General features: G+C 68.9%; 55 protein-coding genes and 1 pseudogene (2 of these 56 running past the window's edge). 27 read left to right on the top strand and 29 right to left on the bottom strand.

The annotated features are described in order from the left end of the window. The 4 genes in view from AC6CHX_RS06810 to AC6CHX_RS06795 are tightly spaced (at most 23 nt apart) and all read left to right on the top strand, a layout consistent with a single transcriptional unit that may run on beyond the window. Positions 1-1,047, top strand: partial view of an MFS transporter gene (locus AC6CHX_RS06810; protein WP_498272181.1) — the 3' portion only. Its footprint begins 312 nt before the window's first position; the window shows 1,047 of its 1,359 coding nt (coding positions 313-1,359); the start codon falls outside the window, past its left edge; it ends in the stop codon at positions 1,045-1,047. Further along, the gene (locus tag AC6CHX_RS06805; RefSeq protein ID WP_498272180.1) at positions 1,044-2,303 is read left to right on the top strand and encodes an alanine racemase; all 1,260 of its coding nucleotides are present in this window, start codon (positions 1,044-1,046) and stop codon (positions 2,301-2,303) included. The genes AC6CHX_RS06810 and AC6CHX_RS06805 overlap by 4 nt, the downstream gene beginning before the upstream one ends. An 11-nt stretch (positions 2,304-2,314) precedes the next feature. Further along, positions 2,315-3,901, top strand: coding sequence for an N-acyl-D-amino-acid deacylase family protein (locus AC6CHX_RS06800; protein WP_498272179.1), 1,587 nt, complete (start codon positions 2,315-2,317; stop codon positions 3,899-3,901). Positions 3,902-3,924: 23 nt separating this feature from the next. Beyond that, positions 3,925-4,308 (top strand): RidA family protein, encoded by a 384-nt coding sequence (locus AC6CHX_RS06795; protein ID WP_498272178.1) that lies wholly within the window; start codon positions 3,925-3,927, stop codon positions 4,306-4,308. Between the two features lie 340 nt (positions 4,309-4,648). Here AC6CHX_RS06795 and AC6CHX_RS06790 read toward each other — a convergent pair whose 3' ends face one another. From AC6CHX_RS06790 to AC6CHX_RS06760, 7 genes are all read right to left on the bottom strand, one after another. Further along, complete coding sequence (locus AC6CHX_RS06790; RefSeq protein WP_105722791.1) at positions 4,649-5,416, bottom strand: ABC transporter permease; 768 nt, start codon at positions 5,414-5,416, stop codon at positions 4,649-4,651. Next, entirely contained in the window at positions 5,413-6,189 is a 777-nt protein-coding gene (locus AC6CHX_RS06785; RefSeq protein ID WP_498272177.1) for an ABC transporter ATP-binding protein, read from the bottom strand. Before AC6CHX_RS06785 ends, AC6CHX_RS06790 begins: the two co-directional genes overlap by 4 nt. Continuing rightward, positions 6,186-6,557, bottom strand: coding sequence for a DUF1048 domain-containing protein (locus AC6CHX_RS06780; RefSeq protein ID WP_136041752.1), 372 nt, complete (start codon positions 6,555-6,557; stop codon positions 6,186-6,188). Before AC6CHX_RS06780 ends, AC6CHX_RS06785 begins: the two co-directional genes overlap by 4 nt. Before the next feature lie 2 nt (positions 6,558-6,559). Beyond that, positions 6,560-6,904 carry a PadR family transcriptional regulator gene (locus AC6CHX_RS06775; protein ID WP_498272176.1) on the bottom strand — a complete coding sequence of 115 codons (345 nt, stop codon included), beginning with the start codon at positions 6,902-6,904 and terminating at the stop codon, positions 6,560-6,562. A 223-nt stretch (positions 6,905-7,127) separates the two neighbouring features. Beyond that, complete coding sequence (locus tag AC6CHX_RS06770; RefSeq protein WP_498272175.1) at positions 7,128-7,898, bottom strand: LysM peptidoglycan-binding domain-containing protein; 771 nt, start codon at positions 7,896-7,898, stop codon at positions 7,128-7,130. Positions 7,899-7,948: 50 nt separating this feature from the next. Next, a complete protein-coding gene (locus tag AC6CHX_RS06765; RefSeq protein ID WP_029263193.1) occupies positions 7,949-8,587 on the bottom strand; it encodes a response regulator in 639 nt (212 codons plus the stop codon). Next, complete coding sequence (locus AC6CHX_RS06760; protein ID WP_498272174.1) at positions 8,575-9,807, bottom strand: sensor histidine kinase; 1,233 nt, start codon at positions 9,805-9,807, stop codon at positions 8,575-8,577. The genes AC6CHX_RS06765 and AC6CHX_RS06760 overlap by 13 nt, the downstream gene beginning before the upstream one ends. Positions 9,808-9,915: 108 nt before the next feature. On the opposite strand from AC6CHX_RS06760, the gene AC6CHX_RS06755 reads away from it, so the two are divergent. The 4 genes from AC6CHX_RS06755 to AC6CHX_RS06740 all read left to right on the top strand — a co-directional run bounded on the left by AC6CHX_RS06755 (position 9,916) and on the right by AC6CHX_RS06740 (position 14,529). Further along, entirely contained in the window at positions 9,916-10,683 is a 768-nt protein-coding gene (locus tag AC6CHX_RS06755) for an ABC transporter ATP-binding protein (RefSeq protein ID WP_498272173.1), read from the top strand. After that, positions 10,683-13,214 carry an FtsX-like permease family protein gene (locus tag AC6CHX_RS06750; protein ID WP_498272172.1) on the top strand — a complete coding sequence of 844 codons (2,532 nt, stop codon included), beginning with the start codon at positions 10,683-10,685 and terminating at the stop codon, positions 13,212-13,214. Before AC6CHX_RS06755 ends, AC6CHX_RS06750 begins: the two co-directional genes overlap by 1 nt. A gap of 424 nt (positions 13,215-13,638) precedes the next feature. Next, on the top strand, positions 13,639-13,920 hold the full coding sequence (locus AC6CHX_RS06745; protein WP_498272171.1) for a helix-turn-helix domain-containing protein: 282 nt from the start codon (positions 13,639-13,641) through the stop codon (positions 13,918-13,920). Between the two features lie 36 nt (positions 13,921-13,956). Beyond that, complete coding sequence (locus AC6CHX_RS06740; protein WP_498272170.1) at positions 13,957-14,529, top strand: PIN domain-containing protein; 573 nt, start codon at positions 13,957-13,959, stop codon at positions 14,527-14,529. A 13-nt stretch (positions 14,530-14,542) separates the two neighbouring features. On the opposite strand, the gene AC6CHX_RS06735 is transcribed toward AC6CHX_RS06740, so the two are convergent. The 6 genes and pseudogenes from AC6CHX_RS06735 to AC6CHX_RS06710 form a co-directional block, all read right to left on the bottom strand. Beyond that, a complete protein-coding gene (locus tag AC6CHX_RS06735) occupies positions 14,543-14,989 on the bottom strand; it encodes a hypothetical protein (protein WP_498272169.1) in 447 nt (148 codons plus the stop codon). Positions 14,990-15,183: 194 nt separating this feature from the next. Continuing rightward, positions 15,184-15,396 carry a hypothetical protein gene (locus tag AC6CHX_RS06730; RefSeq protein WP_498272168.1) on the bottom strand — a complete coding sequence of 71 codons (213 nt, stop codon included), beginning with the start codon at positions 15,394-15,396 and terminating at the stop codon, positions 15,184-15,186. A 181-nt stretch (positions 15,397-15,577) separates the two neighbouring features. Then, positions 15,578-15,994 carry a hypothetical protein gene (locus AC6CHX_RS06725; RefSeq protein WP_498272167.1) on the bottom strand — a complete coding sequence of 139 codons (417 nt, stop codon included), beginning with the start codon at positions 15,992-15,994 and terminating at the stop codon, positions 15,578-15,580. A 462-nt stretch (positions 15,995-16,456) separates the two neighbouring features. Continuing rightward, on the bottom strand, positions 16,457-18,043 hold the full coding sequence (locus AC6CHX_RS06720) for a LuxR C-terminal-related transcriptional regulator (protein ID WP_498272166.1): 1,587 nt from the start codon (positions 18,041-18,043) through the stop codon (positions 16,457-16,459). Between the two features lie 641 nt (positions 18,044-18,684). Next, complete coding sequence (locus tag AC6CHX_RS06715; RefSeq protein WP_498272738.1) at positions 18,685-19,281, bottom strand: thioredoxin domain-containing protein; 597 nt, start codon at positions 19,279-19,281, stop codon at positions 18,685-18,687. A 21-nt stretch (positions 19,282-19,302) separates the two neighbouring features. After that, a pseudogene (locus tag AC6CHX_RS06710) lies at positions 19,303-19,647 on the bottom strand (MauE/DoxX family redox-associated membrane protein); the annotation flags it as partial. A 640-nt stretch (positions 19,648-20,287) separates the two neighbouring features. Here AC6CHX_RS06710 and AC6CHX_RS06705 point away from each other — a divergent pair. From AC6CHX_RS06705 to AC6CHX_RS06690, 4 genes are all read left to right on the top strand, one after another. Next, on the top strand, positions 20,288-20,860 hold the full coding sequence (locus AC6CHX_RS06705; protein ID WP_498272165.1) for a helix-turn-helix domain-containing protein: 573 nt from the start codon (positions 20,288-20,290) through the stop codon (positions 20,858-20,860). Positions 20,861-20,998: 138 nt separating this feature from the next. Next, a complete protein-coding gene (locus AC6CHX_RS06700) occupies positions 20,999-22,249 on the top strand; it encodes a hypothetical protein (RefSeq protein WP_498272164.1) in 1,251 nt (416 codons plus the stop codon). A 239-nt stretch (positions 22,250-22,488) separates the two neighbouring features. After that, on the top strand, positions 22,489-23,292 hold the full coding sequence (locus tag AC6CHX_RS06695; RefSeq protein WP_498272163.1) for a hypothetical protein: 804 nt from the start codon (positions 22,489-22,491) through the stop codon (positions 23,290-23,292). Positions 23,293-23,434: 142 nt separating this feature from the next. Continuing rightward, positions 23,435-23,932, top strand: a complete 498-nt coding sequence (locus tag AC6CHX_RS06690; protein ID WP_498272162.1) for an ECF transporter S component — start codon at positions 23,435-23,437, stop codon at positions 23,930-23,932. A gap of 14 nt (positions 23,933-23,946) precedes the next feature. Here the strand turns inward: AC6CHX_RS06690 and AC6CHX_RS06685 are convergent, their stop codons facing one another. From AC6CHX_RS06685 to AC6CHX_RS06670, 4 genes are all read right to left on the bottom strand, one after another. Continuing rightward, positions 23,947-25,290, bottom strand: a complete 1,344-nt coding sequence (locus AC6CHX_RS06685) for a threonine/serine exporter family protein (RefSeq protein ID WP_498272161.1) — start codon at positions 25,288-25,290, stop codon at positions 23,947-23,949. Between the two features lies 1 nt (position 25,291). After that, entirely contained in the window at positions 25,292-26,647 is a 1,356-nt protein-coding gene (locus tag AC6CHX_RS06680) for an anaerobic C4-dicarboxylate transporter family protein (protein ID WP_136041758.1), read from the bottom strand. Next, positions 26,644-27,384 carry a Type 1 glutamine amidotransferase-like domain-containing protein gene (locus tag AC6CHX_RS06675; protein ID WP_136041759.1) on the bottom strand — a complete coding sequence of 247 codons (741 nt, stop codon included), beginning with the start codon at positions 27,382-27,384 and terminating at the stop codon, positions 26,644-26,646. The genes AC6CHX_RS06680 and AC6CHX_RS06675 overlap by 4 nt, the downstream gene beginning before the upstream one ends. Positions 27,385-27,484: 100 nt before the next feature. Then, positions 27,485-28,222 (bottom strand): SGNH/GDSL hydrolase family protein, encoded by a 738-nt coding sequence (locus AC6CHX_RS06670; RefSeq protein WP_498272160.1) that lies wholly within the window; start codon positions 28,220-28,222, stop codon positions 27,485-27,487. A gap of 174 nt (positions 28,223-28,396) precedes the next feature. On the opposite strand from AC6CHX_RS06670, the gene wecB reads away from it, so the two are divergent. The 6 genes from wecB (at position 28,397) to AC6CHX_RS06640 (ending at position 33,854) form a co-directional block, all read left to right on the top strand. Then, positions 28,397-29,548, top strand: a complete 1,152-nt coding sequence (gene wecB / locus AC6CHX_RS06665; RefSeq protein ID WP_498272159.1) for a non-hydrolyzing UDP-N-acetylglucosamine 2-epimerase — start codon at positions 28,397-28,399, stop codon at positions 29,546-29,548. 36 nt (positions 29,549-29,584) lie between these two features. Beyond that, complete coding sequence (locus AC6CHX_RS06660; RefSeq protein ID WP_498272158.1) at positions 29,585-30,931, top strand: XrtP-associated glycosyltransferase; 1,347 nt, start codon at positions 29,585-29,587, stop codon at positions 30,929-30,931. Then, a complete protein-coding gene (locus tag AC6CHX_RS06655) occupies positions 30,931-31,479 on the top strand; it encodes a hypothetical protein (RefSeq protein WP_498272157.1) in 549 nt (182 codons plus the stop codon). The genes AC6CHX_RS06660 and AC6CHX_RS06655 overlap by 1 nt, the downstream gene beginning before the upstream one ends. Positions 31,480-31,619: 140 nt before the next feature. Beyond that, entirely contained in the window at positions 31,620-32,750 is a 1,131-nt protein-coding gene (locus tag AC6CHX_RS06650; protein ID WP_498272156.1) for an MFS transporter, read from the top strand. 37 nt (positions 32,751-32,787) lie between these two features. Continuing rightward, a complete protein-coding gene (locus AC6CHX_RS06645) occupies positions 32,788-33,318 on the top strand; it encodes a cytochrome C5 (RefSeq protein ID WP_498272155.1) in 531 nt (176 codons plus the stop codon). A gap of 131 nt (positions 33,319-33,449) precedes the next feature. Beyond that, complete coding sequence (locus AC6CHX_RS06640) at positions 33,450-33,854, top strand: hypothetical protein (protein WP_498272154.1); 405 nt, start codon at positions 33,450-33,452, stop codon at positions 33,852-33,854. A gap of 149 nt (positions 33,855-34,003) precedes the next feature. On the opposite strand, the gene AC6CHX_RS06635 is transcribed toward AC6CHX_RS06640, so the two are convergent. From AC6CHX_RS06635 to AC6CHX_RS06610, 6 genes are all read right to left on the bottom strand, one after another. Next, positions 34,004-35,008 (bottom strand): magnesium and cobalt transport protein CorA, encoded by a 1,005-nt coding sequence (locus AC6CHX_RS06635; RefSeq protein ID WP_136041767.1) that lies wholly within the window; start codon positions 35,006-35,008, stop codon positions 34,004-34,006. A 305-nt stretch (positions 35,009-35,313) separates the two neighbouring features. Next, on the bottom strand, positions 35,314-37,356 hold the full coding sequence (locus AC6CHX_RS06630; RefSeq protein ID WP_498272153.1) for an RCC1 domain-containing protein: 2,043 nt from the start codon (positions 37,354-37,356) through the stop codon (positions 35,314-35,316). Continuing rightward, positions 37,353-38,579 (bottom strand): signal peptidase I, encoded by a 1,227-nt coding sequence (locus tag AC6CHX_RS06625; RefSeq protein WP_498272152.1) that lies wholly within the window; start codon positions 38,577-38,579, stop codon positions 37,353-37,355. Before AC6CHX_RS06625 ends, AC6CHX_RS06630 begins: the two co-directional genes overlap by 4 nt. Beyond that, positions 38,576-39,199, bottom strand: a complete 624-nt coding sequence (locus AC6CHX_RS06620; protein ID WP_498272151.1) for a SipW-dependent-type signal peptide-containing protein — start codon at positions 39,197-39,199, stop codon at positions 38,576-38,578. Before AC6CHX_RS06620 ends, AC6CHX_RS06625 begins: the two co-directional genes overlap by 4 nt. Positions 39,200-39,214: 15 nt before the next feature. After that, a complete protein-coding gene (locus AC6CHX_RS06615) occupies positions 39,215-39,781 on the bottom strand; it encodes a SipW-dependent-type signal peptide-containing protein (RefSeq protein ID WP_498272150.1) in 567 nt (188 codons plus the stop codon). A gap of 154 nt (positions 39,782-39,935) precedes the next feature. Further along, positions 39,936-40,730, bottom strand: a complete 795-nt coding sequence (locus tag AC6CHX_RS06610; RefSeq protein WP_498272149.1) for an SDR family NAD(P)-dependent oxidoreductase — start codon at positions 40,728-40,730, stop codon at positions 39,936-39,938. 431 nt (positions 40,731-41,161) lie between these two features. Between AC6CHX_RS06610 and AC6CHX_RS06605 the strand changes: the two genes are divergently transcribed. Continuing rightward, a complete protein-coding gene (locus AC6CHX_RS06605; RefSeq protein WP_136041772.1) occupies positions 41,162-41,437 on the top strand; it encodes a hypothetical protein in 276 nt (91 codons plus the stop codon). Between the two features lie 48 nt (positions 41,438-41,485). Here the strand turns inward: AC6CHX_RS06605 and AC6CHX_RS06600 are convergent, their stop codons facing one another. From AC6CHX_RS06600 to AC6CHX_RS06575, 6 genes are read right to left on the bottom strand one after another with little or no spacing between them, the layout of a single operon-like run. Next, positions 41,486-42,286 (bottom strand): amidohydrolase family protein, encoded by an 801-nt coding sequence (locus tag AC6CHX_RS06600; RefSeq protein ID WP_498272148.1) that lies wholly within the window; start codon positions 42,284-42,286, stop codon positions 41,486-41,488. Continuing rightward, the gene (locus AC6CHX_RS06595; RefSeq protein WP_498272147.1) at positions 42,283-43,032 is read right to left on the bottom strand and encodes an amidohydrolase family protein; all 750 of its coding nucleotides are present in this window, start codon (positions 43,030-43,032) and stop codon (positions 42,283-42,285) included. Before AC6CHX_RS06595 ends, AC6CHX_RS06600 begins: the two co-directional genes overlap by 4 nt. Next, complete coding sequence (locus AC6CHX_RS06590; protein WP_498272146.1) at positions 43,029-44,246, bottom strand: aminotransferase class III-fold pyridoxal phosphate-dependent enzyme; 1,218 nt, start codon at positions 44,244-44,246, stop codon at positions 43,029-43,031. The genes AC6CHX_RS06595 and AC6CHX_RS06590 overlap by 4 nt, the downstream gene beginning before the upstream one ends. A 39-nt stretch (positions 44,247-44,285) precedes the next feature. Further along, entirely contained in the window at positions 44,286-45,311 is a 1,026-nt protein-coding gene (locus tag AC6CHX_RS06585; protein WP_498272145.1) for a Gfo/Idh/MocA family protein, read from the bottom strand. Next, on the bottom strand, positions 45,308-46,333 hold the full coding sequence (locus tag AC6CHX_RS06580; protein WP_498272144.1) for a Gfo/Idh/MocA family protein: 1,026 nt from the start codon (positions 46,331-46,333) through the stop codon (positions 45,308-45,310). The genes AC6CHX_RS06585 and AC6CHX_RS06580 overlap by 4 nt, the downstream gene beginning before the upstream one ends. After that, a complete protein-coding gene (locus AC6CHX_RS06575; protein ID WP_498272143.1) occupies positions 46,330-47,514 on the bottom strand; it encodes an ROK family protein in 1,185 nt (394 codons plus the stop codon). The genes AC6CHX_RS06580 and AC6CHX_RS06575 overlap by 4 nt, the downstream gene beginning before the upstream one ends. A 189-nt stretch (positions 47,515-47,703) precedes the next feature. Here AC6CHX_RS06575 and AC6CHX_RS06570 point away from each other — a divergent pair, with 189 nt between their 5' ends. From AC6CHX_RS06570 to AC6CHX_RS06535, 8 genes are all read left to right on the top strand, one after another. Beyond that, positions 47,704-48,945 carry an ABC transporter substrate-binding protein gene (locus tag AC6CHX_RS06570; RefSeq protein ID WP_376102036.1) on the top strand — a complete coding sequence of 414 codons (1,242 nt, stop codon included), beginning with the start codon at positions 47,704-47,706 and terminating at the stop codon, positions 48,943-48,945. Positions 48,946-49,021: 76 nt separating this feature from the next. Then, positions 49,022-49,927, top strand: coding sequence for a carbohydrate ABC transporter permease (locus AC6CHX_RS06565; protein WP_136041780.1), 906 nt, complete (start codon positions 49,022-49,024; stop codon positions 49,925-49,927). Beyond that, positions 49,924-50,841 carry a carbohydrate ABC transporter permease gene (locus tag AC6CHX_RS06560; protein ID WP_498272142.1) on the top strand — a complete coding sequence of 306 codons (918 nt, stop codon included), beginning with the start codon at positions 49,924-49,926 and terminating at the stop codon, positions 50,839-50,841. Before AC6CHX_RS06565 ends, AC6CHX_RS06560 begins: the two co-directional genes overlap by 4 nt. A 19-nt stretch (positions 50,842-50,860) precedes the next feature. After that, entirely contained in the window at positions 50,861-51,895 is a 1,035-nt protein-coding gene (locus AC6CHX_RS06555; RefSeq protein WP_498272141.1) for an NAD-dependent epimerase/dehydratase family protein, read from the top strand. Next, positions 51,895-52,980 carry a dihydrodipicolinate synthase family protein gene (locus tag AC6CHX_RS06550; RefSeq protein WP_498272140.1) on the top strand — a complete coding sequence of 362 codons (1,086 nt, stop codon included), beginning with the start codon at positions 51,895-51,897 and terminating at the stop codon, positions 52,978-52,980. Before AC6CHX_RS06555 ends, AC6CHX_RS06550 begins: the two co-directional genes overlap by 1 nt. Beyond that, positions 52,977-54,002, top strand: coding sequence for a hydroxyacid dehydrogenase (locus tag AC6CHX_RS06545; protein ID WP_498272139.1), 1,026 nt, complete (start codon positions 52,977-52,979; stop codon positions 54,000-54,002). Before AC6CHX_RS06550 ends, AC6CHX_RS06545 begins: the two co-directional genes overlap by 4 nt. 37 nt (positions 54,003-54,039) lie before the next feature. Then, on the top strand, positions 54,040-54,963 hold the full coding sequence (locus AC6CHX_RS06540) for a GNAT family N-acetyltransferase (protein WP_498272138.1): 924 nt from the start codon (positions 54,040-54,042) through the stop codon (positions 54,961-54,963). 109 nt (positions 54,964-55,072) lie between these two features. Next, positions 55,073-55,294 carry the beginning of a peptidase C14 gene (locus tag AC6CHX_RS06535; protein ID WP_498272137.1) on the top strand. 1,932 nt of this gene lie beyond the right edge of the window, so the window shows 222 of its 2,154 coding nt (coding positions 1-222); its start codon is at positions 55,073-55,075; the stop codon falls past the right edge of the window.

The raw sequence follows: 55,294 nt of genomic DNA, 5'->3' as shown, positions 1-55,294 counted from the left end.
GGCCTCATCCCCTCCGACCAGGTGATCGGCATCGCCGCACCACTGCTGCTCGTGCTGTGCCGGCTCTTCCAGGGGTTCTTCGTCGGCGGCGAGATGGGCGGCGCGGCCACCATGGTCGTCGAAGCCGCACCGACCGGCAAGCGGGGACTCTACGGCGCCTTCCTCATCAGCGGTGCGGGCATCGCCAACGTGGTGTCGGGCGGCCTGATGGCAGGGCTCGGCCTCGCTCCCGAATCGTGGTTCCTGCAGTGGGGCTGGCGCATCCCGTTCGTCTTCTCGATCGTGCTCGCGATCGCCGCGGTGCTGCTGCGTCGGCAGCTCGAGGAGTCCGACGCCTTCACCGAGACCCAGACGCTGCTCCTCGCCACCACCGGCAAGAAGCCCAACCCGCTCGTCGAGGCGTTCCGGCACCCGAAGAACGCGATCATGGGCATCCTGATCGGGCTGCCGCAGTCGATCGCCGGATATGTGGTGCTGACCTACGGTCTCGCCTACATGTTGGCGGACAAGGACATCCCCGTGTGGTTCGGCTTCGCCGGCACCATGCTCGTGGGTCTGCTGCAGATCGTCGTCGCGCCGCTGTGGGGTGCGATCTCCGACCGCATCGGCCGACGCACCGTGTACATCATCGGCTGCCTCGGCTTCGCGGCCATGGTCTACCCGGCGTTCATGCTGTTCGACACCGGGAACATGTGGCTGATCTGGCTCGGACAGATCCTCGGCTTCGTCGTGTTCGGCGTGGCGATGCAGGCGACGCTCTCGACGATGCTGGTCGAGATGTTCGACCCGGAGGCGCGCACCACCGGTGTCAACATCGGGTACCAGTTCTCCAACACCTTCGGCGGTGGCCTCGCCCCGCTCATCTGCACGGCACTGGTCGCGGCTGCGGGAGGCGCCTTCTGGCCGGTCGTCGTCTACGCCGCGGTGATCGCGGTGGTCGGTGTGATCGCCACGCTGGTCGCGTCGATCCAGCCCGACGTCGAAGGTGCGGGACGTCTGCACGAAGTGCGCTCGACCGCTCCGGTCGAGACGGGTGCCTCGCGATGACGATGGGGGATGCGGAACTCCTCACGGTTCGCGACAAGGGCCTGCCGCTGCGCGCGGCAGGTCTGACCGTGGAGGAATTCCTCGCCACGGGACCACGACTCGATGAGTTCTGGACCCCGCTGATCGTGCTCGACGACGCCGCGATGACGGTGAACGTCGCCACGATGGCACAGTGGTGCGCGGAGCGGGGTCTCGCCCTCATGCCCCACGGCAAGACCACTATGGCGCCCGTGCTGTGGAAGCGGCAGACGGATGCCGGTGCGCTCGGGATCACGTTCGCGACCATGGGGCAGGTCCGCACCGCCCGCGACCTGGGCGACGACTCGGTGATGCTCGCGAACGCCGCCGTCGATCGGCCTGCGCTGGCGTGGCTGGCGCAGGAGCTGGCTGATCCGGACTTCCGGTTCGTGAGCTGGGCCGACTCGATCGCGACGGTCGAGGCGATGGAAGCGGCTCTGCTCTCCACCGGCACGCCGCGTCCGGTCGACGTCTGCGTCGAGCTCGGCGGCGCGGGTGGTCGTACGGGGGCCCGGTCGATCGAGGAGGCGGTGCGTGTGGCTGAGCGCATCGCCGCATCCTCCGTGCTGCGCCTCGCCGGGGTGGCCGGATACGAGGGGAGCCTCGCGCACGATCGCTCCGCCGCGGCGCTCGCCGCCGTCCGCGCGTACCTGGAATCGCAGCTCGAACTGCACGCAGCGATCGCGCCCCTCTACGACGACGGCGAGCTGTACGTGACCGCCGGTGGCAGCGCGTACTTCGACGTCGTCGCCGACGTCTGGGGTGCGGCCCCGCGAGATGACCGCACGCACTTCACGCTCCGCTCCGGCGCCTACATCGTGCACGACGACGGGTTCTACCGCGGCATCTCGCCGTTCGACGAGGGTGCCGCGCAACCGGAGGGCTCCCCGCGATTCGTCAACGCGATGCACGGCATCGCCCGCGTCGTGTCGGCGCCCGAGCCGGGCCTTGCTCTCGTCGATGCCGGCAAGAGGGATGTGCCCTTCGACGAGGGACTGCCGATCCCGCGCTCCTCGTCCGCCGGTGTCGCCGGCCCCTGGCAGCCGCTGCACGGCGAGGTCTCGGCGATGAACGATCAGCACTCGTACGTGCGGTCGGAGCGGGCGCTCGCGATCGGCTCGGTCGTGCGTCTCGGGCTGTCACACCCCTGCACCGCCTTCGACAAGTGGCGCGTGCTGCCGGTCGTCGAATCCGCCGACTCGGATGTGGTCACGGGCCTCGTCCGCACCTACTTCTGAGGAGAGCAGCTGTGAACCGGGTAGTGCTCCGCGGCGGCTCCGTCGTCGACGCGACGGGCCTCGTGCGCGCCGACGTCGCGATCGAGGGGGAGCTCGTCACCGAGGTCGGGCATGTCGACGCCCGCCCCGGTGACGCGGTGGTCGACGTCTCCGAGCGCCTGGTGCTTCCCGGCTTCATCGACGCGCACTCCCACGCCGACGGCCTGCTCAGCGACCCGGATGTCACACTGTCGCTGCTGCGCCAGGGCGTGACGACCGTGATCGCCGGACAGGACGGTGTGTCGTATGCGCCGGGCGACGGTTCGTACGCCTCCGAGTACTTCGCCGCGATCAACGGGACGCACCCCACCTACCGGGGCGGGGGCGTGGATGCGTACCTGGCATCCGTCGACGGAACTTCGCCGGTGAACGCGGGCTATCTCGTGCCGGCGGGCACCGTGCGCTTCGAGGTGTGCGGGCGCACGAGCGGCTCGGCATCCGACGAGGAGCGCCGCCGCATGCAGGAGCTGGTCGCGCAGGGGATGCACGACGGTGCCCTCGGCCTGTCGACCGGGCTCGACTACACGCCCGGCATCTTCCAGGACGCTGCGGAGATCGCCGCCCTCTGCGCGCCGGTCGCTCGGGCCGGAGGCGTGTACGTGACGCACATGCGCGGAGGGTACGAGGCGAACACCGCTGCCGGCACGGGGGAGATCGCCGAGATCGCCCGGCTGGCCGCCGAGCAGGCGGGATCGCCGCTGCCCGTGCACATCTCGCACTTCCACGCCGACGCCGACATCGTGCTCGATCAGCTCGACGCGCTGGATGCCGCCGGGGTGGATGCGACGTTCGACGCGTACCCCTATACCCGCGGGTGCACGCTGCTGGGCATGCCGCTGCTCCCGCCCGAGGTGTCGGCGCTGCCCGTGGCGGAGGCGGTCGCCGTGATCGCGGATCCGTCGCGCCGCGCCGAGCTGCGTGCACTGTGCACCCTGCGGGCGGAGACGAGTGCGAGTCTCGGCCCGGAGTGGGCCGACATGATCACGCTCGCCCACCTCGCCGCCCCTGACCTGGCCTGGGCGCACGGGCTCACGCTGCGCGAGGCTGCCGCGCGCGCGGGTGTCGCCCCGATCGACTTCGCACTCGACGCGCTTGCCGCATCCCGTCTGGAGTGCAGCGCCGTCATGGCCGTACGCAGCCCTCGCTCGGGCGTCGAGCTCGCCCGCATCTTCCACCACCCCGCGCACATGGGCGGCTCCGACGGCATCTTCATCGGCGCCCATCCGCATCCGCGTGCTGCCGGGTCGTTCTCGCTGTTCCTCCGCGAGTACGTGCGCGAGCGGGCGACGTGGACCTGGGCGGATGCCGTGCACCACCTGTCGGCTCTGCCTGCCCGACGGTTCGGGCTCGGACGCCGCGGCACCGTCGAAGCGGGCGCGGTGGCCGACCTCGTGATCGTGGACCCGGCGACGGTCGCCGACACCGCCACCTACGAGAGCCCGCGCGGACGCGGAGCCGGTATCGACGATGTGTTCGTCGCCGGCATCCGCGTTCTCGCCGACGGTGAGCGCACCGATGCCCTGCCGGGTCGGGGCCTGCGCCGTTCACCACAGACCTGAGTCGTCAACGAAAGGAAAGAAAGATGCCGAAGACCGGATTCTACGCAGACGGGGCGCCCACGCCCGCCGGACCCTACAGCCACGGAGTGGTCGCCAACGGATTCCTGTACACCGCGGGTTTCGGCCCGCAGGACGCGGCGAACGACCACGCCGTCCCCGAGAGCGTCGGCGATCAGACCCGCCAGGTGCTCCGGAACATCCAGAAGGTGCTCGCCGTGCACGGGCTGACCACGGACGACATCGTGAAGTCGACCGTGCACCTGCAGGACCTCGCCGACTTCGCCGAGTTCAACGAGGCCTACGAGGAGTTCTTCACCGCGCCGTACCCCGTGCGCACCACCGTGGGCTCGCAGCTGGCGAACATCCTCGTCGAGATCGACGTCGTCGCGGCGCTGCCCCAGGCCTGACACCGCGTCCTCGACGCGGGTGCGACCCGCGTCGCCCCGCATGATGCGAAGGAGATCTCGCGCTTCGAAGGAGCCTTTCCGCAGACAGCTCCTTCAAAGCGTGAGATCTCCTTCGTAACGCGCGGCTCGCATCAGGTGACGCCCTCGATCCCGCGTGATCTGTCTGCCCGGGCGGAGTTCTCCGCGACGGGAGGCCTATCTCCGTGAGAGTCTCCTCCCGTCATGGAGTTCTCCGCCCGACACGTGGCGCGAAACCCTCGCCGAACCTCGCCGAGCGCGGCGAAACGCCCCGGCCGGGTCGAGTGACCCGGTCGGAGCGTCCCGTCTCGCTGGGTGAAGATCAGCTGACCTTCTTCCGGTAGGAGATGATCGCGAACACGTAGGCGACCACGAGGATGCCGACGCACCAGGCGAGGGCGACCCAGATGTCGTTGCCGACGGGCTGTTCGGCGAACAGCGCCTGGATGGTGTTGACGATCGAGGTAACGGGCTGGTTGTCGGCGAACCACTGCACCGGCGCCGGCATGGTGTCGGTCGGAACGAACGCCGAGCTGATGAACGGCAGGAAGATCAGCGGGTACGAGAAGGCGCTCGCGCCGTCGACCGTCTTGGCGTTCAGGCCCGCGATGATCGCCAGCCAGGTGAGAGCCAGGGTGAACAGCATCAGGATGCCGATCACTCCGAGCCAGGCCCAGAAGCTCGCCCCCGTGCGGAAGCCCATGAGGAATCCGACGCCGAAGATGATCGCCAGGGTGATGGCGTTCGCCGTCAGAGACGTGAGCACGTGGGCCCACAGCACGCTCGATCGGGCGATCGGCATGGAGTGGAACCGCTCGAAGATGCCGCTCTGCATGTCGGTGAACAGCCGGAACGCCGTGTAGGCGATGCCGGATGCGATCGCGATGAGCAGGATGCCGGGGAGCAGGTAGTTCACGTAGTTGTCGGTGCCGGTGCTCTGCTGGAGTGCACCGCCGAAGACGTACACGAACAGGAGCATCAGCGCGATCGGGGTGACCGCCGTGGTGATGATCGTGTCGGGACTGCGGAAGATGTGCCGCATGGAGCGGCCGGTGAGTGTCGCCGTATCGGCGGCGAAGTGCGTGCTCATGCTGCGTTCTCCTTTCCGGTGGCCTTGGGGCCGATGAGGGTGAGGAAGATCTCCTCGAGGGTGGGCTGCTTCTCGACGTACTCGACCTTGGCGGCCGGAAGCAGGCGCTTGAGACCTGCGAGCGTGTCGTTGGCGATGATGCGGCCTTCGTGCAGGATCGCGATGCGGTCGGCCAGCTGCTCCGCCTCGTCGAGGTACTGCGTGGTGAGCAGCACGGTGGTTCCGGTGTTCGCGAGTTCCTTGACCACGTCCCACACCTCGATGCGGGCTTCGGGGTCGAGGCCCGTGGTCGGCTCGTCGAGGTAGATGACCTCGGGGTGTCCGACCAGGCTCATCGCGATGTCGAGCCGGCGACGCATGCCGCCGGAGTAGGTGCCGACCTTGCGGGCACCGGCATCCGTCAGGCGGAACTTCGCCAGCAGGTCGTCGGCGACCTGCCCGGCGTCTGGCAGGTGCCGCAGCTTCGCGACCAGCACGAGGTTCTCGCGACCGGTGAGAATCTCGTCGACCGCGGCGAACTGCCCGGTGAGGCTGATGCGCTCACGGACACCGACCGGGTCGGAGGCGACATCCACGCCCTGCACGGTCGCCGTGCCGGCGTCCGACTTCAGCAGGGTGGAGAGGATGCGCACCATGGTGGTCTTGCCGGCGCCGTTCGAGCCGAGGAGGGCGAAGATGCTGCCCTTCTCGACCTCGAAGTCGACGCCGCGCAGCACATGCAGATCCTTGTAGGACTTCTCGATGCCGCGCACCGAGATGGCGGGGTTCGTCATGACTCGTTCTCCTTCTTCTTCGCGTCGTCGAACGCCTTGATGAGGCGTGCGCGCTCCTTGTCGATCCACTGGCGTCCGCCGTATGCGGCGGCGTAGTTCTCGGCGAACTCCACGGGGTCGTCGCCGACGATCGCGGAGACCGGGGTGCCGTCGAGCGCTGCGCGCTCCCACATGTCGGCGATGTCGAGGAACATCTTCACGATGGTGTCGCCGTCGGTGATGCCGCCGTAGTACATGTTGTAGCGCTGCTGTGCCTTCGCGACCTCGCGGTACGGCTCGGGCAGGGCGTTGATGCGGGCCTGCGCCTGCTTGTAGAGCTTCTTCTCTTCGAGCGATCCGGTGATCGCTTCGATCCACTTCGCGGCCATGGTCAGTTCTCCTTGTTCTCGGTGTTGCGCTTTTTCAGCTGTTCGATGTGCGTCTTGAGGAAATCCCAGGTCTTCCAGAACTCCTCGAGCTCCTGCCGGCCCTGTGCGTTGAGGGTGTACACCTTGCGGGGCGGACCCTTCTCGCTCGGAACCTTCGCGACGTCGACGAGGTTCTTCTGCTCGATGCGCACGAGGAGTGCGTAGATCGTGCCCTCGGCGATGTCGGTGAAGCCGTGGTCTCGGATACGTGTGGTGATCTCGTATCCGTATGCCGGCTGCTCGGCCAGGAGGGCCAGGACGATGCCCTCCAGAGTGCCCTTGAGCATCTCGGTCATCTGCTTGCCCATCAGGTCCTCCTTGCGTTTCGGTTGGTACTCAGTGTTGCTGGGTACCGGTACAAAGTAACACTGAGTACCGGTACTTAGCAACACCGAATACCAAACTTTTTTCGGAGGCGGATGCCGAGACCCCGGGTACGCGTCGAGACCCCGCCCTGCGCACGACGGCAGGGCGGGGTCTCGACGCCAGGGCGGGGTCTCGGCGAACGGCCCGCGGCGAACGGGGGCGCTGCTACGGGAACATGCGGCGGAGCAGAGCGAGATCGTCGTCGCTCAGCGCCTGCGTGATCACGGCCGCCGTCTCCGGGGGCATGTCCTTCTCCAGACGCTGCCACAGCAACCGCGCGGCACCCAGGTCTGCGGTGGCGACGGCGGTCGAGAACGCCGCCACACCGTCGTAGTACGGGATGGTCGAAGACCCTGGCTCGGCGTTGTAGGGCGAGTAGATGTCGACGAACGGCAGCGTCGGATCCGGGCGCAGGTAGAGCACGTCCCCGGGCGCGATCGTCTCACCTCCACGCACGTGGTTGTACATGCCGACCGTGACGTAGTCGACGCAGAAGCGCTCACCGATCGCGATGAGGCTGTCGCCGGCCTGCACTTCGTACGAGAAGATCTCGCCGTCGGCATCCAGGGTCACGGGTCCGCGCGCCAGCTCCGACTCGCCCATGTCGACCAGCTCGCCCAGGAGCTTCCCGTGCATCGGGTAGCCGTCGTCGCTCCCGATGTTGATGAACGCGTTGGTGGTGCAGTCGCCCGGTCCGCCGGCGGGAACGCTGATGCCGTCGCCGAGGGAGACGAGGTTCTCCCGGGCCGGATCCTCGGCGTCCGCGGGACCCGAGGTGGGAGCCGTGGAGGGCTCGGAGGCGAAACGCTCCGACGCCCAGGAGGCGACGCCGAACACCGCGGGCGCGGCGCTGACCACAGCGGGGGCGGCGGCAGCGACCAGCCCGGCGACGGCCACGACGACGACGGCAGCGGTGATCTTGGTGGAGCGTTTCATCCCCGTCAGCATGGCATCGACGCACGCTCGAGCACCAGAGCGGATGCCGGTCAGGTGCGCAGATACGCGAGCACTGCCAGCACGCGCCGGTGCCCGCTGTCGCTGGAGGCGAGCCCGAGCTTGCCGAAGATGTTGCCGATGTGCTTGCTCACAGCCGTCTCGGTGACGAAGAGCCGCCCGGCGATGGTGCCGTTGTCGAGGCCCTCGGCCATGAGCCCGAGCACCTCGCGCTCCCGCGGAGTGAGCGTCTGCACCGGATCGTCGGCGCGACGGCGGCTCATCAGCTGCGAGATCACCTCGGGGTCCATGACCGTGCCGCCGGCGGCCACGCGGTTGAGGGCGTCGATGAACGATGCCACCTTGCCCACCCGCTCCTTGAGCAGATAGCCGAGGCCATCGGCCCCGGCCGCGAGGAGTTCACCCGCGTAGCGGTCTTCGACATAGGCCGACAGCACCAGCACGGGGAAGCCGGGTCGGCGGGCACGGGCCTCGGCCGCGGCCTTGAGTCCCTCGCTCGTGAAGGTCGGCGGCATCCGCACGTCGACCACCGCGGCATCCGCCTCGTCGAGTCGCTCCAGGAAGCCTTCGGCGTTGTCGACCGCGGCGACCACGTCGAAGCCCTCGCTGCGCAGCAGCAGCGCCAGGCCCTCGCGAAGGAGGGTGTCGTCTTCGGCGATCACGATCCGCATGGCAGCTCCGCTCTCAGGGTGGTGGGTCCGCCGGCGGGGCTCGACAGCTCCAGCGTCCCTTCGAAGGCCTCGATGCGACGACGGATGCCGGCGATCCCGCCGCCCGGACGCTCCACGGCTCCGCCCACACCGTCGTCCTCGACCGTGATGAGCAGCACCTCGCCCGCGCGCGCGACCTCGACGGATGCCCGCGTCGCCCCGCTGTACTTGCTGACGTTCGTGAGGGCCTCGGCCACGACGAAGTAGCTGGCGGACTCGACGGCCGCCGGCACACGTCCGACGTCCGCGGCCTCGATCGTGCAGGGCACGACGCTGCGTCCGGCGAGTGAGGCGAGAGCGCCTTCCAACCCGAGCTCGTCGAGGATCGGCGGATAGATGTCGTGCACGGTGCGGCGGAGCCCGGCCAGCGCATCGGTCGCGGCATCCTGCGCTCGCCGCAGCGGTTCGAGCACGTCGCCCCCGGTCTCCTGCGCGCGCTCGGCGATCCCGAGCATCATCACGACGTTCACCAGACGGTTCTGCGCGCCGTCGTGCAGGTCGCGCTCGATGCGCCGGAGCTCGGCGGCATGCGCGTCGAGAGCGGCGGCACGGCTGAGGGTCAGGGCGTCGACCCGAGCGGCGAGGCGCGACTTCTCGGGCGTCGCGAGCAGCTGGGCGGAGACGAAGGACACCAGGCGAGCGACGGCCGGGATGAGGAAGACGGCGAGGATCCCGTACGCCAGAGCCACGAGCGGCATGGTCGCCGCGAGCTCCCACGAGGTGACCGGATACACGGCGCTCACGGGGTCGTCGGCGGGCGCGAACTGCCAGTAGTAGGTGATGGCGAGCGCGTTGACCGCCGCGACCGGGAGCGAGATCGTCAGCAGCGTGAGGAACAGCACCGGGATCCCCTGCACCGCCAGCCACAGCACGTCGCGACCCGTGGCACGCGAGAACGCGAAGCGCAGACGGTCGTCGATGGTGGATGCCGGCGGGAGCACGTGGCCGATCGGCGCCAGCTCCTCGCCGCGGTAGGCGCCGACGCGACGGCGGCTCAGGTCGGTCCACCCGTGCAGGCCCCGCACGGCCTCGGGCATGAGGAGCACACCGCCGGTGATGATCATGAGCGGAAGAAGCGCGATCCCGAGGCTGAGGAACACCACGGATGCGATCGAGACACCGGCCTCGATCGCCAGGTATCCCCACGCGCGCAGCCAGCGTCGCATCCGTCCGTCCTTCACTCTCACAGTCTGCCGGAGCGGTCGCGGCGGCACGGTATAGCCAGCACCACCATCGATGCGGCAGCGGGCGGGATGGGATGCCGGATCGGCCGTCCCTAGCGTCGAATCATGACCCCCACACCACTTGCCCCCGCCGTCGAGGCGGGCACCTCCGAAGCGCTGCGCCTGCAGTCCGTCGCCAAGACCTACGGTTCCGGCGCCAGTCGCGTCACCGCCCTTCGCGGCGTGAACGTCGCCATCGCGAAGGGCACCTTCACCGCGATCATGGGCCCTTCCGGCTCGGGCAAGAGCACGCTGCTGCACAGTGCAGCCGGACTCGACCGGCCGAGCAGCGGCACCGTTCACCTCGGCGGAACCGAGATCTCGAGCCTGAAGGCGCGTCAGCTCACGGCTTTCCGACGCGACCACGTGGGCTTCGTGTTCCAGGCGTACAACCTGCTGCCGGCCCTGAACGTCGAAGACAACATCACGCTCCCCCTGCGCCTCGGCGGTCGGAGCCTCGAGGCGCGCTGGCTCGACTTCCTGCTCGACGCGGTGGGGCTCACGGAGTTCCGTCACCGGCGCCCCACCGAGCTCTCCGGAGGCCAGCAGCAGCGGGTGGCGATCGCACGCGCCCTCATCACGCGGCCGCACGTGGTGTTCGGCGACGAGCCGACCGGCGCCCTCGACTCCCGCTCGGGCAAGCAGGTGCTCGACCTGCTCGCGCACACGGCGCGTGAGCTGAACCAGACCGTCGTGGTCGTGACGCACGATCCCGTGGTGGCCTCGCACGCCGATCGGGTGATCTTCCTCGCCGACGGCGCCTTCGCGGGCTACCTCGACGGCGCCGACCCGGCGCAGATCAACGACCGCATGAGCGCACTGGGGGAGTGGTGATGTCCGGGCCGCTCACGCTGGGCCGACTCGTCCGGGCGGATCTCCGTCACCACCGCGGCAGCTTCGTCGGCGTCGCGGTCGCGGTGCTCGTCGCGAGCGCTCTGGTGACAGGACTCGGAGTGCTCGTCGAATCCGGGATGCGCGGCGGCCTCGCGCCGGAGCGCTATGCCGCGGTCGAGGTCGTCGTGGGTGCGCCGCAGCAGGTGGACGTGCCGGAGGACCTCCCCGTCCCCCTGCGGGAGCGCGCGGCGCTGCCCGCCGATGCGGCACGGGACATCGCCGGGCTGCCGGGGGTGGACCGCGTCGTGGTCGACGTGACGGTGCCGCTCGCTCTGCAGGGCGCAGGTACGGATGCCGGTGCCGCCGCATCCGCCGTCGTCGAGGCGCACCCGTGGGAGGCCACGGCGCTGACCGGCTTCGAGCTGCGCGAGGGGCGCGAGCCCACGGCTGCCGATGAGGTCGTCGTCTCCGCCGGCAGCGGGCACGGCGTGGGCGACACGGTCGTGCTTGCCCACGGTGGCGTGCCGTCGGAGTACCGCGTGGTCGGCGAGGTCGCCGCTCCCGTGGCGCCCGAGCGGACTGCGCATGCGTTCCTCACGAAGCAGCGCATCGACCAGCTCGACCCGCACGGCGGCGCCGCTCAGGCTCTGGGCGTCTTCATCGCCGGGGACGACCCCGAGCAGACGGCCACCGCGATCCGCGAGGCCTTCCCCGACCTGGTCGCCCGCACGGGAGATGCCCGCGGCGACGTGGAGTTCCTGGACTCGGGGGCGGCGCGTTCGATGCTCGTCGCCATCGGCAGCGCCTTCGTCGGCACGTGCATCCTCGTGGCGATGTTCATCGTGGCGGGCACGTTGTCGCTGTCGGTGCAGTCGCGTCGACGGGACTATGCGCTGCTGCGCGCCGTCGGTGCGAGCCCGTCCCAGGTGCATTCGCTCGTGGCCCGCGAGGTGCTGTGGGTGGCTGCGGTCGCCGCGGTGCTGGGCATCGCGCCGGGATACCTGCTGTCGACCGTGCTGCAGTCGGCGTTCGTCACCGGTGGCGTCATCCCGGGCGACTTCGCCCTCGCGTTCAGCCCGCTTCCCGCGGTCGGCGCGGTGCTGCTCGTGCTCGCCTCCGCCTGGGGTGCGGCGCGCATCGCGGCGGCTCGGGTCGCGAAGCTCGACCCGGTCGAGGCGCTGCGCGAGTCGGCCACCGGCGCTCCGGCGATCGGTCTGCCGCGCATCATCACGGGCATCGTGCTCGCCGCCGCCGGCATCTCGGTGTCGACGGTGCCGCTCGTGGTGCGCGGGCAGATCGCGGCGGGCGCCGCGGCCGGTGCGGCGATGCTGCTGATCATCGCGCTCGCCGTGCTCGGCCCATGGCTCGTGTCGCTGAGTGTCCGCCTGATCGGCAGCGTGCTGCGTCGACTGTCGTCCGCGGGGTTCCTGGCGTCGGCGAACGCCACGGCGAACAGCAGGCGCCTGGCCTCGGCGATCCTGCCTATCGCTCTCGGCATCGGGCTGGGACTCGTGCAGATCGGGGCTCCGTCGATCATCGCCGCCGAGGCGGCGACGCAGGCCACGGCCGGCGTCATCGCCGACCTGCGGGTGACGGCGCCCAACGGGCTCTCGCCGGAGGCCGTGGAGGCGATCCGCGAGACCCCGGGCGTGACCGAGGCGTCGGGCATCGCGCTCAGCGCGGCAGTGATCGATTCCCACGACTTCGAGGGGAAACTCCAGCGCGAGGAGCACGTGCTCCAGGGCATCGATCCGGAGCGAACCGGGAAGAGCCTCGACCTGCGCGTGCGCGAGGGGTCGCTCGCCGACCTCGACGGCGCTACGACGGTGGCCGTGAGCACGGATGCCGCCCAGAGCCTCGGGCTCGACATCGGTGGCACGGTCACCGGTCACCTCGGCGACGGTTCGCCGTGGGAGGCGACGGTCGTCGCGGTGTACGAGCGCGGTCTCGGGTTCGGCGACCTGACGATGGCTGCTGATGACGTCAGGGCGCACACCACGGCCGGCCTGGATGCGTTCGCGCTCGCGACGGTCGAGTCGGGATCCGTCGACGAGGTCCGTGCGACCCTGGCGGAGCGCGGCTTCGTCGTGAGCGACGGGTCGGGTCAGGAGGCCGCGGGTGCGGGTGCGCAGTCGCAGCAGGGCTGGGTGAACCTCATCGCGCTGCTGGTGATCCTCGGCTACATCGCGATCGCTGTGATCAACACGCTCGTGATGGCGACGGGGGAGCGCTCGCGGGAGTTCGCGCTCATGCAGCTGATCGGCTCGTCCCGCGGGCAGGTGCGCTCGATGATGCGGATCGAAGCGGTGCTGGTGGCCGTGATCGGCATGGTGTTCGGCGTCGTGGTGGCGATCCCGCCGCTCATCGGGGTGAGCATGGGCATCTCGGGTCAGCCGATTCCCGTGCTGCCGGTGCTCGGCTCGCTGACCATCATCGGTGCGATGGGTGCCCTCGCGCTCGTGGCGCTGTGGGCGGGAACCACCGCCGCCATGCGCACCCGTCCGATCGACGAGATCGGATCGCGGCAGTAGGCGCGCGCGGCACGACACAGACGGCGGGGAGCATGCCGTTCGACACGCTCCCCGCCGCCGTCGAGATCGCGGCGCATAGCCGCACAGGAAGGCACGCAACTTTCGCAACTTTCGCAACTTTCGTTTTCAAGTTAGGATAGCGGTCCATCACATCATCAGTTGTCGATGACTCGGAATGAGGAGCAGCATGACCGTGCGAGAACAGAACGCCCCTGTCTCTCCCGACCCAGGACACGCCGCGAGTATCGCTTCGCTCCTGCGTTTCATGGAAGAGCACGAAGCTGCGCATGGTCCGCAGCACGGAGAAGCAGTGCGACCTCAGTTCTTCCTCAGCGGCTCCGGCGAACACGATCGGGTCGAGATCAACGAGCAGCTGTACGGAGTACTGAAGCAGGCGGTTGAGGCTCTGAACCGAGGACAGTCAGTGAGCATCGCCGCCAGCGACCAGCAGATCACGACACAGCAGGCCGGCGAGATACTCGGCATCAGCCGACCGACTGTCGTGCAGCTGATCGAGACCGGAGAACTGCCGGCGCACGTGCCGGGTGCCGTGAGGCGAAAGCTCCTTCTCTCGGACGTCTTGGCTTACCGGGACAAGATCCATGCTCGACGAACGGCGTTCATCGCTGAGAGCGCAGAGGAATTCGGCGATCTCGACCAAGAGGAGGCGAAGGACCTGCTTCAAGAGGCGAAGAAGACGCGCTAGCCGATGGGCGTCTGAGGTGTGTGTCACACTCTCCGGGTGTACAAGGCCGTCCTCGATACCTGCGCACTCGTCCCCGGCTTGCAGCGCGACTTCCTGTTGCAGCTCGCGGCCGAGAATGCCTACGCGGCCGCGTGGGGCACCGGGATTCTCTTTGAGCTCGACTACGTGCTGGCTCGAATCTATGAGAGTCGCGGCATCGGCCCCGAAGAGAGTGAACGCAGGCGCATCCATCTGTTCGATCGTATGAGCGCCGCGTTCCCCGGGTCCACGATCGAAGCTGCCAAGGACCGCGTCTACGACTATGAGCTGACGGACCCAGATGACGCTCACGTCGCCCACGCTGCGATCCTCGGGAAGGCTGATGCGATCGTCACCGACGATGGCCGGGCAGGCTTTCGGACGTCGGGCGCTCTTCTTGCGGCCAGCATCGAGACGCTTTCCCCGGCTGAGTTCGCCGCCAATGCGGTTGCTGCCCACCCGGAAGCCGGGTTGCGCGCGCTTAAAGTGATCGCCGAGCGTCGCAGGACGACCCCGGCCGTCCTGCTTGCGGAGCTCCGTGACCGATACGAATTGGACGACGTCGAAGCGACCTTGGGGGGTCTTCTCTAGGTCTCGATCGCGATCACGCGTTCACCGTCTTGTGCTCCCGACGCGGCGGTGGACGCAGATGCATCGTGGCCAACGCCAGAACGAAGAGTGAAGGCACGAAGAGGCGATCGTCCGGCGCGTAGCCATCCGTGGAAGGCCACTCGGAGTCGGCGTAGTGAACGGGTCCGGCGTCGCCCATGAAGTACGACACGACCATTCCGCCGACTCCCAGGACGAGGAGCGCGACGAACCACATCCCGTGGCGGAACCACCACCGACGGGCCGGGCGCACGATGCGCAGAGGAAGGCCGATCACGAAAGCCGTGATCGTGATCAGGGCCGATCCGACGGCGAACCCGACGACCTGCAGCCCTTCCGTGTACCCGGACGCGGTGATCGCCCAGAAGGCGATCGCGTTGTACGTGATCAGACCGGTGAGAAAGATCTGTACCGCCAACAGGCCCCAGTCCCGGGTTGCCATGGTCGTCCCCCTCGGAACTGCTGTGGCGGACTCCACGGGCTCGAGCTGATTCTGGGCGGGCACAGTCGAATCGTATGGCTTCGTCGGCGGAACGCGAGCCCTATCGAATGGCTCGGGTGCTGCCCGGATCAGACGCGCGTCCCCGCCGCGGTCAGCGGATGAAAAGGTGACTGCCTTGCACTCCGGCGAAGATGTCAGATTCCGTCGTTGATAGGTGATCGAGGAGAGAGCGCGGCGCGGACCAAGAAGAAAGCCCCGATCAGCCATCCAGCCGCAGCGAGGCCGCCGTGGCGAGGAAGACCACGACAGATCGCGACCGCCGTGATGAGCGCGGATGCGAGGGCGATGATCGTTCCTGCGTGCGCGAGGCGGCCGAGACCATCAGCGAGAGCAAGTGTGGTCTCCATGGGCCTTCTTCCTGAACTGTCCCGATGATTCGGTGCACCTGGGGGAGACGGCGGGGTCCCATCTCCCCCAGGTGCTCGCCAGCCTCGGGGTGGGTGGCGGTGAAAGCTCGGGCCTTCATAGAGAGGATCATCTTTGCGGTGAATCATCACGGCAAAGCTCGACGATGGCGCCGAATGGAGACTATTGACGTCTTTGATGCGAGATTTCAGCCTGTGTGCCTATGGGAAGAAGCGCGCGTCCGAAACGGGTCTTGTGGATGGTGATCCATAGGGCGGGAAGCGTGACCGCCGCCGCGATCGGAATACCCCATAGGGATATCGGGACGGCCGCGAGTGCTGCGCCGCATGTGCTGATCATCCAGGCGCCGCCGAAACCCCAGCGCGCTACCGGAGTATCGCGGAGCACCCCGGCCGTCACCAGCACAAAGGCGGCGGCCGCTCCGAGCGCGGCGAAGAGGGTGAGGCTGCTCATGGCCGCCAGCGTCTGCTCGACATCTGCGTCGACGACCTCCGTAACGAGGGCCTCACTCGATGCGCGCCAACGCGCCACTGCGAGCGGACCCGAATCAAACCAGGAGATATCCAGGGTCACGCGCATCCTTATCCTTTCTTCTTCGTGTCGTGCGCTCTATAAAGAGCGCCGCACAGGGATATCGTGACGCGGCGCCCTTCAGCGGGGTGGGGAATATGAGGTGGTCAAGGGAGTCCGAGAGGCACACGGGCCGCCGGCCCCAGCCCGGCGGCCACATCGCCCCTCCCTAGAAGAGAGCTCGGCTCCTCCCCACGAGCAGCCGAGCTCCATCGCTCATCGTCACGCCCCATGGTGTCGATTCGCATTAACCATGAGACGACGGATCGTGCCGATCATCACGACGTGCCGAGGGTGAATCGGGGGTGAAGTTCTCGGCAACTGTGCGGGCTGGTCCTACTCTCAGGACTGCGGTGGACCCCACACCGACCGGGTCACGCATGGTCTCCCCACGGCAACCGCCGTCCCTCTGCGTGACCCGAACCGCGAAGCATGTCGTTCCGCGCGCTCAGGGCTTTTGGGCAGCTCGCGTCAGAGCAACCCGAGTTCATAGGCCCGTGCGATGGCCTCATCGCGGGTGTTGACGCCGAGACGACGGTAGAGACCGCGCGCGTGCGTCTTCATGGTGTTCAGCGAGAGGTGCTGCTGGGCGCCGATCTGCCGGAGGGTGAGCCCCGACTCCAGGCCCCGAAGGACACGCATCTGCTGCTCCGTGACCGATATCGTCTGCGTCTCCATGAACATAGCGGCCGGTGAGTTCTCTGACGGATCTCGCTGTATCGCTTGGTCTTCGGCGGAGGGAGTTGATGCCGCGATAAGTGCGAGCCCCGTGCGCAGAGCTGTTTCTCGGAGCTGAGCTGCGTCGTGGGATATGTCCTCCCCCCGCCGAACGCAAACCGCGGCCTGAACAGCCAATGCCTCCATCCGGGCCCGCGTGGAGTGCTCCTGATTCAGCACAGATGCCGCGTAGCGAGAAGCGGCATCATCGTCGCCCAACGCCAATTCGATGCGCGCTCGCGCGGCGTGAGCCAGCGGATGCTCGGCATGCGGTTCCAGGCTCTGCCGCGCAGGATGGGCGCGGCCCGTCGCGAGGAGAAGCTCGGACTCCACCATCGTGATCAGGGGGCCGAACGTCGTTCCCGGGCCCAACCAATCCCCGTATCGAGCTTTGTCTCGCCGCACGGAAGCAACGGCACCGTGTCGGTCTCCCCACGCCAATGCGTTGCGCGCCCGGGCATAGGTGACGCCAGGTCCCCAACTCTGTTCCGCGTTCACCGGCTGATCGAGCAGAGGGAGAAGGTCGTCTGCCTTGGTCTTCTGAAGCGCCTCGGTGGCGATCAGGCTGCGAGCGATATCCGCGCTGAGGGCGATACGTGGCTCCAGCCAGCCCTTGATCTGCGGAGCCATGTCATAATCGCGCAGCCAGAAGGTTGCCTGGTCCAGGTCGCCCGCCACGGCGAGGAACAGTGCCATCTTCCCTGCCGAGTCTCGCCTGACGAACTCCGTGCGCGCGTCGGGGCCACGCTCATGTGCATCGCGCAGGGTGATGAGGGCCCCGGGAATATCCTCTGCCAAGCCGCGAGTGATGCCCGCCTGCAGAAGCGCGTTGGGGAGACGAGAAGTCAACAGCGCCGGTTGATGAACGAAGGCGATCCGGCCATAGTGCTCGGTGAGTTCAGCGAGTTGCAGTGCCCGGCTCATGCGTCCGCGGACACGAAGAGCGATCATACGCCCGGCGATCACACTGAGGAGGTTCAACGCACGCGGCGACCGCGCAACTTCCTCCATCCCCGGAAGATCGCTGACGTGGGGAAGTGCCGCCTCGCCGAGCATGAGATCGACTTCATCGGCTGGCGTGTGAAGGCGGATATCGCGTACTGCGGCTGCCCGCACGTCAGAAGAAAATGCCGCCAACGGGATCAGTCGAAGCGCTTCATCGAGAAGCCCGTTGTGTTCATCCAGCAGCTCTGGCCAATGTGCACCCACCAGCCGGACAGCACGTGACCAATCTTCCGCGGCAAGCGCGTTCCTCAGCTCGGGTGGGACGAGGTCGTCCTGAGATACCTGAATGGTGAGGAGGGCGCCATCCTCGCGGAGACTGTCAGACCCTGTCATCATGCGTATGGCCGATCCTTCTCAAGTGCTCACTACGACGATAGTCGTCGCATCGAAGGGGCGGCGCACACGACGTCCGCACTCGTAGCCTCTTCTCCCTCCGAGGCGACGTATGCGATCCCGAAGCGGCCGGCTCAGGGAGCCTTGTTCTCTACGGTGAGCCGCCCTCGTGCGCGTTCCAGGGTCTGAGTTTCCGCGTTCCACCGCACCGCGGTCACACCATCTTCAAGCGCTAACCTCAGCGCCGATTCGACACCCGTCACCGCTTCGTCCCCCAGGGTGCGGGCCTGAACGAAGTGACGCCATTCTGTTGGTTCCCATTTGACGCGTCGCCCCCAGGGCAGGACGACGACAGTCGCCACAGCGAGAGCTTGCTTTTCGACTTGAGCCCCACAGACGCTGCAGATCCACGTCGAGTCCGGCCGAGAAGCCCACGGGGTCACCCCGCTTCCAGGGAGGAGTGCCTGGCGTAGTCGCTCCATCGGTGAGCGCACGGCAGGCTCTCGCCGGTCATGTTGCGGGACTTCACGAATCGAGCTTCGGGTCTTCGCCACGATTGAGAATTACACGCGCTGTCGGCCGGAACCTGGGTTCACGATGAACCGGTGACATTTCGTCCAGCGCGAGAGACGAAACGTGAGTTTCTACGAGTTCCGTGCCCGAGGAAGTGGGCCAACCAGTGAGCCGGATCGCGCGCTGAGATCGAGAATCGCCTGACGCCCAGCGACAGGTTCCGCTAGAGCCATCCCACCGGCGCCGACCAGCACGGCCGCCGGGAATGCCGACACACGTAGGTGCTCCGCCAGCGGCCAACCACCGAACAGCGCGACTTCCAGCAATTCCGGATGGGCCATGCGGAACGCGTCGTCGGCTCCGGAGACGATGAGGACCAGCTCGACCGTCGGATCGAGCGCGTCCTGTAGTGGTCGCGGATCACGAAGCAAAGCATCGCACGACGGGCACCCAGGTCGAACCAGGAGGAGGAGCCGAGGCCGCCCCTCGAGCATGTCATGCAGCCTCACCGGCTCCTGGCCGACGGTCAGCATGTACAGGTCGGGGAGCACCGAGCCGGTGAGTTCTCCATCTTGCCGGGCGGAAGCAGCGGCGGAGGAGCGGCGCAGAGAGGAGAAGAACGCCGCCGTGATTCCCGCGAGGAAGAGGGCTGCGGCGCTCCAGATCCAGTCATCGGCGTCGAACCCGGCGAGAGTAGTGGGGACGCTGTCGGACCCGACGGAGGCCATGACGGCCGTTCCTATCGCGGCGAGGAACAGCAGGCCGTTCCGAATCACGACCGACGAGCTGATGGGTGTTCGGCTTGACCCGAAGCAACCGCAGTCGAACTGTTCCCCACGGGACAAAGCCCGTGCCGTCACGAAGAGGAACGCCGCTGTCACGCCCACCGACACCCATCCCGCGAGGACCCATATCGCTCCCGCGGTGGTCACGAGGAGAACCCCGAGAGCAATCTCCAAAACGGGGAACAGGATCGCCACGCTTCGCCTACGGAGGACTGCAGGGAGCCCGAAGTTCTCAAAGGTGTTCAGTACAGCGCCAGAACGTCCCATCTTCGAGATGCCCGCCGCGACCAAGACAGCAGCAAGCACCATCGGAAAGACAATAAGCCCGTGCACGTCTTCGACCCTCTCATGCCAGAAAGGTCACTGGTTCGCTCAAACGAACATTCCGTGCGGGTGCCGTCATTTGGGCGGGTGAATCGAGGGTGAAGGAGGGCATTCCCACCGCTCGGCCTCACTAGCGTGCAAGAGGCAGCCTCCTCTGTGCACACAAGGGCGGCTCGCCGTCCATTGCAGGGGAGGGCATGGAATTGTTCTCATTTGCCGACGGCGCACGACGGCGCATGACGGCCCGTGACGCGCACCCGCGTCAGCGCGAACGCCTTCTCGCAACGCATGGTGGGGGAGCGCTGTGAGAAAACGGGGAGCGGGCATACAGAGGGGTGTCGCCCTCAACGGTCAACGGGCGAAAGACTGGCTCGAGGCCAGGGGGTGGCGAACCAGTTCGATGAATCCGCAAGTTTTCGCTGACGTCTTCGACGCCTCCAGTTTCGCCTACTCACGAACCTGGCTCGGGCCTGGTGAGTATGTCCGGGAAGCAAGCGCGTCGGCCAGTTCGAGAGACCGTGTTTCAGCGCTTCTCCTCGTTGAGGGTAGCGCCCAGATCGGTCTGGACAACCTTCGCTCGAATTTTGGAGTCGGTGACCTGGCTCTGGCGAGGGACGACTCGAGTGTGAAGATCTCAGCGCAGGCTCCCGTGGCTCTCTACGAGATCGTCACCGACTACACCCGAATCGGTCTGGCTCGGTATGAGCTCCCCGCGACCTCAGGGCCGCACTCGGCATCGCCCGACTACTGGCCCGCCCTCACCGGTGTTTTGAACCAGGTCTTCGGCTCCTCTGTCGCCGTGGACGACTTCGGTATCGGCGGGATCCGGACAGCGGTGGACAGTCTCCTGCTCGCCTCTCTCAAAGAATCTTCAGCCATGGCCGAGCAGAAGCGAGCGATACCGGAACGTCAACTTCTGCATCGAGCGCGCAAGATCATCCAGGACGAAGCACATTCCCCTGCGCTGACCGTCGCGCGGCTTGCGGAGCACGTGCGCATTTCCCGCGCACACCTCCACCGCGTGTTCGCGGCCGATCGATCGACGCCCCTCGCTGAGATCCGAGCAGCGCGACTCGAACTCGCTCGTCTGTATCTTTCGGAGGACGAGAAAGCGACCGATGCCGACCTGCTCGATGTCGCTCAGCGGTCCGGCTTCCCCACGGTCGCGGCCATGCGGCGCGCTCTGCGGCGACGATGAAATCCCCGAGAGATTTGTCTCGTGAATGGTCCGAAATGTCGCGCATCCCTCTCGCGAGGGAGTGCGAGGCGATCACCCGTGTCAGCCTCGGGTCACCCGAGCGTCATGCCACCCACGCCGCTCAGAACTGAGGATGCTATGGAAAACAATGAAATGACCCCGGCCACGGTGAACGGCTTTTCTCGCCGTACCATCGTGCAGGGAGCGGCGTGGTCCGTGCCTGTTATCGCGGCGGCGATCGCGACTCCGCTTGCTGCGGCCTCCACAGGGACCCCGACCCTCGCCTTCATCAATGGGCCGTATGCCGCCAGCGCATGCGGCACTCTGGGTGACGTCGTCCTTCAGGCTACAAGCGACGGCACCACGCCCGTCACTCCCGGCACACTGGTGACCGTCACGCTTCCGGCGGGTCTGACCTGGTCGGACGGCACCTCCGCTCCCCGGGTGTTGCCCGCCAATGGGAGCGGCCAGGTAGTACTCGCCGGACTCACCGCCAGCGCACTCGGCGGTACGCCGACGATCTCCGCCTCGTTCCCCGGCGCAGACACCTCGGCACCCGTGGCCGTGACGGCAGCGAGCAGCCTTGCCGTTGCGTGGGACACAAACGGATCCACCGCGAACTTCCCGACTGTGCCGGCCAACGCGATTCCCGTGGGTGCCTCGTTCTACCTCGCCCCCAACGGCAACCTCTACAACGGAAACACGCTCGTGGACACGAATGTGAGTTCTGCGACCGGCTACTTCGACGGCGCCTACACGATCAACTACGTCAAGAACGGCGGCTCGTTCGCGTGGAACAGCAACGGTTCGACGGCGAGCTACCCGAACGTGCCCGTCGATGCCGTCGCAGTCGGTGCCTCGTTCTTTCTCGCCCCGAACGGCGATCTCTACAACGGGAACACCCTCGTCGGCCAGAACGTCAACTCTGCGATCGGCTACTTCAACAGCGGCGCGTACACGGTCAACTACGTCACGGACGACGGTGGATCCGCGTGGAACTCCAACGCGTCCACCGCAACCTACCCGAACGTGCCCGCGGACGCCGTCGCGGTCGGTGCTGAGTACTTCCTCACGCCGAGCGGCGACCTGTACCTCCAGAACAGCGTCGTGGCACAGAATGTGAACTCTGCATCCGGTTACTTCACCAACGGCGCTTACGCGGTCAACTATGTCACGGACAGCGGGGCGACCGCATGGAACACCAACGGCTCGACGGCGAGCTACCCCAACGTGCCTACTGACGCGGTTGCGATCGGCGCTGAGTACTTCCTTGCGCCGAACGGGGACCTCTATCTCCAGAACAGCGTGATCGCGTCCAACATCCCTGCCGCGATCGGTTACTTCAACAGCGCATACACGATCAACTACATCCAGAACCCCGCGTGCTGATCACTTGAACGAATAGCGGCACCCGTCCTCGGAACGGGGTCGGCTCGGATACTCGAGCTGGCCCCGTTCCCTCTGTGCCGGAGTGCAAGTGGTGCGCGTGACCGCCGAATAGAGCCAGTGAACAACCTTTGATGTCGTACGGAGACGCCCCCTTGAGAAGCTCTCATTCAGCCCACCTGCCGTCACCGTCGGGCGTGAAACGACGCACTGTTATTGCGGCAGCAGCGTGGAGTATCCCCGTGGTCACCGCCACAGTGGCGGTTCCTCTTGCTGCCGCATCGGTGGTGCCAGCCGATTTAGTCTTTGACGTCGTACCGTTGGCGGAGGCTGACGCGCCGTACGGCAGCACTGCAGTCCGGGTTTCGAACACGAGCGCGACCGACTACGACGGACCGCTCACCCTCACGACTCCAGCCTGGGGAACTGTCGAATCCTTCGCGGTGACCGGCGCCACAGCGGTTACGGTCGGCTCGGACCGGGTGTGGACTATTCCGGCGGTGTTGATTCCCGCGAGCCAGTCTGTCGTCATCCCATTCAAGTGGACGGGGCCGTTCCCACTGCTCGCTGAGGGGCAACCGCTGACGGTGGCCGCGGATGCTTCGAGAGGAACTGTTCGCGGGTCGGGGGCCGTCGTCTCGCCGCACCAGCAGCTGTGGTTCGCGGTGACGCCGGGCGGCGACGGCAGCGCGGCGGGCACGCCATCCTTCTTCATCGGCAACACCACGGAAACGACGTTGGCTTCATCGGCGACAGCGATCCGTGCCAGCCTGTGGTCCTTCCCGTTGACCTCCTCGCAGCCGATCGTTGCGGGAGGCGTGAGATACGCGGGCGCCCGGGTTGCAGACGGCGGCACGATCATCACCCGCTATGTCGTCCCCACGCCTGTTCCGGCACGGGATGGGAAGCTGTTGTTCGCGATCGAATGGAGCAGCCGCACTGCCGCCGCCCAGCAGCATCAGCCCATTCGATCGATTACCACGGCGGCCGGTGTGACCATTTCGGCTTTGGGTTCAACGATGCTTCACTCCGCCTACGCCGACTGACTTTCGACCCCGCATTCGGGCCGGAGCGACTGCGGCTGCCACCGCTCGACCGGGCCGTCGCTCGCGGGCACCGCTCTAAGCTCGAGGGGTGGATGGGGAGAGGCCGGAGAGAGCCCGGGGAATACCGACGAGTGCGCTCCTGGTGACCGCAGCCTTCGGCGCCGTCCAGTCCCTGCTCTTCGTCGCCCTCGTGCCGATCACGAGCGTGCTCGCGGTCTCCTCGCCTCCGGCGTACGCGCTGGTCGCCAGCATCCACGGTCTGATGCCGTTCCTCGCGCGCGTGATCACCCGGACCCCGGGAATGGCGACGTCCGCGGCCTTCGTGACGGGGCTCCTGACCTCCGCCGTCTCGCCCATCGGGCCGCTGGCGGCCGTGCCCATGCTGATCGCCGGGCTCGCGCTCGATCTCTCGCTGCCCCTGCGGCGCGGGCAGCAGCCGACCGCGGCCCGCATCCTGCTCGCCGGCGCGATCGTCGGCGTCGTGCTGTTCTTCGTCGCGCTCCCGGTCTTCTCACCCGACCATCTGGTCCCGCCGGTGCTGCTGGCCACACTCGCCGCGCGGATCGTCGGCGAACTCGCGATCGCGTCCGTGGTGATCGCCCTCCGGCGGCTCCTGACGCGAGCCGGCGTGGCCCGCTAGCCGGTCCGCGTCGCCTACCTCCGGCGATCCGCCCGGTTCAGGCCCAGCCGCCGCCAGGGTTCGGCGATCCGCGACCAGACGGACGGCTCCCGCTCCGCTTCCGGAGCGGCGGGCAGCGCCACGGCGAACTGCACGAACTCCTCCGCCCCGTGATGCACCACCCGGTACAGCGCGGTGCCGATCAGCACGCCGAGGGCGATCGACATGATCGAGGTGAGCGCGGCCGTGAAGTCGGCGAGTCCGTTGTCGGTCGCGAACGCCTCGGTGAGGCCCACGAGCCCCGCGGCACCCGGCACGAGCAACCAGAACGCGGGGAGGAAGGTGAGCTGCGACGGAGCACCGTGACGCAGTCCGGCGATCCAGAACACGACCGGCGTCACAGCGACCGCCCCCACGAAGCCGCCGATCGTGGGGTCGATGAACTCGGTCCCCGCCCACTGCCCGACGTACGCGACCACCAGCGCGAGGAGCACCCATCCGAACGTCGAGGCGGGGGCGGAGAAGTGCAGGTAGTTGCCGAGCGCGAACACCAGGACGCCGAGCATGCCGACCCACCAGGGGAGGAAGGAGGAGGCGGCGAGCGGCTCATATGACCGGGACTCCACCCCGACGACCGCGCCGGCGGCGAGGATGCCGAAGGCCAGCAGCGCGAGCTGCACGAATCCGTAGACCAGACGCGCGGCCCCGGAGATCATCTGCCCGGCGGCGAGTTCGACGGTGGCGGTGGTGAGCACGCCTCCGGGGAGGAACGTCACCAGCGGCGCGATCAGCAGACGGATGGGGTCGCCGATCTCGATCACTTCCGCGAGGAGGAAGACCGCGCCCGCACACACGAAGGCGGCCGCGATCGGCAGGATCAGCTGCAGCGTCGGGGAGCGGACGAGCTTGAGCAGACCGATGCCGAACCCGAGCACGAACGCGACGATCACGCCCTGCCAGGTCGGCGCCAGCAGCAGCGCGAGACCGGCGGTGAGCACGCCGTGTCCGAGGGTGCGGGTGACCCACCCCAGTCGCGGCCGCATCGCCCCGATCTCGTTCAGCCGGCGGATGCCGTCGAGCGGGGGGACGGCGCCGGTCCGCGCCTCCCCGATCAGGTCGTACAGCGCCGCGATCTGATCGAAGCGGAACGAGGCGTTGGTCGCTGAGCGGATGGCGACCCTGGACTCATCCGACTCGCCGGTCTCGACGAGGATGATCGTCGGCAGCACCGCGAAGTTGGTGGCGTCGCCGCCGTACGCCCTCGCGATGTCGGTGAGGGTGTCGCGGATGCGGTCGACGGACTCCGCCGAGGCGTTCATCCCCTGCGCCAGTCCGAGCAGGAACTGGCGGAGCGCCGACCGGTCGACGGTATCGGTCATGTCAGCTGATCAGGAACGAGAGGCCGACTCCGACGATGATGGCGACTCCCACGTAGACGAGGTTCGGCAGCTGGAACGAGTGGTCGAAGACGTACTTGCCCATCTTCGTCGTGCCGGTCTGGTCGAAGGCGACGGTCGCGACCTGGCTGCCGTTGGCCGGCAGGGTGTAGATGCCCATCGTCGCCGGCCACAGTCCCACCAGCAGCGGTGCCGGGAGTCCGATCGTGATGCCGATCGGGACGATCGCGTTGGTCGCGCTCGACTGGCTGGTGGTGAGCATCGCGACCGCGAACAGTGCCATCGCGAACAGCAGCGCTCCGAGGAACGCCGAGGATCCGGAGACCACCGATCCGAGGCCGTCGACGATGAGCGTCTGGTTCGCCGCGACGAAGGTGTTGGCGAGCCACGCGATACCGAAGAGAGCGATCGCACCGACGATGCCGGCGGGGAACGTGGGCTGCTTGGGGACGTCGGCGGCCTTGACCTTGCAGAACACGAAGATCAGGGCGGCGATGATGCCCATCGTGACCTCGATGATGACCGTGACGCTGAGGCGCACCGGGTCGCCGGCGTCGTCGGTGCCGATCACGGGTCGCAGTCCCTCGAACAGGCCGAAGAACACGATCACGCCGACGCCGATGAGGAAGAGCGTGGCCGAGAGCACCGCGGTCTTCGGCAGCTTGTTCTCGTGCGCGTCGACCTGCGGCGGCTTGATCTGTCCCTCGGTCAGACGGCGCTGGAACTCCGGGTCGTCTTCGAGGTCCTTGCCGTGGCGCATCATGACGAGCGCGGCGACGAAGAGCCCGGCGATGGAGGCCGGCCACATGATCAGCAGCAGCTGGCCGAGATCGACGCCCTGCGGGGCGAGCAGCACGACCATCGAGGCGGTCGCGGCCGAGACGGGCGAGCAGAGGATGCCGACCTGCGAGGCGACGGCCGAGACCGACAGTGCGCGCTCGGGGCGGATCTTCTGCTGGTACGAGACGTCGTAGATCACGGGCAGCAGCGGGTAGAAGATGTTTCCCGTGCCGGCGCCGACCGTGAACAGGAACGACATCGCCGGGGCGAGGAACACGACGGATTTCGGCTTGCGCCGGATCACTTTCGCCGCGACCGACACCATCCAGTCGATGCCGCCGGCGGCTTGCATGGTGGATGCCGCGGTGATGACCGTGATGACGATGAACACCGCATCCACCGGGGCGTTGCCCGGTGCTTCGCCGAACACGAAGATGAGCACGGCCACGCCGACCAGGCCCCAGACGCCGAGACCGATCCCGCTCGTGCGGGTGCCCATGTAGATCGCGCCGATGACGACGATCAGCTGCGCGATGAGGATCCACACGTTGTCGTTCATGACGACGGTCCCTTCACGATCGGGGCGTTCCCGGTGAGCACGGTCGTCGGGAGCTTCGTCTCGACGATCTTCCCGTCGATCGCTTCGACCCGGAGCGCGAGAGCATCCTCGACCGGGCTGATCGCGGTGACGAACTCGGAGTTCTCGAAGTGCAACGACTGCAGGTTGCCGACCGCGTATCCGGTGGAGAGCTCGCCGCTCAGCAGCGAGGCGTGGAAGAGGGGTCGGCGCTGATCCTCGGCGTCGTAGTGCGGGCAGAAGCTGCCGTGCAGGAAGCCGAGTCCCTCGGGGAGCACCTGCAGGGTCGGGCCGTAGCTGTCGGTGGTGCCGCCCTCGAACCAGCAGATGCCGCCGGCGCTGCCCCCGGTGAACACGACGTTCGAGTCGGGGTCCTCCCACATCTCGCGCATGATCTCGTCGAGGCCCTGACGCTTCCAGACGTCGAGCATGTTCGCGGTGTTGCCGCCGCCGACGTGGATCACGTCGAAGCCCTTCACGAACCCGGCCAGGTCGTCCACCGCGCGGTGGAACAGCGGCAGGTGGTGCGGCGCGCACCGGTCCGAGTCGTAGGTCGAGTAGAAGCTCAGGATGTACGCGGCGTCATCGCCGGTCGCCGTCCCGACGAAGAGGACCCGGGGTCGCTCCTTGCCGGTCAGCTCGAGGATGTAATCGTGCGTCGGGTCGTTCCGACGCTCCATCATGGCCTTCCCGGCCCCTGTTGCCACCACGTGAGACATGCCCCCACCTCTCGACTGCGAATGCGCTCAACTTAGCGGGGCGCCGAGGCCGTCGTCCAGAGTGCTTTCACCCCGGGCGGGCGACCTGGCGGACGGGTGCTCAGCCGTTGACGCGTGCGGTGGCGACGAGACCTTCGAGGAGGGCGTGCGTGCGCGCCCGAGGTCCGTCGGGGCGGATGCCGAGCACGTTCGCGAGCTCGAGTGCCAGCGCGGCGTGGCCGGTGGCGCTCGGGTGGAACGGGTCGTTCATCAGCCCCCACGGCACGCCGCCCGCGCCGAGCTCGGCGAATCGCGCGAACTGGTCGACGAGGATCACGTCTTCGCTCGCGGCGACCTCGCGCACGGCCTGGGCGAACTCGCCGATCCGCGCCCGCTCCGGGGCGTTGCGGGTGTCGATCGCTGGCGGGGTCTGCAGCACCGGGATCGCCCCGAGAGCGCGCACCCGCGCCACGAAGTCCCGCAGTGAGCCCGCGTAGTCCGCCGCCGAGATCACCTCGCGGGGTCCGCCGTCGGAGGCGTCGTTGGTGCCGATCATGAGGGTGACGACATCCGGCCGCCAGGACGCGACGCGGCGGTCCCAGTCGCCGAGGAGGTCGACGATGCGGTTGCCGCTGATGGCCGTGTTGAGCACGATGTCGCGCACGCGCTCGAGTTCGCCGCGGATCAGCTCGTGCAGGTGCTCCGGATAGCTGCGACCACCCTGCGTGTGCACCAGGCCGTGCGTGATCGAGTCGCCCGTGATGATCCAGTTCAGCGGAGCCGGATCGGCCAGTGCGGCGGCGAGGCGGCGAAGGTCGGCGGCGGCGGATGCGGGAGCGGGGGATTCGGCGTTCGACACGGCTCCGAGCCTATCGGCGGAGCGGCTCCCGTCGACGAATGCCGGAACGTCGATATACGCACCCGAATTCACGCGGTCGACGGACGCGGTGACACGTACTGTCGGTGCGGACCCACCGGCAACCACTCATCACGTCGGCCACGGGAAGCCTCCCGGGGGCCGATCGAGGTACCCATGAACAAGTGCTCGACACCATCCGCATCCGCCCACCTGCCGACATCTTCGGTGATGGTCGTGTTCGGAACCCGCCCCGAGATCGTCAAGCTCGCCCCGCTGGTCCGCAGCCTCGGCGATGCCGCATACGTCGTCCACACCGGTCAGCACTACGACCGCGACATGTCGGCCGTGTTCCTGAAATCCTGCGGAATCACACGGGTGCACCGCCAGCTTCGGATGGGCGGGCTCCCGCGAGCCGCGCAGATCGGCCGCGGGGCCGAGCAGATCGCCGAGACCATCGCCCAGGTCGAGCCGAGCTACGTCGTCGTGCAGGGAGACACGAACGCGACGATCGCGGCCGCCCTCGCGGCGAACGCTTCGGGTGTGCGGCTCGGCCACGTCGAAGCAGGGCTCCGCGCCAACGATCGCCGGATGCCCGAGGAGCACAACCGGATCATGGTCGACCACATCGCCGACGACCTGTTCGCGGCGACCCTGGCGAACCGCGCCAACCTGCTCGCGGAGGGCATCGACGAGGAGCGTATCCTCGTCACCGGCAACCCCGTGGTCGAGGCCGTGCAGGCACAGCGTGCCGCTGCGGGGCCCGACGTCGACGAGCTGGAGCGCCTCGGTCTCGAGCCCGAGACGTACGTGCTCGCGACGCTGCATCGGCAGGAGAACGTCGATTCGCCGGACAACCTCCTCGCGACGCTGCATGCGTTCAACGAGATCGCCGTGTCGGGATGGCCGGTCGTCTTCCCGGTGCACCCGCGGACGCGCGCGATGCTGACGGCCCTCGGCGCGGAACACCTGCTCGATGCGCTGATCGCCGAGGAGCCGTATACCTACGAGCGGTTCCTCGCTCTCGCCTCGCACGCCGCGGTGCTGGTCTCCGACTCCGGCGGCATCCAGGAGGAGGCCACGGTGCTCGGGCGACCGGTGCTCGTCGTCCGCGACTCGACCGAGCGACCGGAGGCGCTGGGATCCTTCACCCGGCTGGTCACCCCGCAGACCCTCGCGGGAGAGACCTCCGCCCTGCTCTCGACGGTCACCCGCACCCTCGCCGACCTCGATGCCCTCCCGTCGCCGTTCGGCGACGGTCACGCCACGGAGCGCATCGCGGACCACATCCGCGCTGCGGTCGCCGGCGCGCGCGACGAGAGCGCATGATGCATCCTCGGCTGGCCGCTGCTCTTCGAGGTCGCGATGCTCGTCGCCGCTAGCGCCATATCGTTCATCGTCACGCTGACGTTCCTCGTCTACGTGTTCATGATCATCGTTCCCTTCCTGCGCCGCACGCCGGACCCCGATGGTCGCGTGGATGCTTTCGCCTGGCACATCTTCGTGCCCTGTCGGGATGAGGAGGTCGTCATCTCGCGAACCATCCGGATGCTCCGCTCCACGGTGCCGGAGGCACACGTGTGGGTGATCGACGACGACAGCGACGACCGCACGGCGTCGATCGTCGCAGCCGCCGCAGAGGCGGACGCCTTCGTGCACCTCGTCCAGCGCCGGCGCCCCGACGCGAGGACCGGCAAAGGGGATGCGCTCAACGCGGCGTACTTCGCGCTGAACGCGTTCCTCCCCGCCGACACCGACCGCTCGCGCGTCGTCGTGTGCGTCGTGGATGCCGATGGCGAAGTGGCCGAGAACATCCTCCGCAAGGCCGCCTCACCCCACGCGTTCGGAGACCCCGAGGTCGGGGCGGCGCAGGTCACCGTCTTCATGAAGAACCGAGACGATCGGCGCCCCGTCCCGGATGCCGGGTGGGCCCGCAACACCTTCGGACGATTCCTCATCCGGATGCAGGACCTCGAGTTCCGCGGACCGATCGCCGCGATCCAGTCCCTCCGTGGCTGGACCGAGACCGTCGGGCTCGGCGGCAACGGCCAATTCACGCGCCTCTCGGTTCTGGACGACATCGCCGCGAGATCGGACAGGCCGTGGCACGGTTCTCTTCTGGAGGACTACGAGCTGGGGATCCACGTGCTGCTGGCGGGGCACAAGAACCGTCACCTGCACGACACCTACGTCGCCCAGGAGGCGCTGCACGACTTCCGGCGGTTCACGGTCCAGCGCACGCGCTGGGCGCAGGGGAACATGCAGTGCATCCGCTACATCCCCGAGATCGTCCGGTCTCCGATGCTCACGAACGCCGGCATTCTCGAGATCTGCTACTACCTGCTTCTCCCGGTCTTCCAGGTGGTGGCCAGCCTCGCCGCGGTGACCTTGGTCATCGGGGCGATTGTGGGAGTGGTCTCCGGGGCCTTCGCGCTCCCCTGGGGCATCCTGCCCGTCCTCGGCATCCTCTTCCTCCTGTTCGGCATCGGCCCCTTCTTCATCTGGGGGCCGCTCTACCGGCGGTACAGCGAGCCCGATGCCGGATTCTGGACGGGGGTCCTCTGGGGATTCGGGATGTGGGTGTACGACTACTACGTCTATCTGACGGGTGCCCGCGCTCTCTACCGGATCGTCCGCGGCCGGAACGGGTGGGCGAAGACCCGCCGCAACGCGGAGATCGACGTGGCCGGTCCGATCGCGAAGGACGCCTGATGCAGCGCACCGCTTCCGCGCCTCCCACCGTTCGCGTCAGGACTCCTCGCCGCTCTTCGCTCGCGATGAAGCTGCGGTTGCTCGCGGGAGTGGGGTTGATCGCCGCCGCTGTCGTGCTCGTCTTCCTCGAGGCGCAGGTCGTCTTCCTCGAAACGGAACTCGCCCGCCTCTGGCTGCCCGTGATCGGCGCGGGCGCGCTCGACGCCGCGATCGAATCCCCGGTGGCTTTCCTCGCGGCGCCGCTCTGGGTGCTCGGGGGTGTGATCCTGGCAGCGACGCGCGTGAGTGGGCGCCGAGTGTGCATGTCGGTGGTGCTCTCCACGGTGCTGATCCTGGCGACGAATCAGCTGCGGCTCGGCGTCGTCGCGGGGGGAGCGGTGGCGGCGGGATTCGCTGAGGGCTACGAGGTCGCTCTGCGTCTGGGTGGGTCCGTGCTGAGCATCCTCGGGTTCAGTGCCGCCTATCTGGTGTTCGTGATCGTGATCGCCGCCCTGCCCCTGTTCGGCCGGAGGCGGACTCCGTCGGCCGGAACTCCTGCGGTACGGTAGGCGGGTGAGCCCTGAGTCGGATAGACGCTAGATCGCGGGTGTGAGCGCACGTCGTGCGCTCCCCGCATCCTCGTCGACCTCACTCACCCGCCGCACGGCGCGCCTCGGAGCGCGCGCGGCTCTGCGCGTCTGGATGCTCCATGCCTCTGCTCATCCCTGTCCTCGCTCTGGCGATCTTCGCCCAGGGCACCAGCGAGTTCATGCTCGCCGGTCTTCTGCTCCCCCTCTCCGCCGACCTCGGTGTCGACCCGTCGACCGCCGCCCTGCTGACCTCCGCCTTCGCGGTGGGCATGGTGGTGGGTGCGCCGCTGATGGCCGTGTTCGCCAGCCGCTGGCGTCCGCGGCAGACCCTCGTGCTGCTCCTCGTGATCTTCATCGCCGCGCATGTCATCGGCGCCGTGGCCTCGTCGTTCCCGCTGCTGCTCCTCACCCGAGTGCTCGCCGCCCTGGCGAACGCCGGTTTCCTGGCGATCGCTCTGGCCACCGTGCGGGGAATCGTCGCACCCGCCCAGACGACCAGGGCCGTCGCCGTGCTGCTCGCGGGCACCACGCTCGCCACGATCGTGGGCGTGCCTGTGGGCGCGATGCTCGCGAACGCCTTCGGGTGGCGCTCGACCTTCTGGGCCGTGGTGCTGCTCTGCCTTCCCGCGGTCGTCGCACTCCTCCTCGACCGCACGCTCGGCGCTGTCCCGCGCTCGCCGCAGATCGACGTGCGCACCGAGGTCGCCGAGCTGCGTCGCCGCCCCGTTCTCGTGGCCGTGGTGCTCGCCGTCCTCGTGAACGCCGCGACCTTCGGGGTGTTCACGTTCCTCGCCGTCATCGGAGCGGATGCCGGGGTCGGAGCCTCGTGGATCCCGCTGCTTCTTGCGGTGTTCGGGGTCGGTGCCTTCCTCGGGGTCGCGGCCACCGGTCGATGGGCGGCCCGCCGACCGCGCACGTGGATCATGGTCGGTGCCGCGGCCACGACCGTCGTCTGGGTGGTCTTCGGCCTCGCCGCCGCGTCGATTCCGGCCGTGTTCGTCGGTGCGCTGATCGGCGGGCTGCTGTCGTTCGCGGTCGGCTCCTCGCTGATCGCGCGCATCGTCGGTGAGGCCGAGGGAGCACCGGTGCTCGGCGGCGCCTACGCCACGGCGGCGTTGAACCTCGGCGCGGTCGGAGGGCCTGTGCTCGCCGGCATCGGGTACTCGGGCGTCGGTGCGCCGGGCGTGCTGTTCGTCGCGGCGGGGATCACCGCCGTCGGGGTGATGCTCACGCCGCTGCTGCGACGATGATCGCCCCGTACCGCGATGGATGCGAAAGACTGGAGGCATGACTTCGCCTCTGCTCGACTCGCTCCTCGCCCGCATCGTCGAGAGCGGGCTGCTCGAAGACCCGATCGCCGAGAACGGCCTCGTCTACGGACGGGCGAGCATCGATGCGGCCGGCACCGTGGTGAACGTGAACATCGATCCGGAGCTCGACGAGCACGGCGAAGATGTCGACCATGAGGCACTGGTCGCGGCGGTCTCGCGCATCCTCTCGGTCGGGGAGTCCCGGTGGCGGGCCATCGTCGACGAGGTCGCCACCGACATCGATGACGCCGTCGACGACGAGCCCGTGATCGAGCAGATCGACCTGCGTGACGACCTCGAGGCCACGTCGGTCGTCGTCTTCGCGGACGCCGTGCTGCTCGCTTTCCTCGCCTCGAAGCAGTTCCCGGAGTCGCGGATCCTGGTGCAGCTCGACGAGGAGCTCGAGGTCGAAGGTGTCGAGGTGCGCGAGCTCGACGGCACCGAGACCATCGACTTCGACACCCTCGACGAGCTGCTCGACGAGATCAGCCGCGCCGACGAGAGTTGAGTTGTCGCGAGTTCAGGCCGTCCCGCCGGATCAGGCGATTGAGCCGAGAATTTGCCTGATTCGGCGCGATCGCCTGACGTGCGCGGTCGCCTGAGTGGCGACAGGCCGCGGAGGGATGGGAAAGGGAACGGATGAGCAGCAGCGCGGGCTCCGTCTCGCCCCCGGAATCGCGCCGGCCGGGACGCGGGAGCATCCTGCCGTCGGTGCTGGGCTCGGCGGTGGTCGGATGCGTGGTGGCCTGGTGGATCACGGTGCCGCAGCGGGTGCCCGTGCTGTCCGACGCCGACCTGGCGGACGTGCGGTTCGGGTTCCCGCTGCCCTGGATCACGCAGGACCATTCGTCGAACCCGTTCGCGGCGTATCCGGCCGACGTCGCCCTGCGGCTCACCGGTCGGACCGGCATCCCCTATCCGACCACCTACGACTGGCTGCCGTTCATCGGCGATGCGCTGATCTGGGGCGCCGCGGCCTGGGTGCTCGGGATGCTCGTTGTTCCGGCGGTGGTTCGCACGATGCGCGCGAGGTCAGAACCCTGAGCTGTTCGACCGAGCTCGCATTCTGCGCGTACGAGACTCGAACCCGCACCTCGTGAGGCACATCGCCGGGCGGAGAACTCCGCGTCGGGCGGAAGAATACGCCGGGATCCTCCGCCCGACGGCGAGTTCTCCGCCTGGCGCGGCGGCGCCTACAACCACTTCTTGTAGCGGAAGACCCCGTACAGCGCGACGGCGAACGCGGCCATCGCGCCGATCGCCATCGGATAGCCGAAGGCCCAGTGCAGCTCGGGCATCACGTCGAAGTTCATGCCGTAGACCGTGCCGACCAACGTCGGCGCGAAGATGATCGCCGCCCAGGAGGAGATCTTCTTGATCTCGTCGTTCTGTGCGAGCCCGGCCTCGGTCTGACGGCGGGCGACGAGTGCGGAGTGCACGGTCAGCGCGTTCTCGAGGATCGCCCGGAAGGAGTCGACCCGTTCGTTGACGCGGATGGTGTGGTCGAGCACATCGCGCAGGGAGCGCTGCAGTTCCTCGTCGATGCGGTACTTCTCCGATCCGCGACGCAGCCACTCCAGCATCCCGTTCAGCGGGTGCACGGCCCGCTGGAAGTTGATGACCTCGCGGGAGAGCTCGTAGATGCGGCGGGAGAGCGCGCTGTCGTCATCGCCGTCGCCGAAGAGCTGGTCCTCGATCTCGTCGATGTCGTTCAGCAGGCCCGCAACGATCGGCTCGTACCCGTCGACCACCTCATCGAGGATCGCGTAGAGCACCGCCTCGGGGCCCATCGCGAGCAGCTCGGGGTTGGCCTCCATGCGCATCCGCACCGCGGCGAGGTTCGGCGACTCGGCGTGGCGGATCGTCACCACGAAGTCGGGGCCGACGAACAGGTGCAGCTCGCCGAACTCGATCGACTCCTCCTTGTCGCGGTAGCGCGCCGGACGCAGCACGGCGAAGAGCGTGTCACCGTAGCGCTCCACCTTCGAGCGCTGGTGCCCGGAGAGGGCATCCTCGACGGCGAGCGGGTGCAGGTCGAACTCACGGGCGACCGACGCGACCTCTTCGGGGCTGGGTCGATACAGGCCGATCCAGGCGATGCCGCCCGCGGCATCCAGCATCCGGTAGGTCTCGTCCAGGTTCTTGGGGGTCTCCACGCGACGTCCGTGGACGTACACGCCGTTGTCGATGAGCGCCATGATTCGGCTCCGTTCTCGCAGGTGCACGGCAGCAGCAGAGAGCTCCGTGCGCGGATTCGTCAGGGGGCGGATGACGCCGCCGACGGCTGCGGGAAGGACGTGCGAGAGCGGACCGGAAAGGTCAACGCATCAGTGCAGGGAGTCTCGACGCAGCGAGGGCGGCGTCGTAACTATCACCGGACATCGCCATCACCGCCTTTCGGGACTCTTCGGGCCGAGCGACCCAAGGGGTCAGCATACTCCTGCCGCCTGGGAGGAGGCGTACGGGTGATGGTCTGCGGCTCGGGCGCGGGCTGGTGGCGCGGTCATCCGAGAACCGTCATATAGGTGTCGTACCAGGAGGCGGCGATCATCGTCGCCGTATGCGCGAGGGGGACGCGGACGGGTGTGCTGAAGGTCCCTGCGGTGTTGCCGACTCCGGCGCCACCGGTGTCGTTCAGCCCCGCGAAGTAGACAGCGCCCGTGTTGAGAAGGAACAGGGTCGTGTCGTTGGCCATGGCGACGTCGGTGACCACGCTGCCGGCGGGCATCGCCACCGCGGTCAACGTCGTACCCGGGGTGGCGGAGCTGCCGATGCCCTGCGAGCTGCTGGTGTTCGCGCCGAGGGCGTAGACCGAGCCGTCGGTCATGATGACGAGCATCCGATACTGCCGGACGATGACCTTCGCGGCGGTCTTGCCCGCAGGCAGCGCTTTCTCCACGAGGTAGAACGTGCCGCTGCCTCCGTACGCCGCCGTGCCCGCCGTCAACAGTCGACCGTCCTCGGTGACCACGGCCGACGAGTGCCAGCCGATCCCCCCGGAGACGACCCCCGTGATCGGCGTGCTCGGTGCGGTGAGCATGACCAGTCCCGTCGAGCCGGCCGCGGCGCTGACCGCGCTCCCCTGCGCGGAGTACCCGTAGCTGTCGGCGCCGGCGACCATGGCCTGCCCGTTCTCCAGCACCATGAGGACCGCTCCGTAGGGGTTGACCTCCGCGGTGAGGGCGCCGGAGGGCATCGTGTAGTTGTCGCTCACGCGCTGCCAGTAACGGGTGTTCGTGTAGCCCGTGCCGAAGCCGCTGAGCTCGTTGTCGCCCGTGGCCCAGACTCCGCCCGACGCGTCGACGGCGGTGGAGGAGAGCTGGTCGGTGCCGGTGCCGATGTAGGTGATGCCGCCGAGCTGGGCGCCCGGTCCGGTGAGTGCCGCGACGACGGTCGATCGACTCGTGGTGGTGCCGTCGCCGATGATGCCGGAGGCGTTGTAGCCACGCCCCCACAGGTTTCCGTTCTGGTCGGCGTAGAGCAGTGTCGAATAGCTGGAGCCGATCGCCGTGGCCCCGGTGATGGAGAGGTCGTCCCAGAGGGGGACGGCGCTGGTGCGCGCCACGCTCAGGTCATCCGAGCCGGTCTGCCCCTGCGCCGCGTAGCCCCATGCCACGAGCGGCACCGAGGTGACCGGCTGGGCCGACAGGATCGTGAAGGCTCGCGGGGACTCCACCCGCACCGGGCCCTGCGCGGGTTCCGAGCGGTTGCCGACCACCCGGAAGTCCACCGTCCCGGTGGCGCTCGTCGTGAAGGTGCCTTCACTGAGATCCGCGAACGGGCCCGACTCGAACGCGAGGCCGTCGGGGAGCACGATCGTCACCGCGGTGTTCGGCACGAGGGCGTTGGTGGTGATGTCGCGGACGGTCGCGGTGTAGATCGGCGTGCGTCGACGGTCCTGCAACGCCGGCGGCAGCGACGACGTGGCCGAGGTGCCGACCGGGATAACGCGGGAGATCGGCGGCGTCGTGGCGATCAGACCCGTCAGGGTGAGCGTATGTCCGAGATCGCAGGTCGCCGAGCCTCGCCCTCCGTCGAGGGTGCCGACGGCCACGGTCCGCGACGCGGGCGCCGATCGCCACTCGGTGCCCGCCCGCGTCCACACCGCGATCCCCACGCTCGCCCCCGCGAGCGGCCCCAGCGCCCCTTCGAGTTCTGTCGCGGTCACGGTGACCGTGTAGGTGTACAGCCCGGCGGCCGGCCCCGTCACCTGGATGCGATCGGTGGGAGCCTCGAAGCTCGCCCCGGCGCCGCCTGCGAATGTCGCCAGCATCCGTGCGGGATCGTCGAGCTCGGAGGTCCACCCGATGGTGACGCCGCTCATCGCCCCGTTCGTCCCTTCGTTCTCGGTCGTGCAGACCGTGATCGTGGGAACGTCGAGCGTGCCCGCCGCGACCGGTCCCTCGGCGTACTGGGCGTCGAGCCACGCGGCTTCCGTCGTGCTGAGGAGGGCATCACCGGCGACGCTCGCGGGAGCGACGGAGACCGTCAGCGCGGCGAGACAGGCCGCGGTGAGCAGGACGAGGAGTCGACGGAGCGCCTTCATTCCGTCCTCCTCGGGGCCGTGCGGCGGCGGGCGAGCAGGGCGATCCCGATTCCGACGAGCACCGCAGCGGGGGCGGCCAGCATCACGAAGCCGGAGCCACCGGTCGGCGGAAGCTCCGACTCGCCGTCGATGCCGGTGTCGACGGTGTCTCCGGCGGCAGTCGCCCGCACGGTGACGGATGCTCCGGCCGCGGCGGCCTCGGGAGTCTCGGGTTGCGCGGTGAGCGCGACCTGCACGTGGACCACCGCCGGCGTCGTGGCCGTGTCGAGCGGCTGCCACAGGCCGTCGGGAAGCAGGGGTCCTTCGGGGCGGAGCACCCGCTCACCGGAAGCGCACGTCCCGTCGGGCAGCCAGGGTTCGGCGCAATCGCGCACCTCGGCCCGCAGCCCGAACCGCGCATCGCCCGTCGACGAGAGCGCGAGCGCCAGTTCCCCGTCCGGAGGCGCCGCCGACGCATCCACATCGAGGTGCCAGAGGAGGGGGTCGAGCGGGTCCAGCCCCTGGACGCCGGCGCCGGCGAGGTCGGAGCGGACGACGAGGTAGTCGGACGTCGTCGCGGCATCGGCCGACAAAGGAGTGAGTGTGGCGCCCATGGCGGCCGCCGTGACGATGAGCACGGTCGCCAGTGCGCCCCGACCCGCGGAGACCTGCGTCGCGGTCTCCTCCGGCGGGGGCATCGGGCCGGGTGGCGCAGGATCGTCGTCGGAGCGCGTCGTCTCCCGCCGCGGCCAGAACGCCCACGCGACGAGGAACGCGGTGCCGAGGGTGAGTGAGCCGAGAACCCAGGGGTTGCCGAACTGCGCGATCACGGGCGCGAGATTCGGCACCGATCCGCGCACGATCCGCGCCTCGGTGATCGTGTAGCTCGTCGGGTCGTCCACCGGGTTGGCGTCGCCGCGCATCGTGAGGATGCGTTGCGCCGGGCCCGCGCCATCGCGCACGCTCGTGACCCGGTGGGTGATGGGCAGCGTGCCTGCGCGGTCGACCGTGACGACGTCGCCGACCACGATGTCGGATGCGGGGACCCGCTGGACCAGTGCGACCGAACCCGCGGGGATGGTGGGCGACATGGAACCTGTCTTGAACATCATCAGCGAGTAGCCGCCCGTGAACGCGAGGACGGCGAACACGATGCATGCGGCCCCACCGATCGCGGCCACGGCCAGCACCACATCCCGGACGAGGCGGCTCGTCCGGGCGGCACCGCGTGCGAAGGAGCTCATCCCGTGCTCCCCGTGATGACCCAGGTGGGAGTGAGGGCGACGCCCTGCGTGATCGCCGGCGCATCGATCGGCAGGGTCAGGACGATGCAGTACGTCACCGTCGAGCCGCCGGCGGCTGCGACCTGCTGGGCCGGAAGAACCGGGATCTGCGTGAGACCGGTGACCTCGACTCCCGGAGTGCTCGCGGTGCACTCGGGTGGGGTCGGATCCGTCGACGACGTCACCGAGGCGCGCACGAGCAGCGCATCCCGCAGCGCCGCCTCGGGACTGCCGGCGACCGGGTCCGCCGAGAGCGTGACGCCGCTCAGGGTGACGCTTCCGTCCACCGACCCCGTGCTCTGCACCTGCACCCAGGCCGCTGCGCTGTCGCCCGGATAGAGAGGAGCGAGCGTCCAGCTCAGCGCAGCGGGATCGGCCTCGGGATGCGTCGCGAACGCGCCGGCGTCTGTGCGGGATGCCAGGGCGAAGGTCCCCGCGGCGAACGGCGACCGAGCGATCTCACTGTCGGACCAGGAGGCGAGTGTGCCGGCCGACCCGACTCCCAGGAGCAGGGCGCAGGCGAGCAGAGCCTGAACGCGCGTGAGCGTTCCCAGGCCCCGGTCGCGCGTGCGCCGAACCACGATCTCGTCGTCCGGTTACTGGGAGACCGCGTCCCACTGCCAGAGGGCGGTGCCGGTCTCGCCCTGAGTGATCGTCGCGCCCGCGGTGACCTGCAGGCACAGGTACACGATGTCGCCCGGATCCATGGTGGCGGGCACGGCGGTGCCTGCGGCGAAGGCTGCGGCGTCACAGCCGAAGGCGGCCGTCGAAACCGCGCCGAAGGTCAACTGGCCGGTGAGGTCTCCGGTCACGACCGGCGCCACGGCCGTCAGCCCGGCCGGCGACGTGCTCGCCGCGGTCAGCTGCAGGGCGAAGGGCGCGTAGACGACGTCATCCGGTGAGAGGTTGTCGAAGCCCGTGCTGAACGTCAGCGTGGCCGCGTCGCCCTCCACCGCATGATCCGCCCACGTGGCGCCATCGGTCGAGCCTTGGAATTCGAATGTTCCTGCCGCGAAGTCGCTCGTCGCGAACTCCGAGTCATTCCACGCGGCGAGTGTCAGCGCGGAACCCACGCCGACGACGAGCCCACCGGCGAGGACGGCGAATATTCTCCTTCGGTTCAGAGCGGAGCGCTCCGATCCCGTCAAAGCAGTGCGAACCATGATTCCTCCTGGTCATCCTGCTCCCCCGCGTGAAGCATAGCCATCGGCAGGGTCCCGCATAAGGGGTCGTTCGCGCGCAGGTCGGCACCGAGTTGCACCGCTGCCCATCGGCCCGGCGATCACCGGAGGCGAGTTCGCGCTCCCGGCATGCGTTTCAGGGGACGATCGAGTCGATGTAGCCGCCGTCGACCCGCACGGCGGCGCCGGTCGTCGCGGAAGCGAGAGGAGATGCCAGGTAGGCGACCATGTTCGCGATCTCCTCGGGCTCGATCAGTCGCTGCAGCAGCGACTGCGGGCGGTGCAGGCGCATGAACTCGCGCTGCGCCTCGTCCCACGGCAGCTTCGGGTCGACCAGCTCGTACACGAAGTCCTCGACGCCGCCGGTGTGGGTCGGGCCGGCCAGCACCGAGTTGACGGTGACCCCCGTGCCCGCCGCCTCCTTGGCGAAGCCGCGGGACACCGCGAGAAGGGCCGTCTTCGACATTCCGTAGTGGATCATCTCGGCGGGGATCACCACGGCCGAGTCGCTGGCGATGTCGAGCACCCGGCCCCAGCCGCGCTCGGTCATGCCCGGCAGCGTCGCGCGGATGAGGCGGACCGCGGCCAGGACGTTGACGTCGAAGTATCGCCGCCACTCGTCGTCGGTGATGTCGAGTGCGGGCGTCGCGCCGAAGATCCCCAGGTTGTTGACGAGGATGTCGACATCGCCGGTCGCGGCCAGCACCGCATCCGCTCCTGCCTGGTCGGTGACGTCTCCCGCTGCGGCGACGAGATCCCGTGCAGAATTCTCCTGCTGCAGTTCGGTGATGACGGAGGCGACCGTCTCGGGCTTGCGGCCGTTGACCGCCACGCGTGCGCCCGCGTCGGCGAGTGCCGCGGCGATCGCCCGCCCGATGCCCTGCGTGGAGCCGGTGACGAGTGCGGTCCTGCCCGCGAGATCGATGCGCATGGTGTTCCCTCCGTGATGGATGCTGCCAGCTGGTGCAACGGTGGTCGCAGCGATTTCATGCCCGGGGCGTCCGGCATTCGGGAGAGAAGCGAGTGTGGACGAAAGTAAAACGTTAGCTGGTCAAATGTCGTATAGGATGGATGTGTCGTTGCTCGGCGCGGACTGGGGAAAGCCGTCCGAGCGCAGACGCGGGCCGCGATCCCTTCGCTGCAGCGCGTCACTGGCCGCGGCGAGAGCCGCCTGTTCTCGGTGCGCCTCCCCCTCCCGCACCGGGCAGCGCCCCCCGACGTGGAACCCGAGGGTCCACGTCGGGGGGATGTGTCGTCCACCCGATGCTGACTCGGCGTTTCGTTGGCCTCCCGTTCGGCAACGTGTAACATTTCACTCGACTCTGCCGGGCAGGTGCGAGGAATGGATTGCGAGGCGTCTCCATGGACGACGAAACGGATCGGGCGACACGGCTCCGACTCGGACTGCGATGGCTCGTCGGCGGCGCCGCGAGCGCCATGATCTTGATCGTCGCGTGGTTCGCCTACGGTGCGGCCATCGATTCGCCCGTGACCATGACGGCCGCGGCCGGGGTCTTCGCGGCTGTCCTGGCCGCCGGGAGCAGTTGGCACGCGGCACTGCGGACGCAGCTCGATCTGATCGCAGCGGAGGCCGAACCGCTCGCGGACGCCTCCCGCCCGCTGTACGGATCGCGCTGAAGCCGGCGCCCGAGTCGCGCCGGAAGTGGCGCCTCCGGGGATCTGGCGTCAGGCGAGGAGGGCGGTCGCGTTACCGGACGTGATCGCTCGCAGCGCGGAGGGTGAAAGCGCAGAGGCCGCGAGCTGCAGCGCGGTGGCCTCCGGGGCTTGCACGGGGAAGGCGCTGCCGAGCACCCAGCGCTCCGGGTCGCCACCCAGGCTATCGGCGACAGCCGTGGGGCCGTTGACGTGCCACAGGTCGAGCCGCAGCCATTCGGGCGCGGCGTCACCGAGGTGCCGGTTCAGCGTGATCCAGTCCGCGCGGTTCAGCCCGCTCAGCAGCAGTGGAAGAGCAGGGCTCTCGCGCACGAGGTCGGCGATCCGGTGCACCTCCAGGTCGACGGCGGGGGAGAGCGGATGCCGCACTCGGGCATCGTCGAGCCGGGCGATCAGCTGCAGGGGCAACCCGTGGTCGGCGCACGCCTCGAGCACCGGGCGTACCGCAGCGACTTCGTAGCGGTGGAAACCGGGAGCGACGCGCACGCCGCGCGCACCGGCGGCCACGGCATCGTCGAGCTCCTCGCGCCACGTCGGGTCACGCGGATCGATCGTCGCGAACACCCGGAACAGCGGGTCGTCGGCACACGCTGCGAGCGCGGCCTCGTTGCCGGTGCGCGTGTCGAAGCCGAAGAGCGATGCCAGATGCGAGACCCAGACCGAGTTCAGGCCGAGGCGGTCGGCGTGGGCGCGCAGGGCGTCAGCATCCGCGGCGGCGGAGAGCCGGCACGGCCACTGCCCGAGGAAGCACGTGGTGTCGGTGGCGCCGAGGTCGGCGAACGCGCGCAGCATCCGTCGGGCCTGCACGGTCATGCCGCGACCTCCGCGAGCCAGCGGGCCACCGTGCCGCCGAAGACCCGCTCTTCCGCCTCGGGGTCGAGCCCCGCGCCGAGCACCTTGCCCACGTTCGCCGCGAGGTCGATGTGGGGCAGGTCGGAGCCGAAGACCACCCGATCGGGGCCGAGCCGCTCGACGGCCAGCGCCACCTCGCCGGCACCGATGATCGTGCCCGAGGTGTCGACCGCCACGTTGGCGCACGAGCGCACCGTGTTCACCGCCGACTCGGGCTGACCGCCCAGGTGCGCCATCAGGAAACGCACGTCGGGGTGGCGGCGGGCGGCGGCCGCGATGTGCTCGGCCGTGGACTCGTAGGGGAAGCGGTCGACGGTCTTGCGCCACGCATGGGCGAGCACGATCAGGCGGTGCTCGGCGGCGTACTCGAGGATCGGGTCGCTGAGCGGGTCGTCGGCCAAGGTCGCGATCCAGAGCTTGATGCCGATCATGCCGCGGTCCTCGACGTTGCGCCGCAGATCATCGAGGCTGTCGCGGCCGAACCGCGGATTGACGTAGCAGTAGCCGCGCAGCCGGTCGGGGTATCGGCGGAGTTCGCCGGCCAGCACGGTGTTCATCTCGCGCACCTCGTCGAGGCTCGGGTGGGCTTGGAAGCCTCCGAGGTTGCTGCACAGGAACAGCTCGATGCCGAGGCGGTCGCCGGCGTCGAACACCGCGGGATCGAAACGGCCCTCGTCGAGGTGCGTGTGGGCGTCGATACCGGTCATGCCATCGCCTCACTGAGGGCGACCGCGGCCAGGCGCAGGGTCTCGTCGATGTCGGCCTCGGTGTGTGCGGCATTGACGTACACCACCCGATAGAAGGAGAGCCCGTGGCGGAACGCCGCCCGCAGGAACGCCTGGATCTCGGCGTCGGCGCCGACGAACTGCGGGCACGCCGGGTGCCCGACGAGTCGGATGTCGGAGCCGGCCTCAGCGAACACCGAGTTCATGCCGTTCTGCAGTCGGGTGCCGGAGGCGAGCAGTCGCGCGATCACGTCGCGGTCGCGGATGGCGGTCATCGTGGCGGTGGCGGCCGCGAGCGACAGGGTCTCGCCTCCATACGTCGAGGTCACGACCACCTCGCCGCGGTCGAGCACGCCGAGCAGCTCACGCCGCCCGCAGTAGACAGCGAGGGGCATGCCGTTCGCGATGCCCTTGCCGAATACCGACAGGTCGGGGAGGACACCGGTCGCCTCGGCCATGCCGCCGAGCGCCACCCGGAAGCCGGTGACCATCTCGTCGTAGGCCAGCAGCGCGCCGTGCCGGTCGGCGAGGTCGCGCAGGTAACGGTAGAAGCCGGCCGCCTCGGGGATGGCGGGGTAGTCGGCGGCGACGAGGATGACCGCGATCTCCGAACCGCGGGTGAGGAACAGCCGGTCGAGAGTCGCACGGTCTCCCCAGTCCACCGCGTGGTGCAGCGCGGCGAGAGCGGCCGGAACGCCGGGCACGGCATCCGTCGTCGCACCCGGCAGCACGCGTGCACCCGCGGCGAGCGAGTTGAGCCAGCCGTTGTAACCGATCTGCACGACCCGGTCGCGACCGGTGTGCGCACGAGCGATGCGGATGATCGCGGCCAGCGCTTCGCCGCCGGTCTTCAGGAAGCGCGCGGCCTCGGCGCCGGGCACGAGGGAGCAGAACAGTTCGGCCGTGGTCGTCTCGAGCGGATGCGGGTGGCCGAACAGGATGCCGTCGTCGAGCTGGGCGCGGATCGCGGCGTCGACCGTCGGATCCGCATACCCGAGGGTCACGGGTCCGAGAGCGCAGCGGTAGTCGATGAACTCGCAGCCGCGGTCGTCCCACACGCGGCATCCGCGTCCGCGGACGATGACCTCGGGTTCCTCCGGCAGCAGCGTCGGCGCCTTGGAGTTGGTGCTCGACCCGACCGGCATCACGGCCAGCGCGCGCTGCCGCCATCCGGTCGTGGTGTGCGCGGTGTGCATGCCTGGCCTCTCTGCCGTTCGGATCCTGCGATGCGGTGTCTAGGCGAGGGCGATGACCTCGCCGCGGCGGGATGCGGAGAGCTGCGCGGCCTTGGCGATCTCGACCGTGCGGATGCCGACACCGGCGTCGGGCTGCGGCTGCCGGCCCTCGCGCACGGCGCGGACGAACTCGTCGAGCAGCAGGGCGTCGAGGTCCGCTCCGACGGGACTCCACGTCTCGCCGAGCGCATCGTGCCCGGCCACGCCCTTCGCGAACGGGCTGACCGTGACGGTGCCGCGCTCGGCCACGACCTGCAGCGTGAGACCGCCCCAGGTCGCCGAGCTCATCGGCCAGCTCCAGGAGCAGTCGATCGTGGCGATCACACCGCTCGGGTACTGGATGGTGACGAGTCCGCCGGTCTCGACCGCGAGCTCACGCTGCGAGTGCAGGATGCTGTTCGACACGGCCCGGACGGACTGCGCCCGCTCACCCAGCAGTTCGTCGAGCAGGTCGGCGCAGTGCACGACGTGGTCGACGAGGGCGCCGCCGCCCGCCAGCTCGGGGTCGGTGAACCAGGCCCGATCCTGCGGAAGCTTGCCGTTGTTGATGCCGGTGACGCCGAGGACCTTGCCGAGCCGGCCGCTGCGCAGCTCGGCGATCGCGTCGCGCACGCTCGGGGCGAAGCGCACCGGGTACGCGACCATCAGGATCACGCCGGCCTTCTCGCAGGCCTCGCGCATCGCGATCGCGTCGTCGACGGTCGTGGCCAGCGGCTTCTCGCACAGCACGTGCACCCCGGCGGCGGCCGCGCGCTCGACGAGGGCGCGGTGGCGGGAGTTCTCGGCGGCGATCACGACGGCATCCGGCTTCCAGGCGAAGGCCTCGTCGTACGTGTCGACGTACGCCACGCCCAGCTCTGCGGCCAGTGCGGCACCGCGGGGGGCGTCGTCGGGCGCCGTGGCGCCGTCGGGGTCGGTGGCGATCAGCTCGACGCCGGGCATCTGCGTCAGTGCGTGCACGTAGCTCAGGGCATGGGTGTGCGCGAACGACAGCACGGCGATGCGCAGCGGGCTGGGGGCGGTCATCGGACGGCCTCCTCGGCCTCGGAGCGGTCGGGGGCGGGGGCCGCGAGGGGCAGCGCGACGGGGGCGCCGGCGGCGATCGAGGCGTAGGCGGCCTCGGCGACCGCGACCGCTTCGATGCCGTCGGCCGGGCTGACCCGAGCGTCGCGGCCTTCGCGCAGCGCGGCCACGAAGTCGGCGATCTCGGCGTAGTAGGGGCTCTCTTCCGGCGACATCGGCGGCAGGTAGTCGGTGGCTCCGGCATCGAGCACGGCATCCGTGCGCAGCGAGGCGTCTTCGGCACTGTCGTAGCGCAGTCGCCCCTCGGATCCCGCGACCTCGACGCTCGTGCGGAACGGCATGCCCGGCGCGACCCAGCTGGCATGCAGATGGCTGATCACGCCGCTGCGGTGCGTCAGCACCACGTGCGCCGTGACGGGCGCGGGAACCCGGTCGTCGACGGTCGGCGGGTTCTGCACCGCGAAGACCGTGGCGACGGGGCCGGCGAACCAGACCGCCTGATCGATGTCGTGGATCATCAGGTCGCGGATGACCCCGCCGCCCGTGCTCTCCGAGAAGAACCAGGGTGTCTGAGGAGCGGAGCCGGCGCGGCTGAACCGCTGCACCGCGAGTGTGCCGATGCGTCCGGCGTCGATGCCGGCCTTGATCTGCGCGTACTCGCCCATGTAGCGCACGACGTGGGCGGGGAAGAGCCGCACACCGGCATCCTCGGCGGCTCGAGCGACCGTCGCCGCGGCCTCGGCGGTGGCGGCCAGCGGCTTCTCGCAGATGACGTCGCGCCCGCGCCGGATGGCCCGCAGCGCGAAGTCGGCGTGGGTGCTGCTGGGGGTCACGATGTCGATGATGTCGACGATGTCGATGAGCTCGTCGACATCGGCGACGAGCGCGAAGCCGTACTCCTCGGCGATCTCCTCGGCGCCCGCCAGAGAGGTGACGTATCCCTCGGCGCCCAGCGCCCGCCAGGCGTCGGCGTGCACGCGGGAGATGCCGCCGGCTCCGATGAGTCCGACCTTCAACGTGCTCACTGCTTCTCCTCGGTGTTCTCGGCGGTCGTGTTCTCGGACGTGGCGTTCTCGACCGGCAGGGGGGTGATCGGCGGGGCCGGCATGTCGTCGATGCCGTAGATCTCGGCGGCGTGCCGCTGGAACGCGTGCACCACCGCACCGTGCGCTGCGGCCTCGGCGCCGAGTCGGGCTTCGGCGAGCGGCACCTGGAACGGCAGGCCGAGGTGTCCGGGGAGCGCGGCGCGCAGCGGGTCGAGCAGCTGCTCGTGCGCGGCGGAGAGCCCGCCGCCGATGACGATCATGGCCGGGTCGACCGTCATCGTCAGGGTCGCGATGCCGTGGGCGAGCTCGTCGATGAAGCCGTCGAGCTCCTGCTGGGCGGCGGCGTCTCCGCCACGCGCCAGGGCGAAGACCTCGGCGGCGGTCGGCGCGGTGCGCCACGAGATCTGTCCGGTCTCGCTGTTGAGTCCGCGGAAGGCGAGGCGCCCGATGTCGCCGGCGGCGTTGTGGATGCCGCGCCGCGGGCGACCGCCGAGGATGAGGCCCATCGCGATGCGGTTGCCCACCGAGAGGTAGATGACGTCGTCGACGAGCTGTGCGACGCCGAGGTGGTGTTCCGCTACCGCGGCCAGGCGCACGCCGTTGTCGACCGCGACGGGGCATCCGAACGCCTGTCGCAGCTGCGAGCCGATGTCGATGCCCGACCACTCGGGGATGACGACCGAGGTGGTCACGCGCCCTGCGTCATCGACGATGCCCGGGAGCGAGACGCCGACCGCGCGCAGCTTCGATGCGGGGATCGCGACGTCGGACAGAGTGCGGCGCACGTCGTCGATGACCGCGGCGAGCTTGGAGGCGCCGTCGGGCTGCTCGGCGACGCCGGGGTAGCTGCGCTGCACGATCACGGCTCCCGCGAGATCGGCCAGCACGACGCGCACGCTGGCGACGCCGATGTCGACGCCGACGACGATGCCGGCGGCGGCGTGGAACGAATAGCGGCGGGCGGGGCGACCGGCTCCGCCGCCGTTCTGCGCCGGAGCATCGACGATCAGCCCGGAGTCGCCCAGGGCGGTCACGGCATTCTCGACCGACGTGCGCGAGATCTCGAGGGAGCGGGAGAGGTCGTTGACGGTCGCGGGTCCCGTATCGCGCAGCTGCTGAGCCGATCGCGCGACGATCGAGCGCGGACTGTTCACGGCCATGTGCTGCCCCCTCTTCTTCTCCGTCGTCGGGTGCGATCAAATTAGCACACCGAGTTCTCAGATCAAGCTTTGTTGTTTTCGAACGGGAAACACGCCTGAAACAAGCGCCTGAGAACTTGTACTTGACGAATTATCCCATCTCAGTGTCATAATGAACCGTACTCAGCACGGTTCAAGCAAAGGAGCACCATGCGCGTCAGCAAGTTCATCGGCGTCGCCGCGGGAGTCGCGGCCGCCACCCTGTTGGCCGGATGTTCGGCCGGCGGAGGCAACACCGCAGAGGGTGAGCAGGACATCACGGTCTGGCTGTACCCGGTCATCGCCGACGAGGCGGTGCACAAGGACTTCTGGGACTCGACGATCGCCGACTTCGAGAAGAAGAACGAGAACATCAACGTCGACTACGAGATCTTCCCGTGGGCCAACCGCGACGAGGCCCTCCAGACCGCGATCGCGGCCGGCAAGGGTCCTGATGTCGTCTACCTCATCCCCGACCAGCTCGCGGCGTACCAGAAGTCGATCGCGCCGCTCAACGACCTGCTGAGCGAGGAGCGTCAGGGCGACCTGCTGCCCAACGTGAAGACCTCGGTCACCCTCGACGGCGACATCCTCGGAGCGCCGCTGCTCACCAGCGCCCAGCCCCTTCTGTGCAACGCGGCCGCGTTCGAGGCCGCCGGCGTCACCGAGTACCCCGAGACCTGGGACGACATCGCCGAGATGGCCCCCAAGTTCACGGAGAAGGGCATGTACGCCCTCAACTACCCGGCATCCGCCGAGAACACCCTGAACCTCACCTATTACCCGCTGCTGTGGCAGGCCGGTGGCGAGGTCTACACGAAGGACGGCGACGTCGGCTTCGACAGCAAGGAAGGCGAGAAGGCGCTCACCTTCCTGACCGACCTGGCAGAGGCCGGAGCGCTCGACCCCGAGGCGCTCACCACCAACGTCCCGCTCGAGCAGACGGCCGTCGCTCAGGGCAAGGTCGCCTGCACGTGGAACAACGCGGTTCCCGAGGTCCTGCCCTTCTGGGGCGAGGAGAACGTCAAGGTCCTCGCACCGCTGACCGAGAAGGAGACCGTGGCCTACGGCACGGTCGGCTCGCTCTCGGTGCTCAAGGGCTCCAAGGCACAGGATGCCGCGGCGAAGTTCGCCGAGTACGCCACCGGCGCCGACGTCATCGAGCCGTACCTCAAGGCGGCCGGATTCTTCTCGGCGCTCAGCACCACCGAGCCGCTGTACGCGGACGACCCGCTGCTCGGCGAGGTCGAGAAGTACGTGCCCGACACCACGGTCGGCGAGCTCAACGCCTCGTCGCGTGCGCTCATGGGCGTGCTCGCGCCCGAGATCCAGGCCGCCCTCCTCGGGGACAAGTCCCCGGAGGACGCCCTGAAGGATGCCGCGACCGCCGCGGCACCGCTCACCAAGAAGTAAGCAGCATCCGGGGGCGTGCGGAGCCCGAACTCCGCATGCCCCCGTTCCCTTCACTCCCCCACGTGAGGAATCACTGATGACGACGGCAACCACGGCGAAGAGGCCCGCAGGGCGGGTCGCACGGGTGCTCGCACGGCGAGAGGCGCGCATCGCGTTCCTGTTCGTGCTCCCTGCGTTCCTCCTCTTCATCGCCTTCCGCTTCGGCCCCAGCATCGTCGGCGTCGCCCTGAGCTTCTTCGACTACGACATCACCGGCGAGATCTCCTGGCGCGGGCTCGATCACTTCCAGCGCATGATCGCCGACCCGCTGTTCTGGCGGGCGATGGGCACCACACTGATCTACACGGTGTTCGCGGTGCCGATCGCGCTCGTGCTCTCCACCGTGATGGCGCTCGGCGTGCGCCGCGCCTTCCGGGGTGCGCGCTTCTTCCGCTCGATCTTCTTCCTCCCCGTCATCACCTCGCTGGTGCTGGCCGGGTCGATCTTCGTCTGGATCTTCTCCGCCAACGGCCCCTGGTCGGCGCTCATGACCCCGCTGGGTCTCGGCGGATCCTGGCTGGGCAGCACCGTGCTCGTCATCCCGGCCATCGTCGTCGTGGGCGTCTGGTCGCGGTTCGGCTACGGGATGATGATCCTCATCGCCGCGCTGCAGGACGTGCCGCGCGAGCTCGAAGAAGCAGCCCTGATGGACGGGGCAGGCGCCTGGCAGCGCTTCCGCTACGTCATCCTCCCGGTGCTGCGTCCGACCTTCTTCTTCCTCGCGGTGATCGAGACGACCGCCGCGTTCCAGGTGTTCGACGTCATCTACGTGATGACCCAGGGCGGGCCCGCGAACGCCAGCTACTCGCTCGTCTACATGCTGTACGACCAGGGCTTCCGCTACTTCGACTACGGCTACGCGGCCGCCATCGGCGTGGCCCTGTTCATCATGACCCTCGTCGTCGCGCTCATCCAGCGCCTGGTGATCGGAAAGCAGAAATGACCGCTCTGTTGCAGCCGCCGACCCAGCCGCCGACGCAGTCGCCGGTGATGCCGACGAAGACGTCGACCAAGCAGCGCCGCGCGTACCGCGCACTCCAGCCCACCGGCTGGGGGATCGTCGGGAGGTGGATCTGGCTGAGCCTGGCCGGCATCCTCAGCTTCTTCCCCTTCTACGCGATGGTCGTGCTGAGCCTGAAGCCGGGCATGGTCGTCGAGCTCCCCGGGTCGCTGCTGCCCTTCCAGGACATCTCGTTCGAGGCCTACGAGCAGGTGCTCGCCGGGCAGAACATCCTCGGCTGGCTCGGCAACACCCTCATCTACTCGCTCGTATCGGTCGTCGCGGTGCTGTTCCTCTCCGCGCTCGCGGGGTACGCCTTCGCCAAGAAGCGCTTCCGCGGCAAGGAGGTGATGTTCTGGTCGTTCCTCGCGATGGTGATGGTCCCGTTCCACGTCACCCTCATCCCGACGTTCATCCTCATGGCCAACCTCGGCGGCGTCGACACGTACTGGGGTCTGATCCTGCCGTCGCTCGCCAACGCGCAGGCGGTGTTCCTGATGCGGCAGTTCATCTCGGGTCTCCCCGACGAGCTGTTCGAAGCCGCCCGCATCGACGGCGCCGGGGAGTTCCGCATCTTCCTGCAGATCGTGCTGCCGCTGTGCAAGCCGATCCTCGCGACCCTCGGCATCTTCGTCTTCCTGTGGCACTGGAACGACTTCCTGTGGCCGCTGATCATCGCGAAGTCCAATGCGATGTTCACACTCACCGTCGGCATCTCGTCGCTGCAGCAGCAGAACGTCCCGCTGAGCACCATGCTCGCCGGATCCGTCGTGGCGCTGCTGCCCATCTTCCTCGCGTACCTCATCGCTCAGCGGTACGTGCAGGAGGGCGTGGCCGGTACGGGCATCAAGGGCTGAGAAGAAGGGAAAGCACCACATGACTCAGCACAGTTTCACTTCGGAAGCCGATCTCGAGGAGGCGCTCGCCACCCCGAGCGCCGGCCTGATCGACGACCTCGCGCGCGGGGCGGGCGACCTCGTGATCCTCGGTGCGGGCGGCAAGATGGGCCCGACCCTGGCGATGCTCGCGCGTCGAGGGATGGATGCCGCCGGCCGCCAGGACGACGCGGTCTACGCCGTCTCCCGCTTCGGCGACGCCGCGATCCGCGAGCGCCTCGAGAACGCCGGGGTGAAGGTCGTCTCGTTCGACCTGATCGAGAACGACGACTTCGCCTCCCTGCCGGATGCCCCCAACGTGGTGTTCATGGTCGGTGCGAAGTTCGGCGCCGCGACCAACGCCTCCTGGGCGTGGGAGGTCAACGCCGCCCTGCCCGACCGCGTCGCCCGCCGCTACCGCGACAGCGCCATCTCGGTGCTCTCCACCGGCAACATCTACCCGTTCCTCCCCGCCTCCTCGGGCGGAGCGTCCGAAGAGGTCCAGCCGGCGCCGATCGGCGAGTACGCGCAGTCGTGCCTCGGGCGCGAGCGGGTGTTCGAGTTCGGCGCCCAGGAGCGCGGCACCAAGGTCGCGATCATCCGCCTGAACTACGCCGTCGACCTGCGTTACGGGGTGCTCGCCGACATCGGCAGCGCCGTGCACGCCGGACAGCCGGTCTCGGTCGCCACTGCCAACGTCAACGTGATCTGGCAGGCCTACGCGAACGAGGTCGTGCTGCGCAGCCTCGTGCACGCCTCGACCGACCCGTTCACGATCAACCTCACCGGGCCCGAGCTGCTGAGCGTCGAGTCGATCGCCCGCCGCTTCGGCACGCTGTTCGACCGGGAGGTCGAGATCGTCGACGAGCCGCAGCCGACCGCCCTGCTCAGCGATGCCCGCCGGTGCATGGCGCTGTTCGGTTACCCGGCGGTCTCCGCCGAGACCCTCATCGGTCTGCAGGCCGACTGGATCGAGAAGGAGCTGCCGATGATCGCCAAGCCGACCAAGTGGGCCGTGCGGGACGGGAAGTTCTGATGACGGAGTCCACCGCACGCACCGCGACCGTGCCGTCGCTGCGCCCCGAGGCCGCCGCCACGCTCGCGCGCGGAGCGGTCATCCCGGCGCATCCGCTCGCGCTCACCGCCGACCGCGGGCTCGACGAGCGTCGTCAGCGCGCTCTCTCCCGGTACTACCTGGATGCCGGTGCCGGGGGCCTCGCGGTCGGCGTGCACACGACCCAGTTCGAGATCCGCGACCCGGAGCACGCGCTGTTCGAGCCGGTGCTCGCGCTCGCAGCCGAGGAGATGGATGCCCGCGACGACGCGAGCCTCGTGCGCATCGCCGGGGTGGCCGGCGACACCGCCCAGGCAGTGGCCGAGGCGGAGCTCGCCCGCTCGCTGGGCTACGACGCCGTGCTGGTGAGTCCCCGCGTCGCGGGTGCCGACGAGCGTGCCCTGCTCGAACGCGCCCGCGCCGTCGGCGAGGTGCTGCCGCTCGTCGGCTTCTACCTGCAGACCGCGATCGGCGGCCCCGTGCTCGACCGCGACTTCTGGCGCGAGTTCGCGTCGATTCCGGCCGTCGTCGCGGTCAAGGCCGCGCCCTTCGACCGGTACCGCACGCTGGAGCTCGTGCGCGGCGTCGCCGCCTCCGGTCGCGCCGACGAGATCGCGCTCTACACGGGCAACGACGACGCGATCGTCGCCGACCTGCTCTCCGAGTTCCACGTGGAGTCGCCGGATGGCGCCCGCACGCTGCGCTTCGTCGGCGGACTGCTCGGCCAGTGGGCGGTCGGCACGCGTGCTGCCGTCGCGCTGCTCGAACGCGCCCAGCGGGCGATGGCCGGCGACGCGGAGGCCTACCGCGAACTCGGGCTCGTCGCCTCCGACATGGTCGACGTCAACCAGGCGGTGTTCGACCCGGGCAACGACTTCCACGGGGTGATCGCCGGTGTGCACGAGATGCTGCGCCAACAGGGATTGCTCGACGGCACCTGGTGCCTCGACCCCGCCGAGGGACTCTCGCCGGGACAGGCCGAGGAGATCGCGCGGGTGCGCCACGCCTATCCCGACCTGAACGACGACGCCTTCATCGCCGAGAACGTCGAGGCCTGGCTGGCATGAGCGCCGTGACGAGCGTGGCGACGGGTGCGCCGGCCGTGGTCGCGGTCGTCTCCGAGGAGCTCTTCGCGGAGTTCTTCTCGGCGGAGGATGCCGAGCGGTTGCGCGCGGTGGCCGCTCGTCTCGGGGGTTCTTTCGTCCGCGTGGATCGGTTGGCCGATGCCGAACTCGCCGAGGCGCGCATCGTCATCACGAGCTGGGGGGTCGGCCCGTTCGACGCGGCGGTGCTCGCCTCGCTGCCGAAGCTCGAGCTCATCGCGCACACCGGCGCCACGATCAAGCCCTTCGCCACGGACGTGCTGTTCGACCGCGGTGTCGTCGTGACCCAGGCAGGCGCGGGTATGGCGCGGCCGGTCGCCGAGGTGTCGCTGACGTTCACGCTCGCCCTGCTGCACCGGGTGCCCGAGATGCACAACGCCCTGCGCGGCGGCGACGGCTGGTACGACGGGGATGCCGTGGGCGTGCAGCGCGAGATCCTCGGCACGCCCATCGCCGTGATCGGGGCCTCGCGCACCGGACGCGCGTATCTCGAACTGATCCGTGCGCTCGGGGCCGAGCCGCTACTGGTCGACCCGACTCTCGATGCGGCGACCGCTGCCGTTCTCGGCGCTGAGCTGGTCACCCTCGACGAGGCGCTGCAGCGCGCGCAGATCGTCGCCGTGCACGCGCCGACCCTGCCCGAGACCCATCACCTGATCGGCCGCCGTGAGCTCGCGCTCATGCGCGACGGCGCGGGGCTCGTGAACACGGCACGGTCGTGGCTGGTCGACGAGGACGGGCTGATCGAGGAGGTGCGGCGCGGTCGGCTCAGCGCCGCGATCGACGTGTTCGACGAGGAGCCGTTCGCCGCAGACAGCCCGTTCCGCACGCTGCCGGGAGTGCTGGTCACCCCGCACCGCGCGGCCGGCACGAGCCAGGGGCGGCTTCGTCAGGGGCGGATCGTCGTCGACGAGGTCGAGGCCTTCGCCGCAGGGCGTCCGCTCGCACACACCATCTCCCGCGACCAGCTGTCTTCGATGGCATGACCGGGTCGCCGGTGGGCCTGACCGTCGCGAGGGCCTCGTGACCGCGGCGACGATCCGTGTGGCCCGCGCCGCCGACCAGCAGGCACTCGCCGCGCTGTGGGCGACAGCGTTCATTCCTCCGCTCTCCCCCGACCAGTGGCTCGTCGACGACGAGCGGCTCATGCACACGCTGGTGGCCGAAGACGACGAGGGTCTGTGCGGGTCGATCTACGGACTGCCCAAGCGGCTGCGGGAAGCCGACGGCGGGATCGCCGAGGTGCACGCCATCGGCAGCGTCGCGGTCGCCGAGCGGGCGCGAGGGCAGGGCCTCGCACGTCGATTGGTCGCCGCGACACTGCAGGCGGGGCGCGACGCCGACTGGGCGCTGCTGTTCACCGGAACCCCCGAGGTGTATCGCTCCAGCGGGTTCGAGACGTTCTCGATGGCGCGCACCCTGGCCGGGCCCTGGCGCGCTCCTGCTCCCGTGCCCGTCGAGGCCGATGGTCGCGTCGAGCGGGAGACCGTCGGCCTCGGGAGCATCCGTCCGCTGCGCGAAGTCTACGAACGTTCGCGCGACGGCAGGGTCGTGCTCGCCCCGGTGCGCGTCGACTGCGACGGGGCGATGGCGGAGGTGCGGATGAGGGGCGCCGCTCTGTACCGGCGGGTCGAGGGATCGACAGTGGTCGGCTACGCGATCGCCGAGCGCCGTGGCGAGGTCGGCGTGCTCCTGGAGAGCGCGGTGCTTCCGGAGGCCGCCGCCGCGCGCGGTGACCTGCTCGCCGCGGTCGCCGCGGACTGGGCTGCGGCCGGGGTGACCTCGTGCGAGCTCGCCGTGCCCGCCCTGCCGGAAGACGACCTCGCGATGAGCGACTTCGCGCCCGAGGCCGTGCGGCAGGACGACCGCACCGGGATGATCCGCCCGCTTCGGCGCGCGGCTCGATTGCACGGCATCCGCCACTTCACGGCGGGCGACTACTTCTGAGCATCCGCTCGGAGCACGGCACTGGGGACTGGGGATCAATCGGATGATGCGGCTCGGCCGGACGGCCGGACGCCTGACCGCGGTGATGACGCCGCACGGAAGGATGAGCATGACCCCGCAGGAGATGACCCAGACCGACACCGCCGCACTGCGCAGCAGGCGCATGCTGCTCGCCGGGTTCGGCGCCGCCGCGATCGGTGGAGTGGCCGCCGTCGGCATGCCCGCGGCCGCGCAGGCCGCAGGACCCGTCGCGCCGCAGAGCTCGTCGGGTTCGGCGAACGTCGCCAACGGCGGCACCGCGACCGAACTCGCGAAGCGCAAGGGCAAAGAC

The sequence above is a fragment of the Microbacterium sp. GQ128 genome (genome assembly GCF_059758615.1).
The sequence above is the reverse complement of the archived record's forward strand: the minus strand, read 5'-3'. Positions and strand labels throughout refer to the sequence as shown.

Bases quoted from the DNA above. Each gene is read 5' to 3' on its own strand.
- AC6CHX_RS06625 (WP_498272152.1), bottom strand. From the start codon at position 38,579: ATGAGCTCCTTCGCACGCGGTGCCGCCCGGACGAGCCGCCTCGTCCGG.
- AC6CHX_RS06735 (WP_498272169.1), bottom strand. From the start codon at position 14,989: ATGGCAACCCGGGACTGGGGCCTGTTGGCGGTACAGATCTTTCTCACC.
- AC6CHX_RS06755 (WP_498272173.1), top strand. From the start codon at position 9,916: ATGACCCCCACACCACTTGCCCCCGCCGTCGAGGCGGGCACCTCCGAA.
- AC6CHX_RS06560 (WP_498272142.1), top strand. From the start codon at position 49,924: ATGACCGCTCTGTTGCAGCCGCCGACCCAGCCGCCGACGCAGTCGCCG.
- AC6CHX_RS06545 (WP_498272139.1), top strand. From the start codon at position 52,977: ATGAGCGCCGTGACGAGCGTGGCGACGGGTGCGCCGGCCGTGGTCGCG.
- AC6CHX_RS06715 (WP_498272738.1), bottom strand. From the start codon at position 19,281: ATGGCCTCCGTCGGGTCCGACAGCGTCCCCACTACTCTCGCCGGGTTC.
- AC6CHX_RS06550 (WP_498272140.1), top strand. From the start codon at position 51,895: ATGACGGAGTCCACCGCACGCACCGCGACCGTGCCGTCGCTGCGCCCC.
- AC6CHX_RS06590 (WP_498272146.1), bottom strand. From the start codon at position 44,246: ATGCACACCGCGCACACCACGACCGGATGGCGGCAGCGCGCGCTGGCC.
- AC6CHX_RS06780 (WP_136041752.1), bottom strand. From the start codon at position 6,557: ATGGCCGCGAAGTGGATCGAAGCGATCACCGGATCGCTCGAAGAGAAG.
- AC6CHX_RS06770 (WP_498272175.1), bottom strand. From the start codon at position 7,898: ATGAAACGCTCCACCAAGATCACCGCTGCCGTCGTCGTCGTGGCCGTC.
- AC6CHX_RS06555 (WP_498272141.1), top strand. From the start codon at position 50,861: ATGACTCAGCACAGTTTCACTTCGGAAGCCGATCTCGAGGAGGCGCTC.
- AC6CHX_RS06790 (WP_105722791.1), bottom strand. From the start codon at position 5,416: ATGAGCACGCACTTCGCCGCCGATACGGCGACACTCACCGGCCGCTCC.
- AC6CHX_RS06565 (WP_136041780.1), top strand. From the start codon at position 49,022: ATGACGACGGCAACCACGGCGAAGAGGCCCGCAGGGCGGGTCGCACGG.
- AC6CHX_RS06570 (WP_376102036.1), top strand. From the start codon at position 47,704: ATGCGCGTCAGCAAGTTCATCGGCGTCGCCGCGGGAGTCGCGGCCGCC.
- wecB (WP_498272159.1), top strand. From the start codon at position 28,397: ATGAACAAGTGCTCGACACCATCCGCATCCGCCCACCTGCCGACATCT.
- AC6CHX_RS06650 (WP_498272156.1), top strand. From the start codon at position 31,620: ATGCCTCTGCTCATCCCTGTCCTCGCTCTGGCGATCTTCGCCCAGGGC.
- AC6CHX_RS06675 (WP_136041759.1), bottom strand. From the start codon at position 27,384: ATGTCTCACGTGGTGGCAACAGGGGCCGGGAAGGCCATGATGGAGCGT.
- AC6CHX_RS06775 (WP_498272176.1), bottom strand. From the start codon at position 6,904: ATGGGCAAGCAGATGACCGAGATGCTCAAGGGCACTCTGGAGGGCATC.
- AC6CHX_RS06725 (WP_498272167.1), bottom strand. From the start codon at position 15,994: ATGCGCGTGACCCTGGATATCTCCTGGTTTGATTCGGGTCCGCTCGCA.
- AC6CHX_RS06600 (WP_498272148.1), bottom strand. From the start codon at position 42,286: ATGACCGTGCAGGCCCGACGGATGCTGCGCGCGTTCGCCGACCTCGGC.
- AC6CHX_RS06595 (WP_498272147.1), bottom strand. From the start codon at position 43,032: ATGACCGGTATCGACGCCCACACGCACCTCGACGAGGGCCGTTTCGAT.
- AC6CHX_RS06805 (WP_498272180.1), top strand. From the start codon at position 1,044: ATGACGATGGGGGATGCGGAACTCCTCACGGTTCGCGACAAGGGCCTG.
- AC6CHX_RS06680 (WP_136041758.1), bottom strand. From the start codon at position 26,647: ATGAACGACAACGTGTGGATCCTCATCGCGCAGCTGATCGTCGTCATC.
- AC6CHX_RS06635 (WP_136041767.1), bottom strand. From the start codon at position 35,008: ATGGCGCTCATCGACAACGGCGTGTACGTCCACGGACGTCGCGTGGAG.
- AC6CHX_RS06645 (WP_498272155.1), top strand. From the start codon at position 32,788: ATGACTTCGCCTCTGCTCGACTCGCTCCTCGCCCGCATCGTCGAGAGC.
- AC6CHX_RS06785 (WP_498272177.1), bottom strand. From the start codon at position 6,189: ATGACGAACCCCGCCATCTCGGTGCGCGGCATCGAGAAGTCCTACAAG.
- AC6CHX_RS06795 (WP_498272178.1), top strand. From the start codon at position 3,925: ATGCCGAAGACCGGATTCTACGCAGACGGGGCGCCCACGCCCGCCGGA.
- AC6CHX_RS06750 (WP_498272172.1), top strand. From the start codon at position 10,683: ATGTCCGGGCCGCTCACGCTGGGCCGACTCGTCCGGGCGGATCTCCGT.
- AC6CHX_RS06765 (WP_029263193.1), bottom strand. From the start codon at position 8,587: ATGCGGATCGTGATCGCCGAAGACGACACCCTCCTTCGCGAGGGCCTG.
- AC6CHX_RS06630 (WP_498272153.1), bottom strand. From the start codon at position 37,356: ATGAAGGCGCTCCGTCGACTCCTCGTCCTGCTCACCGCGGCCTGTCTC.
- AC6CHX_RS06575 (WP_498272143.1), bottom strand. From the start codon at position 47,514: ATGGCCGTGAACAGTCCGCGCTCGATCGTCGCGCGATCGGCTCAGCAG.
- AC6CHX_RS06720 (WP_498272166.1), bottom strand. From the start codon at position 18,043: ATGATGACAGGGTCTGACAGTCTCCGCGAGGATGGCGCCCTCCTCACC.
- AC6CHX_RS06605 (WP_136041772.1), top strand. From the start codon at position 41,162: ATGGACGACGAAACGGATCGGGCGACACGGCTCCGACTCGGACTGCGA.
- AC6CHX_RS06660 (WP_498272158.1), top strand. From the start codon at position 29,585: ATGCTCGTCGCCGCTAGCGCCATATCGTTCATCGTCACGCTGACGTTC.
- AC6CHX_RS06655 (WP_498272157.1), top strand. From the start codon at position 30,931: ATGCAGCGCACCGCTTCCGCGCCTCCCACCGTTCGCGTCAGGACTCCT.
- AC6CHX_RS06585 (WP_498272145.1), bottom strand. From the start codon at position 45,311: ATGACCGCCCCCAGCCCGCTGCGCATCGCCGTGCTGTCGTTCGCGCAC.
- AC6CHX_RS06615 (WP_498272150.1), bottom strand. From the start codon at position 39,781: ATGGTTCGCACTGCTTTGACGGGATCGGAGCGCTCCGCTCTGAACCGA.
- AC6CHX_RS06685 (WP_498272161.1), bottom strand. From the start codon at position 25,290: ATGACCGATACCGTCGACCGGTCGGCGCTCCGCCAGTTCCTGCTCGGA.
- AC6CHX_RS06730 (WP_498272168.1), bottom strand. From the start codon at position 15,396: ATGGAGACCACACTTGCTCTCGCTGATGGTCTCGGCCGCCTCGCGCAC.
- AC6CHX_RS06640 (WP_498272154.1), top strand. From the start codon at position 33,450: ATGAGCAGCAGCGCGGGCTCCGTCTCGCCCCCGGAATCGCGCCGGCCG.
- AC6CHX_RS06610 (WP_498272149.1), bottom strand. From the start codon at position 40,730: ATGCGCATCGATCTCGCGGGCAGGACCGCACTCGTCACCGGCTCCACG.
- AC6CHX_RS06700 (WP_498272164.1), top strand. From the start codon at position 20,999: ATGGAAAACAATGAAATGACCCCGGCCACGGTGAACGGCTTTTCTCGC.